Raw genomic sequence first — 57,671 nt, 5'->3', positions numbered from 1 at the left:
AAAATCTGTAGACCGACGTTCCTCACTGCAATCTTATGCGACTTTTGGGCGAAAAAACACCAAACAACACTACAAAGGCTCCGCTCAAATTCTACGGACTCCAAGACAAGACACAGACCGCTGATGGGTCCGACGCGGTACTCTAACTTGGGACGCGATGTCGGATGAGCGTGAGCCCTGTCGGCCGAAGGGCATTTACCGTGAGTCCTTCGGCGAGGACAAACGCATCGTCGTTCTTGCCGGCAAGCTCAATGCCAATCGCTGCCATGGCGCAAGTCACTGGTCTCCTCTCGCGGCGGCGCCAGATCATCGCCATCGACGTTGAAGGCCACGGCCAGGTCTGCGAGACACGCCCATGAACCGCGAAAGGAACGGCGATGACGTTGCCGCAGCCGGCGCCACCTGGGGATAGTCCAAGCCGACGTAGCGGTTTGGCCGACCATCTGCACAACGGTAACATTTCCGTCGTTTCCGACGATTATAGGTTGCGCATCACTTCTGATTCGGGGGACCAGATGGCGGATTAGCGCAAGAAGCAAATCTTTCGTTCGAGCAGCAAATGGCGGTGGAACGGCCCGACGCCGGCCCCGTCCCTAAGAGCGCTGCGGACTGGGGCATCAAGGATCTGGCCATCCTGCCCGGTGATGTCCAGAAGACCCGACGCCTTCGCAGCCCGAAGTTCGAAGGTCTGCCGGCCGACGCCAGCACCATGTTCGAGCAGCTGTCCGTCACCCTGGAACAGGTTGTCGGCTCCAACGATCGGCGCCCGGCCTGGTGGCTGGAGGAAGGCGCAGCTCGCTCGCGCGCCGTCTGCAAGATCGACGCTTCTGGCATCGACTACAAAGGGCGCTCCGGCACCTGGAGCGGATCCGGTTTTCTGGTCGCGCCGGGTATACTGTGCACCAACCATCACGTCCTCAACAGCAAGGAGGTCACCGCCCGCAGTCGCGCGCTGTTCGATTTCGCCGCCCTTCCCGACGGGACTGTGCGACAGGTCTCAACTTTTCGCCTGCGTCCCGATCTCCTTTTCTGGACCAGCCCTGTCGTCGCCACCGGCGGCAAGGGCGGTCTCGATGTCACGTTTGTCGCCGTCGAAGGCCAACCCGGCTCGACCTTCGGCAGCATTCCGCTTCTGCGGCAGGCCTTTGTGGTAGCTGACGAAGACAAGTTGAATGTCATCCAGCACCCAAATGGACGCCTCAAGGAAGTCGCGATCCGCAACAACACGGTGGTGTTCCAAAACACGCAGGTCGTCCAATATCGTTCGGACACCGAGGCGGGCAGTTCGGGCGCGCCGGTCATGAATGACGGTTGGGAGCTCGTGGCGCTTCACCATGCGGCGAAAGAAGACAAGTCGAACGAAGGCATCAAGTTCTCGGCGATCGCCGCTGCTCTGGAACTGGAGGCGCAAACCGGCAACGCAGATGCGGCGCGGCTTCTCGAACTTTTCGCGGGCACGGATGAACTGGCCGGGTTCTTCGGCACCCTCGGTCGCGCGGTTGCCCGGAACGACAGCGGCATGGAGCGGGTCGTCGATGCCTACAACGGCGAGGATCAGGATCTCGATCGGCTAGCCAACGTTTGTTGAACCATTCGATGTTCCAGAGAAGGCAATCACGTTGGCAGTGGTGCCCTCTTTGATGAACCGTGATGGGTGAGCCGATCAACTCAGGCTCCGAGACGATATAACGCGGGCAGACCACCCCTCAGGCGGTGCCGCGCTCTTAGGGTGGTGGAGGCACGAAGCTGGCCTTGGGAGATGCACCCGAACCGACAATGGCACTTGGCCTCGATCCTGTCGGCCCTCTACGAGCGCCTTGACGATGTGTGATCCCGATCGGCGGATGCACGCGGTTGGGCGACCTCAAGTGCCTCGCCGTCAGGCCCGCAAACAAGGCCGTTTCGGGCGGCAAACGTCTCGCCCCACTCCTTCATCGCGTTCAGAACCGGCGCGAGCGTCTTCCCGAACTCTGTGAGGGAGTACTCCACGCGGGGCGGCACTTCGGCAAAGACCTGGCGTTCGACCACGCCGTCGGTCTCGAGCTGTCGGAGTTGCATCGTGATGGAGCGCTGGCTCGGCTCGCCCACCATGCGCCGGAGTTCACCACGTCGTGGGCCGTTGAGGAGTTCGTAGATGATCAGCGGTTTCCACTTTCCGCCGGCCACGTCGACCGTCACCTCCACCGCACAGTTGTAGGCGAAGCTCCAATGATGTACTTTATACACCTATAGGCAAGAATATTGCCTACTTGCAAGAACACTTGTGGCATCGATATCCCTTTGGTCATTGGCAAATGTCAGGAGACCGAGAATGAGAGCTGCTTTCTACGACCGGCAGGGCGCCGCGAAGGACGTCCTCCAGATAGGTTCTCTTCCTGATCCCGAGCCCCAGTTCGGCGAGGTCCGGGTCAAGGTGGCCGTCTCCGGCCTGAACCCCTCGGATATCAAGACGAGAACGGGCTTCGGCGGCAGGCCGATGCCCTTTCCCCGTGTCGTTCCCCATCAGGATGCGGCCGGGATCATCGACAAGGTTGGGCCGGGCGTGTCCGAGGAGCGGATCGGTGAACGGGTCTGGGTTTTCAAGGCTCAGACAGGCCAGGCGTTCGGATCCGCGGCCGAGTTCGTGGTGGTTCCTTCCTCCCATGCGGCCCCTCTTGCCGAGAATGCGTCGTTTGATGGCGGGGCTTCACTGGGCATCGCGGCCATCACCGCCCATCGCTGCCTCTTCGCCGATGGTGATCTGCGCGGAAAGCGCGTTCTCGTCCAGGGCGGCGCGGGAGCCGTCGGCACGGCGGCCATCCTCCTCGCCAAATGGGCGGGCGCCTGGGTCGCGGCGACCGTGAGCCGCGAGGAGCAAGCCACGGTGGCAGCGGCGGCGGGCGCCGATCTCGTGATCAACCGTCATCAGGAAGACATCGCTGAACGGATCAGGGCCGCGACCGGCGGCCGTGGCGTCGAGCGTATCGTCGACGTCGATTTGGCAGCCAACGTCGAGGCCGATATCGCCTGCATCGCTCCGAGCGGCGTCGCGACGGCCTACGCGACGGAGGATCCGACGATCAGGTTGTCGATGCCGTTCCTATCGACGATGTTCGGGGGCTATGCCTTCCGCTTCGTGTTCTTCTACACGATCCCTGAGGATGCGTTCCGCCAGGCAGTCGAAGAGGTCTCCGCCTGCGTGGCGGCTGGGGCCTACTGGCCGCAGATCGCGATGAAGCTGCCGCTCGACCGCATTGCCGAAGCGCATGAGGTACAGGAGAGGGGCAAGGCAGTCGGCAAGATCCTGATCGAAATCTGATCTTGCATTTTGGCGACGGAGCGTGCCACCCATCCCTCACTCGGGGTCGGGGCACATGTGCTGATTTCCTGCACGGCCTAAAAGCGGTCGTTCAGGAGATCGTCAACGGGCGGCTTCGAAAGCGCCGCCGGTAGTCGTTGGGCGTCAAGCCGACGATCCGGATGAGCACTTTCCGGAGGGCGCCGGGATCGGATGACCACCGGGGTTCAGCCGCAGGCCAACACCATGTCGGGATACGAGACCCAGTAGGTGCTGGGAGGATGACCTCGTCGCTTTCGCCGACGGTGCCACCAAGGCGTTGTAGATGACCTGCTTCGGTCCCAACCGTCACCTGATCGAGGTCGCAACGGAGCTTTGCGATGATGGCCTGGCGCAGCGCCGGCGCATCGTTCACGGGCGTGTACCGCGTGTTGCCTGCTGCGAGGGCGGCCACGACCGCATCCTTGGGCCTCCTGTTGGCGCACGAGCGCCCTCGGCTGAGTAGCCAGCGTCGCCCGCCGCCACCGAGACTGGCAACTGCTACGCAGAAGGACGAAGCCGATGCCACACATCCATTCCGTAAATCTTTCTATCTAACAATTCGATTTCCCCGATTATCTGATGAGGAATATGAGGGCGCCAGGTGGCGTGGTGGGTTGCATCATAAGGAGTATTTGCGATGGCAAACATCATTGAGGGTAGGTCCTCGCGTCCCGAATGGCTCATCGGCACCGATCTCGAGGATTGGATGGCGGGTGACGAGGGCAATGACCGGCTTGAGGGTCGTCGCCGCAATGACAAGATCGAAGGTGGCGATGGCGATGATCACGGCATCGGCGGCGAGGGAATGACCGAATTTGGGGCGGAACGGGCGACGACTATCTTCGCGGTGACAACGGCCGCTTCCAACCGCGCCTCGTCGCGAGGATCATGACAAGCTCTTCGGCGGTCCCGGCGACGATCTCCTCTACGTGGTGACGGCAAAGACAATTTGACGGGGGGGCCGGCAATGACACGTTTCTGTTCCAGTTCCACAATTCGATCCACGGAGTAGTCGAGGGGACGGCGGACATTACCACTATCAGCGATTTCAACGCGAAGGAGGACACTTTCGCCTTCGATGCGGTGGGCCGCGGCGACGACGGTTTTGGCGCGAACTTCGTCAACAACGCCGCCGCAAAGTCTGGCAGCCCGGTGAGCAGCTTCTACAGCGGTCCGTCTGCGGGTGCGAAGGGCGAGCATGTGGTGGTGATCACTGACGATTCTTTTGAGACTGCCTCCGACGCAGCGCGTAAGATCTCCGGCGAGGCCGTCGGCGACATCATCGTCTACTACTGACACGACGATTTTGGCAAAATGGCGAAGCTGGCGTATGTCACCGCCTGCTGACAGCAACGCCGCTGATTTGCGCATCAACCGAGGAGTTTCCCCAACGTGTTCGTATCCTTCTTCCCGCAGCCGAAGCCTTTTTTCATCTCGGCCGCCGTCTGGAGCCTTCTGCTCGTCCTCCTGTGGTTTTTCGGCGGTGAGCACCTTGGCACGATGCTCGGCATGCCGCCGGTCGACCCGCAGGCAGCACCAGTCATCAGCCCGTTAAGATTCCTGACGCCGGCATTTCTCTGGTTTTATGGATATTTCTTCGCCGGTATGGGCGTATTCTACCTTTTCTGGGCGCTGTATTCCCCGCATCGCTGGCAGAACTGGTCGATCCTTGGCTCTGGTTTGATCATTTTCGTCACCAATTTCATCGTCCAGCTCAGCGTGGCGCTCAATGACTGGCGCGGCATGTTTTACGACATGGTGCAGAGGGCACTCACCACACCGGGCTCCGTTTCCCCTGCCGAGCTTTACTACGGCGTATGGCAGTTTCTGTCCTTGGCCCTGGTCTATATGAGCATTGCCGTTCTGAACGTGTTTTTCGTCAGGCACTACGTGTTTCGCTGGCGCACCGCGATGAACGATTATTTTACCGCTTACTGGCCGCGGCTGCGCCATATCGAAGGGGCGTCGCAGCGCGTTCAGGACGACACGATGCGCTTCTCCAGCACAATGCAGGGGCTCGGAGTGAACTTCATCGACTCCATCATGACCCTGATTGCATTCCTGCCCTTGCTGGCCTCCCTGTCCCTCCATGTCTCGACGCTTCCAATCGTCGGCGCAATCCCTTATCCGCTGGTCATCGCGGCGGTCGGGTGGTCGCTGTTTGGCACCGGCTTGCTGGCAATCGTCGGCATCAAGCTTCCCGGCCTGGAATTTCGCAATCAGCGCGTTGAAGCCGCGCTGCGAAAGGAGCTTGTCCTCGGCGAGGACGATACGGCACGAGCGCAGCCACCAACGCTGGCCGAGCTTTTCAGCAATGTTCGGAAGAACTATTTCACGCTATACGCTCATTATGTCTACTTCGACATGGTCCGCTATCTCTATCTCCAAGTCGACAACGTTTTTGCTACCTTTCTTCTTGTTCCGACCTTGGCAATCGGCAAGATAACATTTGGCGTTTTCCAGCAAATTGTCACCGCGTTTTCCCAAGTCGCCAGTTCGTTCCAATATCTCGTGAATTCCTGGCCGACCATCGTCGAGCTGATATCCATCTACAAACGCCTGCGCGCCTTCGAGGCGACGCTAGAAGGGGCGCCGCTAACGGAAATCGACCGGGACTATTTGGCGCGAGAGCGGGCCGGCTTGCGCCTTGAGGATCAGCCGGTAAGCTGAGCGTGGCGGGCGGCGAGCGCTTCTAGTCAGCCGCCCACCGACGTCTGCTTTTCGCCGTCACGTCGCCGTGAAACATAGTCGCAATAGCTGATGCACTCGACATCGGGCTTGGTGCAGACCTCGCGGCAAAGCGCTCCAGCGCATGCCAGTAGGCGCCGTCATTCATCAGCGTGAAATTGAACCGAGTTCCAGCGGAATGCGTTTGCCCTGGTACTGCATATCGAAGGCGATGCGGAAGGCGTCTGTCCGGTCGTCGTCCGCCTTGCTCGGCCGCTCGAAGCCGCCGGAATGCCTGACATAAAGATGTAATCCATCGCGATCATTCGCCTTGTGTCGGGACCTTCCGGAATCTGCGGCAGCGAGAAGCGTGTGATGCCGTCGTGGGTCGGTGGTCGGGCAGGGCCGCGCGACACACTGCTCCCGTCGAACAGATAGCCCGCTGAGAAGTTTCCATGTTCTTGAGGCGGCTCCGAACCGGCTGGACCGACGATGACGTCGGCACCGTCGACATGATCCGGCAGACCGGCAAGTCCAAGAGCTGCATATGGCGTTGGCAGAGCGCTTCGCCGCCGAAGGCTTCAAGGGCTATTGCGCGACGCGGCCCTCGCGTATTGGTTTCTCGGGCCCGAAGCCCGCCGAGCGCGGTTCTGGTAACGCCGTGAGAGGAATCGGGCGACGGGCCATAATTATGAAATACATTGCGTTAGCTGCGTGGAAAAGGAGTTGACGGTTTAGGAGCGGGATGCGGCGCCAAACGCACGCTGGAATCAGCCGAGGCGCGCTCGTGGTTGGGCTTAGCCGAGAAGGGAATCCGCGAAGCACAGCTCCAATTAACCAAGAGGTGAAAGCCGCGCCAGGGTATCTCTCCGCCTGTCGCTACGAAGCTGCTGTAGGCAACGCTGCTTCAAACGCAAGAACTCGCCGGACGCGATGATGTCAGTGGTCCTCGGCCTCTCGAAGGCCATATTGATTTCTTCGTGGATGCGACCTGGCTGTGCCCTGCATGACGATGATTCGATCCGAAAGCAGGAAGGCTTCGTCGATGTCGTGACGAAGACGACCGTCGTTTTGAACTGCTCGAGCAGCAGTTCCTGCATCCTGAGCCGTGTAGCCGAACGGAGAAAGTCGAGAATGCTGCCAACGGAATTGTGCGCGGGATCAAGGAGCCTGCGAGGGCTGGAGCGCGATCGGTGAGTGGAGGGGTATTCCTCTGAGCGTCTTCCTCCAGCATGTTGGCGCGGACATGACAGCCAAATATGTCGGCTTCAAATGCGGACCGCTATTATTCCAGTATCGATGTGCCGACAGCACTGCACCCGCAAACCATCCTGTCGCTCGATTTCGGGAAGGATTCTTGCCGCTCAAATATCGTTCACCGATGAAGCTTAGGGTGTCGACTAAGCTCGGCTTTAAGAACCCCAAGCATATCCTAGAGGTGTTCGTCGCCAATGATTATCCGGGCGGCTACTGGGTAGACCAGGGCTCCAACTGGTTCAGTGGGCTATGAACAGCTCCGCCGCCAGCCTTGGGTGCCGTAAACTTCCACGATCGATTGATAGGCTATTGACCCGCGGCGGGTGTACCCTCAGCGATCATGCGAAGATCGTGTGACTGTCCAAGTTTCCCAAACGCAGGCATCCCACAGATGGGGCACTCGGCTGCTGCGGGTCACCGTCGACGACAGTCACACTTACTGATCTCGATATAATTGTTGAACCTCGGTCTTAAGAGCAGCAGTGCTGACCTCAAGCTCCTTAACCGATGTCGAAATGAGTTTGGCCGCGGGCATGGCACGCGCAAGCGGCGCACCCTGGCCAGCCCATTGTGCTCCGAATCCGCGCTCCTTTCTTGCTTTTGCAGCAGCATGCAGCGCCTTTCCAGAATCGTAGGCGATCTCTGGGCAAACGGACCCTACGATCTGCCATCAAGATCCGCCGACGATTGGGTCTGACTGACCCCTTGTTTTTGCTCCACCTTTCTTAAGCCCGCTGCAGTTGTCGGGCCGGCTCTGGTCCTTCCGGCTGAGGCCGTGAATGCGCCTCAGACGCCACCGCCATGAAAGCCTGAAGTGCCGCGGAGAGATACTCGTCGCTCCGCGTCACAAAAACAGTCGGCGCCGACCGCAGATTGTCAGATAGCTGGTGTATGATGACCTGTCCGTCGGCTGCCGCATCCTGAACGACCCCCCGAGGTAGCATGGCCATCCCTACCCCGGCGGCGACGCAGCCGATGATCCCGTCCATTGTTCCGAGTTCCATCCAGCGGACATGCGTTACCCCACACGCCGCCAGGAACGTGTCCATGCGCCGGCGATAGGAACAGCCCGATCTGGCGGGGCGGCTGCCTCAACTCTGGCGTGCCGAGAGCCGGCCGCTGCGAAAGCGTCGGCCACGCTGCTGTTGAGGTCACCCGGTCGAGCGGGCATCCCTGGGTCGCTGAAAAAAGACGAGGCGGCTTGATCATCCTGCCGTCGCTGAAGCACTTCGCTCAACCCCTGTTCCAGTCGCAGAACCTCCTCTGGATTGGTTGGCGACTCGTCAGCTTGATCGAACAGCCTCCGGGCCGTCTCGAGACCCCCGGCTGACGCGGACTCCGCATCGCGAACCCGTTGCAACGCGAAGATGAGATTGCGTTTGTCTGGAAGTAACGTCTCGGCGAATTTGATCCGCGAATCGTGATCCAGCCCAGAGATCGTCAGGCCCCGGCTCTCAAGCGCCTTAGAAAATCTGCGAAGATTACGACCATAGTCAGCACGGCTGCTTGGGGCCAACCTGCTGTCACTGGTCACTTGTTCAAAGACATGCGCGTCTGCTTTTGAGGGCACCGGCGCTGGCCGCCCGACAGTAGCTGAATAGCCCGGCTCATGATACGCACGGAGGACGTTCAACGCCGTCTTTATATCGTCGTTTTTCGGAAAGAAAGTATCGAGGTGATCGAGCAGGAATTGGTGATTTATTAGATCAGTCGCTTGGCCGCGAGCGCCGAGATCATTTGCCAATTGGCGAAGTGAATACGTGTATTTTCGGATCGTGCTCTCGCTATATTTTTGCTGAACCGCAGCGTGAGTGATCGCCCGATCAATAAGGTCCCGGTGTTCGTCGGACAGATGGGGATAGCGGGTAGCACGGGCGCCAGGTGACGCGGGCTCCGCATCGCGAACCCGTTGCAACGCGAAGATGAGATTGCGTTTGTCTGGAAACAACGTCTCGGCGAATTCGATCCGCGAATCATGATCCAGCCCAGAGATCGTCAGGCCCCAACTCTCAAGCGCCTTAGAAAATCTGCGAAGACTACGACCGTACTCAGCACGGCTGCTTGGGGCCAACCTGCTGTCACTGGTCACTTGTTCAATGAGATGCGCGTCTGCTTTTGAGGGCACCGGCGCTGGCCGCCCGACAGTCGCTGAATAGCCCGGCTCATGATACGCACGCAGGACGTTCAACGCCCTCTTTATGCCGTCGTTTTTCGGAAAGAAAGCATCGACGTGATCGACCAGGGATTGGTGATTTTTTAGATCAGTCGCTTGGCCACGAGCGCCGAGATCATTCGCCAATTGGCGAAGTGAATACGTGTATTTTCGGACCGTGCTCTCGCTAAATTTTTTCTGAACCGCAGCGTGAGCGATCGCCTTATCAATAAGGTCCCGGTGTTCGCCGGAGAGATGGGGATAGCGGGTAGCACGGGCGCCACCCGCGACAGGAGCCGGATCGGCTCGGCGTGACTCGGCCACGTGCTGCTCAAAGCTCACCTGCCGCGCCTGGCCCGCATCCGGCAATGAGCCATGGCGGTCTAAGAAAGAGAGCATCGCGTCTGGGACTTGAGTCCCATGGGAGAAGCCTTTGGGGACGGCGAATGAGACGTTTATGGAGTTCTCGATGGCAGCGGGGGGCTCAGCCCTTGCGGAGGGCGCGGCCTCCGCATGCAGCCTTCCGATGTGTTCGGACCCTGTCCCTTGAACGGATACCCCTTCCAATGGCAATTCACCCAATTGCTGCACGAGGGGCTGCATCGGCACGCCGCCGCCTGAATTGCCGATTTCGCTCAGCGGCGGCTGAATGGCGGCGGCTTGCGGCGTATTCAGGGCCCTCTGCCTCTCGGCTGGCCGCACCAGCGCTGTGTAATGTTCGTCGTTGATGATCACCCACTCGGGTAGCAGGTGGTTGCCCTGGCCAAGCGCTTCCGGCCAGGGCCGGATCTGCTGTTGGCTGGCAGCTAACGGCGGCGGGGCGGCGGCCTCAACTCCGGCGTGCCCAGAGCCGGCCGCTGCGAAAGCGTCGGCCACGATGCTGTTGAGGTCACCCGGTCCAGCGGGCATCCCTGGCTCGCTGAAAAGAGACGAGGCGGCTTGATCCTGCCCTCGCTCAAGCCCTGCGCTCAATTGTTCAAGTCGCAGAACCTCTTCTGGATTGGTTGGCGACTCGTCAGCTTGATTGAACAGCCTCCGGGCCTCGGCAAGGTGCTGCTCATCGCCCACTTGCCGGGCCTGGCCCGCTTGCCCCTCTTCCAAGCCGGCATCCTGCACCTGCGACAAAGCTGATACCCGGGATGGATTACTATTTCGCGGGTCCACACTAGCCTCACATCAAACCGTATCGTCAAAGTCCTGCGCTAATCCACGCAGCGGCTCATCGAGTTGAGATTCTGCCGAGAGCCCCTCGTCTGCTATCGTCAAGGGTGCCGGCTCCGGGAGGGCGCCTGTCTGGCTTTCAAAGATGCGTTTCAGAATGCGATCCGAATAATATCGCACCTTCCTCAATTGCAATGGTGGCAGACCTTTGATGAGAACGATCTCGTACTCGTCATTAAGTAGCCGCACCTGTTCGGGACGCAACAGCGGTGCACCCTGATGTGAATTCTGGATGTTCCAATCGAACGTGCGCGCCTGGCTGTAGGAAATCGATTGGGCTTGAAACGTGTATTCACCGATAGCTTTGGAAATGTAGTTCGGAGTCTCGTCATCGGCAGTGGCCATGAACACTTGCAGGCCGGTATTGCTGAGAAAATTCTGCTTGCCAGCCTCGCCATAGGCCCCCGTCAGTGCGGAGAGGCTCTGGATGATGAGCATGAAGCGACCCTTGTAGCCCGCGATGGTCGTAATTGCGGTCTCGATCGCCTCCAGCTTACCCAAGTGCTTGAACTCATCGAGCAGAAAGAGAACCTCGTTCTTTTCATCCCGGCGGGGCAGCGACCGCTGCAGAATTGAAACGATTTGCTGAAAAAACAAGCGTATCAAAGGCGCGATCACCTCAAGATCGTTCGGACCAACACAAAGATAGATGCACGTTCTGCGACGGCGAAGATCATAGACCGAAAAGTCCGAGCGACTTGTAGCTGCCTTTACAGCGGGATCCGCCCACAAATTGAGCCCGCCATCGCCGAGCACGGAAGTGTAGGAGGTCAGGATTTTCGTGTCGTTCCCCGCCATGTCGTCGAATATGCGTTGTGCCTCTTTGTTCTGGGTCTCCATGGCGAGTCGCGCGAAGAGCTTAAACTTCTCCCCCGGCTGGGCGAAGAGATCATAGACGGCGCCGATTGTTGGCGTGCCCCGCTCGATGCAGGCAAGGATCCCCGCGACAAAGATATCTCGCGCGCCGCTGACGAAACCTTCCGCGCCCTCCCCCTTCGCCGTAATCAGGTTTGCGGCCAAGCGGCGGGCTTCGGTGAATTGCAGCTGCGGAGGCAGCGCTATAAGATCCAACAGCGGATTGTAGCAGTTTGTGCGCCGCTCCGAATCCAGCGGCGCGAATTTGAACACGTCGTCGCCTGCGGCTTTGCGCGCCCTCGAGGTGAGCTCAAAGAGCTCCCCTTTGACATCCAGAGCTATCACTGAGCCTTTGAATGTAAGTAGCGTTGGAATGACTATGCCGACGCCCTTGCCAGCGCGCGTCGGTGCAACGATGAGGCTGTGAGGCTGCTCGCCATTGGTCAGGTAGTAGCCAGGCCAGAAAGGGCCACTCGTCTTCCCAAATACCGGGCCTGTCACGCCACGGTATCGTCGCAGATATCCGGTGCGTCGCATTTCATCCACTCGAGCCCAACGAGCCGTCCCGTGGTGTTCGAGCTTGTGGCGTAATACGATCCGCTGAATCAGCAAGACGACCGCGGACGTCGAGAGCAAGATAGCTGCGCCCCGATAGAAGACGGGGGTTGCGAAACCCAGATAGAAGGGGGTCTCAAACCAAAAGGCACGGACGTCAAACGTCATCAAAGCCTCGCCGCTACCCCCGTGGCGGAACGTTGCGTACAGACTTGCCGCGCAGAAGCCCAAGGCGAGCGAGCACGCGATGCTAATGGCTATGTTTGGGGGCGTCGTTTTTGTTGAGGGCATTGTTCCATTGCCGGATTAGCCGTAGCTAGTGCTGCGCTTGCTTCAGACACCGAACCGACGTCGCGCGATGTCGCCGCTCGACAGATCGATGCCGCAGCGGGTGGTGCGATGCTTGCATCGACCACCCGAAGACGTGGTTTTTGAAAGTTACACTAAGCAGGTACGTCAACGGACAGCGAATTGGAAACGGCAAGGCCGTGAACGGAATTCGGGAGAGAAGGCGTCACTGTACCATGGCCGAGACCTCAACGGCCCGAGCGATCTCTGCTTCTGGAGGCAGCCATCAGGTCGTCTCGAGCGTGACTGAAGTCGTGGTTAATGGCCTGACCGACTAGACCACCCCGCTGCAGCTGTTCATAGGAGATTTGCGCGCTTGTCGCACGGACTGCAGCCTCAAGACCTGCTATATGGCCGTCCAGATTCGCATTCCGTTCCGCTGCTGCATACCGCGGCGGAGGCATGTTCTGCAACAGACCATGCAGGTGGGGAAGTGAGCTAGCTTGCGCCTGTTGATTTGCGTCTAATTCATGATACACGGCGATAATGGCATTTTGTGCGTTCTCCTTGACCATGTGGTGATTATGAGGATCAGCCGCCAATTCAATGGCCTGCTCAAAAATGCGGGATTTATTTGCGTCATTAAACTTACCGAAGTTTTGTGAAGCGTAAAGAGCTCCGAGAGCTTGCTCCGGTGGCTCCATGTTGCCAATGCGATTAACAACAGCATCTTGCATCTGTGGCGTTATGTAATTGGCTATACTACTGACCGCTCTGACTTGCTCCAATGCGACGTTATCCGGCTGGTACCCCAATCCGTCTGTCAATTTCCGGGCCAGCTCCATGGCTGATTGTCCGAGCTGATTGGCCCGCCTTTCAAATTTCGCGAGGTCAGTTTCTGGCCCGGGTTGAGTGCCCCGAACGGCTGTCCGCGCTTGCGTCCCGAGGTCTTTGAAGCCCCCAAGATTTCGCGCTGTATCGCGCGGGTTAGCGGTTACCAGCCGTTCTGCTACCTCGCTTAATGCCCCCTCTGGAAGGGACAGGATGTTGCTGGGTTCCCTGCCGCCTTGGGATGAACTTGCAGCTGCGCGTGCCCGTTTGTTATCGCGATCCATGCTCGGTCTCCAAAGTCGCTATTCTACCCAATGAGGTTACCACCAAAGCTTGACCTGCTGAACCGATATGATGTTACAGTTGTAGTCTGGCAGAGGGTTCCCAGCTCTGTGGGTCTGCCAAGAGCCCGCCTGAGCCAAGGAAAATCTGATGAGGCTGGCATCAAATGCGATGAGTGGGGTCTGCCCGAGGGCATGAATGGCACGCCGTCGCCGACTCTTTCACCTCCCCCTTCCGGTTCCTTGCAAGAGCCCGGCATGAGATCCCCCGCAGCAGGTTCTCCTTTGGGCGCAGGCTTGCATGCTCGACGGTTTCGATGAGGACCATCGCCCACTCCGGCTGATCAGCCGCGGCCGAGCTGTCGTGCTCCCTCGGCAAGGAAATCAGTCGCGACCTGACCGGCAATTTGCGCCGCGCCGCGCCAATAGCATCGCTGTACCATGCCACCGCCAAGGCATTCCTGCCGCAGGCCACCCGTGGCAATCCCCCGGCCCAACCGGCGCCAGGCGAGGAGCAAAGGTCCGACGGCAAAAACGCGCGCGGGCGGGCAGCACGGCATCGCGCAATGCCGCTCCGTTCTCGACGCGGCCGCCTGTCGTCTATGTGCCGCGGTCGTCAGCACCAGCCCGCGGCGAGCCAACCGTCGGCTGGGCGATCGCGACGTCTTCAATGCCTTTGTTCCGGGGTTTTCTCAACGGGAGTCGCCTGGCGCAGCCACCTCGGAAAGGACGGCATACTTCAGCGCCACCTTGACCGGGTGCAATTGCCGCGCGGCTTTGCGCCCCAACCGCATTGATGCAGGCCCGCCATCGACTAACTTGCTTTGGCTGCAATCCCCTCGACTCACAGAAACCTTTCCCCAAAGACGGTCGGTTTCTCGCGCTCCTGTCCGGGGCCAACTGTGGATGGTCCTACGATCGGGTCAAAAGAGTTCGATGGATGAGGGTGCAAGTGGCGCCGACGCGCTCTGCTTGTCAGACGCCATTGGTATTACCGCGGGAATGCAGCCATCCTGACACCATGCCTGTTTTTGGGCAATTCAACGTGTTGCGTCTTTTGCCGATGCCCCCGCCTCTCGTCGCCGAGTCAGCTCTGGCTTGCGTGGTCGCGACCGAAGACCTCAAGCCTATGGCCAGCCAGAACGACAGTGTCGACTTTGCAACAATGTCAGAGGTCCGACTGACACGGGCGGCCCACAACCGTGCAGTTGAAAGCTTTTCTCTTTTGGCACGCTTGATGCAGCAGATGATCCTAAACTTGCGCGGAACCGCGATAGACCGAGAGGGGAATCCCAGGAATGAACATGACAGGCATCATTGCGTCGGTCGCTGTCGACTTTGTCTGTCTGCCAGCGGTTGGAACAGATGGATCCTACAAAGCGGCATTTCACGTCCTGGGCGAACCCGATGCGGAGAGCAACATGGCGGTCAGCGTTTTTCACGTGTGAAAGCCTGTGACGCGGTTCGAACTTAGTTCGACCGCAACCTATGGGAACAGGGAGCCGATCTGCAGCCAGAGCCAAGGCACAGTGACCGAGATCTACCACGATCACTGCAACATCGACGAGATCGTTGGATCATCAGGCACAGTTGAGGACACCAACTATGATGGGAGCATCGACAGCGGCGACGGGTAGGCAAGCCTGCTTAGCGACCAGCATCAGGTTGCTACTTCGAAGGAGCCTCTCACATCGAAGGCATCGTAGAGCCGGCCAGAGTTGCCTCTCGCCTGAAGCCGAGGCGCGCGTCAAACCATTGTCGCCGTGCAGGTCTTTGCCGCCCTGTGCAATTTGGGAGACCACGCATCAATGAAGCGGATCAGCTTGCTTCTGATGAGCGCATTTCGGGGTTCGGACCTGTGTCCCTCATGAAGAGAGTGGTTCGATCCGGCACAGACCCTTGGGCGGGGGGCTTGGTTGAGCCGGTGCCGGACCGAACCGTCTCAGGCAACGCCGGCTATGTCGAGGGATATTGCGGCAACTTCGTGGCCAAAACGTGGGGGTAATGTGTCGTAGATTCACCGATTCCAACACGCGCGTTGCAAACGTGACTGGAAGTTTAAGAAACCGCGCAGCGCCGCTGAGTTTGTCGGGAGTTCTGCACGTGGGCGGCTAGCTTGGCTGTAAAATAGCCGCCCGATCAGGCGTCGGATTCAGGAAGGGAAAAACTCGCAATGTTGTTTCCGCGGGGCGCCGGGCGACATACAAGCCAGCCGGTGTCGCCCGGCCACATAGAATTCGACCATCTCCTTCGAAGGGCTCACAACAGAAAAACGTGTGTATCAGGACATTCGGATCCGAAGCAGAAGTCATGCGCTTCAATCTTGCGGACTGACGCAATGGCCCGGCGATTTTTCATGACCGGGCAAGGCCGTTCCGTTTGTCGGCGATGCCGGAATGGCGAAACGGCCCCGAGTCGGGAGTACATAGGTGAGGCGAGCCGGCCGGGTGTAGGGTCGGGCTCTCGGCCGTTCGGGGAGACGGCATGAGCGGCAGGGTTTCGCGGCGCCAGTTCATCGCAGCGGCGGCTGGTGCGGGGATCGCGGTCAAGATCGGTTTTCTGGGCCGGCCCGCTGCGCCCATTGCCAATTCTCCCGGCCGTTCGCCAAACTGGATCGGACCGGACGGTCGGCCGCGTTTTCGGATGGACGCCGTGGCCAGGGTCACCGGGGAAAAGACCTTCACCCGCGATTTTCGCGCCCGTGACATAGCGGGCTGGCCGCAAGAACAGAGCCACGCGTTCCTGATCCGCGGCACCCGGGCCGACGCTCCGTTCGACGGGCTGAACCTCTCACTGCTGGGCGAAGGTCTCAAGCCCGACCGATTGATAGTCGGCGAAGACCTTGTGCGCGATGGTCTTGCGCCGCCGGAAACGACGGCTCCCGGCTTCTATGGCGACATGTTCCTGGTGCCAAAGGGGCGCATTCCGCGCCTGCTCGGTCAGCCAGTCGCGCTCTTGATCTACAAGGATTTCGCGCGGTTCGACGCGGCCAAGCGGTTGGTCCGTTTCGCCAAGGGCATCGTGCGCTGGGGCGCGGTCGGCGGCTACGAAACGCCACCTCATTACGGCGCCAGCCGGTTCGTGCGCATCGGCGGTACGATATCGGATGAAACCGCTCCGCTCGAAGGCACCACCATCTACGGCAGTTTCGACGGCGATCGGGTCGTCTGGCCGAAGCCGGATCGGAGCGGCGATGCGGCGGCCCGCGCCCTGTGGGCGGCGGGCGAGATCGAGCGTGAGATCACGGCTGCCGGGGACGGCGCGTTGGTCCTGAAGCGAAGCTATTTCTCGCAGTCGACCGACGCCTGCGCGATGGAAGCCGACAATGGCAATGCCTGGTTCGAGCCGGGCAGTTCGACCCTGCACGCACTCATCGCGACCCAATCGCCTTACGAGGTGGCGACCTCGACGCTGGAAATGCTGTCGAAATCGCGGTTCGCGGTGAAGGCGCTCGAGCTTTCGATCGGTTACACGGTCGGATACGGCACCAAGGATCATTCGATCTTTCCCTACTACGCCGTCCTGGCTGGCCTCTATGGCGACGGGCGCCCGGTGCGTCTTGCCAACGACCGCTTCGAGCAGTTCCAGATGGGGTTGAAGCGCCATGCCTTCTGGATGGAGAATACGCTTGTCGTGGATCGCTCCACGCACGCCTTCCGCATCATGAGAGGCAACTATCGCACGGATGCCGGAGGACGGCGTAATTTCTCGCCCGAGGTTGGCAAGGTCGGGGCCAGCGCGGCGCAGAGCATCTATTATCTGCCGAAGAGCGATTTCTCGGTCGAGGTCCGCGCTTCGCGCGCTGTCGATGCTGGCTCGACGCGCGGGTACGGAACGCTGCAGACCATGGCCGCGACCGAGATGATGGTCGATGAAGCGGCCGAACTGCTCGGCATCGATCCGATCGAGCTTCGCCTCAAGAACGCGTTCAAGACCGGCATGAAGAACTCGCAGGGCGCCATTGCCGGCGAGGCGCTAAGGACCGAGGAGATCCTGGAGCGGGCCCGTGCCCATTCGTTGTGGAGGGATCGCGATGCGAACAAAGCGGCGTTCGATACCGCCAATCCGGGTAAGCGCTACGGCATCGGTTTCGCGCAGGTGCAGAAGGATTACGGCACCGGAGCCGAGGCAGCGGTGACCACTCTGTCGCTCGATCCGTCCGGCCGGCTCACCATGCGCCAGAACGGCAATGATATCGGCACGGGCCTGACCACCTCGCAGGCGGTGATGGTCGCCGACATCATCGGCCGGGTGCCGGACGACTGCGCCTTCGGGATCGTCGACTGGCCCGAGATGCCTCTCCTCTCCGCCGAGGAGCCCTATACGACGCCGCAGGACAGGGAGGACGCGCTGACACGCAATCCGCGCTGGACGCCCTCGTTTATTTCCCCGATGAGCGCCTCAAACAGCGCCTATTTCGTCGGCCACGCCACGCGGACGGCGGCGCGGGCGCTGCTGCGCCTGTCGCTCTGGCCGGCTGCGGTCGCGCTCTGGTCGAGTGGACCAGGCGGCGGGCGGGCGGGGCCGCTCGCTGTCGACATGGCGGACGTGCGGATCGCAGATGGCAAATTGACGGCTGGAGGGATGGAGCCGCTCGCACTGGAACAACTCGCGGCGGCGGCGCACAGGCTCGGCCTGGTCACGGGAGTCAGCGTCCATGTGTTCAACCGCTGGCAATGGGCCGAGGCGGTGTTCGATGTGCCGAACGTCGGCGCCGTCCGCTTGCCGGTCGACGCGCTTTCGGTCTGCTATGGCCAAAGCGCGCCGGCTGGTTTGAAGGCGCTGATGACCTGCGGCGGCTTCCATTTTCTCGACCGGCGCCAGGTCTTCTATCCGCCGGTAAAGCGCCAGAACGCCGCCGGCACCTGTTACACGGGCGTAGCGACGATCGCCGAAATCGCAGTGGACACCGCCTCAGGCGACGTGAAGCTCCTTGCACATCATTCCATCCTCGAATGCGGCACTCAAATCGTGCCGGAACTCGTCTCGGGTCAGCTCCAAGGCGGCCTGGCTATGGGCGTCGGCCACGCCCTGCTCGAGGAATTGCCGCTCTATGAGGACGGTCCCGGCGACGGGACGTGGAACTGGAACCGGTATCGCCTGCCGCATGCCAGGGATGTCGCGGTCTGGACACAGACATCGGAGGTGTTGGCGCCGCTTTCCGAAATCGACCCACCAAAGGGAATGGCTGAGGTCGTGATGATCGCGATCGTTCCGGCGATCGTCAATGCCGTCAACCACGCCATCGGCAAGCGTTTTTATCAAACGCCGATCACGCCGGAAAGGATTTTGGAGGCCCTCCCGTGACCGTCGCCACGCGACCACTTTCGATGACCGTCAACGATCGCAAGGTCGGCCCGGTCGACGTACCCGACGATCTGATGATGATCGACTTCCTGCACGAATATCTCAACCTCACGGGCTCGCGGCTTGGTTGCGGCCAAGGCATCTGCCACGCCTGCGCGATCATTCTCGATGGGCCGGAAGGAAATTCTAGCGAGATGCGGAGCTGCATCACCGGAGCGCATTTCTTCGAGGGCAAGTCCGTCCGCACCATCGAAGCGCATGCCGAACGCGACTCGAATGGCGATGTCGTCCGGCTCTCGGCGATTCAGCAGGCCTTCGTCGAACGTTTTTCGTTCCAGTGCGGCTATTGCACGCCGGGCTTTGTCACCGGTGCAACCGTGCTGGTTGAGCATCTCAAAGAGAAGCCGGTCCGTAGGGCGGATGTCGAACGCACGATCGAGCAGGCGCTTGCGCCGCACATTTGTCGTTGCACCGGTTATGTCCGTTATTATGAGGCGGTCCGTCACGTGATCCTGAGCACGCCCGGCCTGGTACAGGGCTGAGGTCCGGCGATGAGGCGTTCCTGGATATTTGGCCTGCGGCACGCATCAGGTCGACGTGCAGCCAATACGGGCGTTTCTGTTTCCGGCACCTGGGCGTGTTCCTTTTGCTTGCCGCGGTACGGTCAAATAGTTCTCGTCCGTGCCTGCGCTTGCGCGGCACGCCTCGCAAGAATATGCGGCTCGCGTCCCAATGTTGCCGAAGCGGTCCAGAAGAGCGTCTCTTTCTTGGCCCCGTTTCAAATCGAAGAACGGTTCACCGCTCATTTTCTGCTTTCGAGATCGCCGCATGGACCCAAGCTGGCACTTTCCCCTTGAGGGCGACTACGCGAGTCCATTCCTCGGGTGTCAGTCTGTTCTTGAGCAACTTCGCGTAGTGGACACCGTTAGCTCGGCCAAGGTGCGCGACTGCCCGGATGGCTTCGCCCGACCTGTTCTTTGGCAGGCTCGTGATCCAGGCGGGCGCGTGCTTGAGGCGTATTGTGCGGCGGCCAAGTTCAGGTTCTTCGACTTTCCGGTCGTGAGAAAGACTGTTTGAACCGGAACTTGTGTCGTCAGGCCGAGCCGGTTCGCCGCCGTAGCACCGGTATTGACGACCTTCTCACCTGACAAGGAAGCGTACGACTTCACGACGGCTTCCGCTTCCGGCAGCACATATCCATATGGCGTCTTCCTGGAGGGCGTGTACATTCCTCTGTAGACGCGCGCCAGCTCGCCCTTTTTCGCAAGTCTGCTGAGAGCTTGATCGGCTGCCGCACGGTTTCTAGAGCCAACGAATTCCTTCGAAGTGAGCAAAGCACCTTCCTTGGCTCTTTTCGTACGCATTTGAACCGCCCGCGTGACCCCTTCCATGGCATTAGCTCCTGAGAAGATTCGAGTTCTGACCGAATGGTCTCCTATCGTATGATTGAAAAGAACAGTTCAAGATCGGCTATGGCCAAATCTGGACGCTACATCCCATCCAAATTATGACGCGGCCTGCCTGTCCATAACCGGAAGTCTGCATTGAGCTTTTTTGGAACGGGATCAAGGCTGCCGCAGGTCTTGGAGCCGCCCTGCGTGGACGAATGAGGCATACCGGGTCAGGCGACTGCCGAAGATGGCTGGATCATTGCCGCCTTCGCCCGGAACTTCAGGCCCGACGAGGTTGCCGATGACCGGCAGCTCCATGTCGGGGCCGCGGCTCAAGGTTTTTTGGAATCAAATCGCGACCATCTTACGGCCGCACCAAAGTCGAATCCGCCAATTCAGAATCCGAGCTTCAGCGTCGGATTCACAGTTCCCCGTGTTTTCCTGAAGGTCTCGGCGAAGTTGTCTTGCAGAGCCACATTGGCCAACGCAAATTCGACGAGCTCGGTATCAGACGTCAATCCGGTTCGAGCTTTGGCCTTCTTAATGAGATCAGCACTCACCCGCCCCGCAATCCTGCCGTCCTTCTCAGCGCGCAGGCCGGATTCTTCCGCCCTCTGCAGGACGGCGTTAATCCTGGCCAAGCGACGCATCTGCAATTTCTCAGCCAGTTTGGGAAGGGTTCTCGTCCGCTTGCCCTTGGACCCTTGGCCGCGACGCGTACGTACAGCTGTCTTCGTCATCGGGGTTTCCGCAGGTTCCGTTTAACAAAAATCGATTTTAGACAACATAGCAGGCAAGGTGTCTTTTCAAAGACCCCAAAATAGAAGGCGGTTGTTGTCAGCCCCGGAGGTTGCGTTGCTGAAGGGTCTCCGAAGGGAGGGATACCACGGCTGCAACCGACCGGATGGCTGGGTCTACGCGGAGCACCAGGTCGTAGGGCGCTCGCGGGCCAAGCTCGCAGCGGTGAGTTTTCACCTCGTCCGAGCGGCCCGGCAGCGCCAAGTTGGCACGATTCGGGAGTTGCTAGCATCGCGCCAATTCGAAGACCGGGGAGGCCTTGACCCTCGCCAGCACCCGACATACTTTCTATAAGCAATTTGCGTAGGGAACGCGTGTGCAGCCCGATGATATCGAACTCATTGTGGACGCTGAAATTTCGGAGGACCCATGCCTCCTCTTTGATGTCGTCACGCCCGATGGCGTGCTTCAGCTATTGGGGGACGTGGAGATGGGCAGCAACCATCTTGTTGTCCGTGACCTCCATATTGGAGGCGATGCCCAGGTCCAATGGGGTTGGTCCAAATTGCGCAAGCTCGATCGAGTGATCGCGGAGAAGCTTAATGTCGACTACATCGAAGTTCATGGAGCGGTTCGGACAACGGGTGCGAACCCGGGACGTCGTCCAGGTGTCGTCAGGCTCTCCCGTCCGGCTGAGCCTCAGCTTTCTACACGGCGCAAATACTCCTGAGGCTGCTAGGGTTCTCGTCAGGAGACAGCTGCCGCTGAGGACGGCCCATGCGGTCCTCACGGAGATGGTCGATCAGGGCAAGGCGTTCGTGACTGTTCCTTGCGTCGACGACCTGCGGGCACTGAAGGACGAACTCTCGTCCGCAGGAGTGATCGCGAAGGTTCATGCGCCGCGGCCGATAAGCGTTCGCGAAGTTCGGGATAGCACCAAGCTGTCCCAGGAGGCGTTCGCCGTGAGGTATGGCCTCGATCTGGCAACGCTTCGAAACTGGGAGCAAGGTCGCTCGGAACCGGATGCAGCGGCGAATACTCTGCTTTGGACCATCGCCCGGAATCCGGAGGCAGTCGAAAAATCGCTCGACATGGAGGACGAAGTGGCGGCGCCGTCTCCCTAGTAGTCTAAGTCTTGGGGAGAGGCCGTCGGAACGGCCACTCCATCGCGCGGCTACTCGGCATGCCAATGAACTCTAACCCGACCGCGCTTTGCTCCATCGTGGGCATAATCCCAATCAGATCCGCAAACTGCAGCACGACCTGTCGAGACGCACGGAGCACGCCCTGGAGGCGGGCCTGCGCCTTCGCGCGAAGACGGCCAAGCATCTCCAGTTAGCCAGAACCGGAATATCTCGTCACCGCTACGGCCCGGAACTGGCCGCCACCGCCTCCTAGATAAACCGGCTCACCGCCACCCTTGAAGAGATGGCGGCAAAGGTCACTGCATTGATCGCGCGGCCCGCGAGATTGCAGCAGGCAGATCCAGCTGCCTCTTGGGAGGTTCACGGCCGGGATTCAGCGGCCTCCTCGTCTGCTGCGACAGCTAGTCCGATGACATGATGCACCAGGAACACGTCGACGAGGTACGCAGCCTCGTCCCGGGAAATAGGCAACATGTCTGCCGTGATTTCATTATCGATATAGGACTCGGCGTCCCATAGGGTGCGAGTCAGCTTCTCGTTGGCCGGCTCAATCCGCTCAATGACCCTTTCGAACGCGGCGTTGGCGGCCTCGATAAGCAAGTTACGGTCGGCCCCGGCGATTGGCAGGGACGCAATAACGGCATGGGAATCCATGACGAACGTTTCCTTCTGGAGTGGCGGTCTCTTGCCTCAGCATTTTCGGTCGCCATGCCGACGCTGATTCTTGCTGGGGTGGCTCGTCGAAGCGCCAGGCGCCACCTTGTGCTCACATGCGCAGCCGCAGGATACGCGAGAATTCGGCAGATGCAATCAAAGGTGACAAGCACGGCAGCGCCAGGGACAGAACAGTGTCGGCATAGTGGGCGAAAGGCGGTCTCCGAGCTTTAGGTTCCCGCACGAAGCGGCCTGGAACCCAAGCCTGATCCCCGGAGCCGCCGTCGCGCGTTCCGTCAAGCGCAGGCGCGCGCACTCCGCAAGGGCTTGAGCGGAGCGTCCCTTGAGGACGAGCACGGCTGCGCGAGGGACAGAGCGCGTCGGAGGCGGACCGGGTTCAGGCGGCCTGATCCTTGGTGAGTCCAGAGCGTCTTCTTTGGTCGGCCGCTCGGGCGAAACGCCGTTCCTGGGGGTGGCAACCTGGCCCTACCATTTCGAAAGCAAGGAGCTAAGGGGATTAAGCCTTCCGGTTTCGGCACGCGTTGTCTAGTCGGCGGATAGATGAGTGTTGTGATGTCTGCTACAATCGAAAAGTAGCGTCGAGGGGGGGCGACAATGGTTGAAGTGTTCCGCGGAAGGAGCGGTAAACTCGAACACGAAGGGGCCGCGCCCGGCAGAGTCCATGCGCAGGCAAATCACCGCAAGGCGTTGGGGTACTGGCTCGGGTTCTTGAAGGGCGTGATGGCCAAGGAGCGGGTCGAGCGGGCGGAGATGCCGCCACTCAGGGTCGAAGCTGAGCAGTTCCTGTCCCTTCTTCACGACGATGATGCTGCCGAGCTCATCCGCGATCTGGACATTTGGGGTAACGCGCCCGAAGAGATCTACGCCGTCCTTGAAACGATAATCGGCATACGCTCACGGGAGTTTGTCGCCGCTGACGACAAGGACGAAGTCAACGAGTTCTACGGATTCTGTGCCGGTATCGCCTGCGACAACTCCATCACGCCAGCAGAGGTCGAAAAACTGCTGTCCAGGTTGGACTCGGGTGTGGTCCTGCGCAGAGACAGCCGCGTGGCATCTCTCGGAGAAACTGCCAGAAGGTCTTTTGCTGACGGTCGCATAACCGCCGACGAGGCAGAAGACATATGCGGGTGGATTGCCCGTCTTGTCGGCGACAGCGCGACAGACACGGGGCTGCCTACCTTCGGCAATGTGGGTGTCATTGACGGCGCCTTGGAGGATGCAAGCCAGTTCGTGATTCCGAGCCGGATGTTAGTCCTCACGGGAAAGTTCGCCATCGGCCCGCGAAAGGCAATCGCTGCGATGATTTGCGAACGCGGCGGTGATTGGAAGGACACCGTCTGCGGCCAGACCGACTACCTCATCGTCGCGGCCGAAGCGTCTCGGGACTGGAAGCACAGCCACGAAGGCACGAAGATCATAAGGGCAATGGAGCTTCGCGAAAAGGGAGGTCGGCCGGATCTGGTTCTTGAACCGATGCTGGCCAAAGCGTTGGGTTTCTGACCGCCTCCATCCGGCAAAGGGAAACCCTATTGTCTTGGAGGTGCGGCTTCAGAGCCTAGTCGTCGGAAGCGCGGAGTCTGAACACCTGAGCCTTAGTGAATCCTGATACGGGTCGTTTTTCAAGGCGGGTAGCGGCGGCACCTGGCGCCATCAACCCGCAAAGGATCGGCTGCGAGCATGCCGCCGCTGCGGCTGCGCCTGCGCCGTGATTGCAGCGCTCAGCCCGACACGTCGGGCGGCTGTCAGCGGGGATAGTCCTCCGCTCGGAACAGGAGCCGGATCGATGCCCCTCAACGTAGGCCACGCGGTTGTTTAAACAACATATAACCCATTGAGTTACTGCCAAATGTTTCTGGCCACGACCCTGAGGCGTCAAAAAGTTACGCTTTCTATTTTAGGGAAAATCGCCGAAAAAATATGTTTGAGGTTTCGTCAACTATCGGGACCGGTTGGACGATTTTGCACCTGGCGGCCGCCCGGCGGCCTGCTCGACGCTCGTCAAAAAATACCGTCGCACAACCATGCATCCTAGACCGATGCCATCCAACCGCAAGGGAGCATCGCCCGGACTGCCCGCGCCTTGATCAACCCCTGCGTTCTGGTTATATTACTGGAAATATGTCGGAGGCAACTATGGGCAGCTCGCAAAAACGCGCCATTCAAAACTATCGATCTCGCCTCAGCGAGCGCGGCTTGGCGCGCTTCGAAGTGCTTGGCCGCGATGCCGATCGCGACCTTATTCGATCTTTGGCTCGCCGCCTGGCCGAAGATGGGCCGGATGCCTCTAGCCTGCGCGCTGCTGTCAGCCGGACCATCGCGGGCGAGCCACCCAAGCCTGGCGGGATCCTCGCCGCATTGCGTCGTTCGCCGCTGGTGGGAGCCGACCTCGATCTTTCCCGCTCGCATGAAGAGGGACGGAAGATCGACCTGTGACACGCTACCTCCTCGATACCAACATCATCAGCAATGTCGTCAAATCGCAGCCGTCGGAATCGCTCCTGGCATGGATGTCGAGACAGCGTGACGACGATTTGTTTATCGCTTCGCTGACCGTTGCGGAAATTCTTCGCGGGGTTCTGGAGAAGCCGCGCGGGAAAAAACGCGACGCACTCGACAGGTGGTTCTCTGGGCCTGAGGGGCCGCAGGCGCTGTTTGCAGGCCGCATCCTCTCGTTCGACGACAAGGCCGGGCTGATCTGGGCGCGGCTGATGGCAGGAGGAAAAGCGGCCGGCAAGCCGCGCAGCGGGCTCGATATGATCATCGCCGCTGTCGCCGGAGCGAACGAGTGCGTGCTGGTAACGGATAACGAAAAAGACTTTGCCGGGCTCGAGGTCGTCAATCCGATACGCGGAGCGGTCTGATGCGGCGGCGGGTCAAGGAATGCTCGGGAGGGCAAGATGGCTGAAACTCAGATAGAGTGGACAGACTCCACTTGGAACCCGGTCGCAGGATGCTCGATCGTTACGGCAGGCTGCACCCATTGTTATGCAATGGAGATGGCCAAACGCCTTGAGGCCATGGACGTCGCGAAATATGCGGGGCTTACCCGTAAAACGGGAAAGCGCACGGTGTGGAATGGCGTGGTGCGGGAAGACCGCGAGGCGCTGGCCATTCCCTACGGATGGAAGAAACCGCGAAAAATCTTTGTAAATTCGATGAGCGACCTCTTTCACGAGGGTGTCAGCGACGAGTTCATCCTCAAGGTCTGGAAGGTCATGCGCGAGACCCCGCGCAACTATCAAATTCTTACTAAGCGTCCCGAGCGAATGGCAGCCCTTGTCGCCTCGGCGATGGGCGACATCCTGCCCAATGTCTGGCTGGGCACGAGCATTGAAAACGCGGACGTCGTGAGCCGAGTCGACTATCTCCGCCAGGCACCCGCGACCATTCGCTTCATCTCCTTTGAGCCTCTGATTGGATCGGTTGGCACCGTCGATCTCCGTGACATCCATTGGGCAATCGTAGGCGGTGAAAGCGGCAAATTCGCTCGACCGATCAGGGAAGAATGGATCGATGAAATTTACGGCCAATGCCTGACGGCCGGTACCGCCTTCTTCTTCAAGCAGTGGGGAACCTGGGGCAAGGACAATAAAAAGCGTTCAAAGAAAGCCAACGGGCGTGAGTATCGGGGCCAGACTTGGGACGAGATGCCGACTACCCCGCAGGACGCGGTAGCAATGTAGAATAACATCCGGCGGGGGGAAGTTTAGGTGGTCGAAAAACGATATGAATGGGTCGACGGAGCAAAGCTGGAGGAACACTCTCGCCGCAAGCATAAAATTGCGCGAATATGTCTTCGACTACCTGACGGTTGGCTGCAGGCTGCCTCAGCAGGAGCGCTTTCGCCTTGCTATCGTCGACGGTTTCGCTGGCGGCGGGCGCTACCAGTGCGGCTCACCTGGATCGCCGTTGATTTTCATCGAGGAACTGAAACGAGCCCTCGAGGCGGTGAACACGCAGCGCGCCGTCCAAGGGCTTGGCGCTGTCGAAGTTGAATGCCTCCTCGTATTCAACGACGCCAGCCGCGAAGTCATCGAGCTTTTGAGGACGCACGTCGCGCCCATGCAAGCGGAGGCAAACCAAGCCTGCCCAAAATTGCATTTACGCGTCGAGTATCTGAACGAGTTCTTCGAAGTCGCCTATCCCAATATGAAGCGCCTACTGGAGCAAGGCCGGTATCGGAGCGTCATCTTCAATCTCGATCAGTGCGGGCATAGTCACGTCGAGCGAAACACCATTCTCGACATCATGCACTCCTATCCCGCGGCTGAGATCTTCTACACCTTCGTCATTAGCTCCCTGCTGGCCTTCCTTCAGAAGGACCAGCCGGAGCGACTTCGCGCCCAACTGGATCATCTCGGCTTGACGAGCAATGACATCCAAGCGCTGGATGCCCTGATGAGTCAGAAGGATTGGCTCGGCACGGCCGAAAAAGTCGTCTTTGATGCTTTCCGGTTGTGTGCACCCTATGTCAGCCCATTCTCGATCAACAACCCCGGAGGATGGCGGTATTGGCTGATCCACTTCGCCAATGCTTATCGGGCTAGGCAGGTCTACAACAATGTCCTCCACGACAACGCCAGCTTACAGGCACATTTCGGTCGGTCTGGCCTTAACATGCTGTCCTATGATCCAAAGCATCATGAAGGCATGCTATATCTCTTCGATATCAGCGGTCGAGCTTCGGCGAAGAATCAGCTTCTCGGGGATATTCCACGCCTGATCACGGAATCCGGGGACGCCATGTCCGTCATGGACTTCTATGAGAGCATCTACAACATCACACCTGCACATGCGGACGATGTGCACGCGGCGATCATAGAGAATCCGGACCTTGAGGTCATAACCCCCGCTGGAGGTGAGCGGAGGAAGGCCAATACAATTGGCGTGGATGACGTGATCAAGATCAAGAAGCAGATCAGCTTCTTCCCAATGTTCTTGAACGCCGGGACAAAGGGCGGCGCCAAAGGATGACCGCGCGGCGTCGGGACCCGGAATGGCGCGAGTTCGAATGCCTAGTCGCGCGGATTGAGGCCGACGCCGGACCTCAGGGCCTGGTCGTTACGTCGCCGGATCGTCTTCGCTGCAAACTCACCGGTCGGATGAGAGAAGTGGATGCAAGCATTCGTGCTCGGGTCGGCAGCACCGAAATGCGTGTTACAATCGAATGTCGACGCTGGCGAAAGACCCAGGACGTAACTTGGATCGAGCAACTAGCCACAAAGAAGTCTTCGATTGGCGCGGATCGAACCATTGCCGTCAGTGTATCTGGCTTTTCCCCAGAGGCTCAGATTGTCGCGTCTCATGCGGGCATTTCGCTGCGGAAACTTTCGGAAATTACGGTTGCGGAAATCAACTCGATCTTGCGACTGGACTTTGTGCTCTTTTGGCATCGGGCCTGTGCCATTGCACAGGTCGGCATCCGGAGATTTCGTTCGCTCGATTGGAAAGTTCCCAGTCCCCAGGACGTCGATTTCATTTTACCGGAGGATACTGACCCGCTCGCACCGATCTTTCGCAACACTGAGTCCGATACAACTTGGTCTCTAAACGATCTGTGGCACCAAATTCAAGAGGCCGCAGATCCGTTTGACGGCATAAGGCGCAACCGCCTGCGTTCCGGACGGCATGCTTTCCTTATCCTGGCTCAGTCACCCTCACAACCACCAACGGCCCCTGCGTGCTGGGTGACGTCCTCCTCACCGTCGCACTTTGGACAGAGGCCGAGCAGATCACTCTCGATGAGGGGCACAAGGTCGAATACGCATCCGACGAGATGGCCGCGATCCAGCGCGTCGAATTCGCCTCGCGCCGGCGAAAAACGAACGATTGGCGCATCTCCCTCCAGATCCCAAAAGACTCCGAGGACACCGCCGATCTGCGAATGGGAGGCGATCGGTCTGAAGCCGAGAAATAGCGACACACATTGCATTTTGAAAAACGTCTACCGGTTTGTGCCCCCGCCCGGCCCTACGTATGCGCAGCAATCGGACAATCTGCTGTGAGAATCCTGGCCAGGGGCGTGCATCCCAGGGGAGGGATCTCAATGAGTATCGCCCAGACAGTTCGACCGGTTCATTTGCGACCGGCCCATCGTCTCGGTCGTAGCGGCTCTCGCTACGGCCGCCGCGAGCGATACTGGCCTGGACGTTGGACCCGATACGCGCTCTGGAGCAGAGAAGTGAGCTCGATCGGACTTGGGACGTGCTGATGGGGCGTATATCCACTCAGCGCGACCGCCTTGTCCGCTCCCCACAATCCGACAGTGGAAATCAAGCTGCTCATTGGCCCAAGCTCGCTGCTGAGGCTGCCTGGGGCATAAGGAATGCAGCTACATCTCTAATGACGTTCCCAAGATCACCCGGATCGTGAGCGACTTCTCCAACAAACGCGCGCCACTGTCGCTGCTTTTGCGCATCCTCGGCAAAGGCCGACGTCAGCGCATCGGGCAGGTCTTGAGGTATCGCCGTTCCGCGCCGCGCGAAGGTGGCGGCGATCGCTCGTGGCAACCTGTCGTCGTCGAAGGTGAAGGACCGGCTAAGAATCCAGATGTCGTAGAAGTCCTTCATCCTGCTATTCGCCCGCCCCAGCGCCACCATCGCCTGAAATTTCTCGGCAATGACGGTTTCCCGCGCATAAGCCCGCAGCCGGGGCATGGGAAAGTCGAGCATGGAAGGATAGTCCAGCTCTTCGGCACCAGGCTCCAGCGCATCGCCAAAGCCGATGTCGATCGTCAGGCTGACCCGGGCGCCGCTGATCGAGGCCGTCGTCCGCAGCCTGAGCCCACCATACTCCAGCTCCTCGCGAATGCGGTCGACCCGGAGTGCGTCAGCGTCGAACTCGACGCCATCGCCAGCGTCCTGCGCCAGGACCTCCCGAAACGTCGCCAGCATCGGCTCCGCGCTCGGATCGCCAAAACCCAGCAGGTCAAGGTCGCGGGTGCCGCGGTGCGGATCATCGAACCAGCTCATCATCAGCATCGCGCCCTTCAGCACGAAGCGGTCGGCGTGGGGTGACTGGCTAAGCCGGAAAAGCAGCCGCTCGAGGGCGAACTCAGAACCAGATCGAGGGTCTGGCCACTTACCTTGGCGAGTTGCAGCAGACGAGCGCGCACTGAGGCGCCGATGTTCTTGATCTCTTTAGCCATTGGCAGTCAGCGCCTCGATATACGGCCGGATGACCGTGGCGACACCGCCACGCTCAGCCTGCCTGGCAATTTCGCCGGGCGTGGCCTTGCGCTGGCGAAGCGCTTCCTGGAGGCCCTCGATCGCCACCGACAGGCCGATCTTGTTGCGATATCGAAAACAGTCCGCGATTGTTTTGACAACCCCAAAGACCTTTACGGTCACGCCCTCGACAACATGAGTTTCGACGCTGTCGTTGAGCAGACTTTCGGTAAAACGCACGATGCGAATGGGTGTGCCGTCGGGTTTGGGAGCCCAGTCCTTCTGGCCGATGGCCAGCCATACCTGTCTCGGAAGCTGATCCGTCAGCTGGTGGAATGCCAGGGCTGACACAAGACAGACAACGCCTTTGGGTACGCGCTTGGCAGCCTCGGCTAGGCTATGATTAGCGTCGAGCGGCGCATCGGAGAGCTGGTAGAGGCCGCGTGCGAGCCGGAGCACCTCCCCATCCCGTTCCATGCGACTCATCGTGGCCGCTGTTACGCCGGCGTTGCGCAGCTCCGCGAGACGCGCGATTCCGCGCACTGTCAGAAGTGCGTGGGCGATTTGGCGCTGGGGAGCGGGCTCTGGCATTGATACGAAATCTCGGAATTAAGGGGTTACAGTCCGAGGATTTGTAAGACTTGTTGAGAATCAATGGAAGCCAATCGTCAGCCGCATTGAGCCTTGCGCCGCAGCCATGCTTTGAGCTCGCCGTGGACGGCGGCGTCTTCGAGCAGGATATCGGTTTCCTTGGGATGTGGTCCATCGGGATAGAGATCGGAGCCATCGACAAGATGGATTTCATCCCCGTCGATGCTGAGCGTCCCATCGCGCGGCGACCGGCGCATGAAGGCCTCGGCCGTACGCCGCATCTTCGCAAGCCGGCCTTACCGCGCAGCCGCCGTTGTGCTGGGGCGCATCCGGTATGCACGTGTCGCAACAGATCCTTCAAAGAAAATCGCGGACTTTTAGCACTCTAAACCGCTGAGAATATGTACGTTGAGCCTATCATTTGGGCTGCGGGTCGAGACCGTGACGTATCGGAAACGATCTGCGATGCGGTCGGGCGTATTGACCTCGTCGGACGGCAAGATTGCCTCTGAAACTAGTGGAAGGACGCCAAATGGAGGAAGTCAATACAAGGAGTGCCGGCCGATGATGACACTGGTCATGCGCCTAAAGGCCGCGGCTCATCTTGATCGACTTCGAATCCTGGGACTTTGTGCGCATGCGGACCTGACCGTCTGCGAGCTGGCAGAAGTTCTGAGTCTGTCTCGCGAGCACGTGGTCGCACACGTGCGCCAGCTCGCCAGAGCCGGCTTTCTTCTCGGCAACCAACATCGCCCCTGGCCTTCGTACCACCTCGAAGCAGGAGGCTCGGACGGCGGCTTGGTTCAATTGTTGGTTGATCTCCTGCCCCACGGCGATGGCCATCACAGACAAGACCTACAGCGCCTGGAGGCGATACAGGGCGCGCGGTCCAAGGTGGCCGCCTGCTTGTCCTGAAACTTAGTCCCAATGGAGCGCGAAGCTGATATGGACAATTCGACTGGCGGCGCCATCGCGGAGCTTGACACTTGCGAGTGGCCTCACCTGGCTGTCGCAGATTCTCGCGTTCACGAGCTGCTTTTAAGACAGGAGCGCCAGGAGCGGACGACCCTCAAACTTATCGCCTCCGAGAACTTCGCGTCCTCGGCGGTGCTGGAAGCGACCGGGTCTATTTTCACCAACAAGTATGCCGAGGGATATCCCGGCGCGCGCTACTACGCCGGAAACGAGATCGTCGATGAGCTTGAGAACCTCGCCATCGAGCGATTGAAGGCGCTATTCGGCTGTGAACACGCCAACGTGCAGCCTTATTCCGGCTCACCGGCCAATCAGGCTGTCTGTCGAGCGCTGTTGTGTCCGGGAGACAAGATGATGGGCTTGACCCTCCCCGGCGGCGGGCATCTGACGCATGGTTGGGCCGTCAACTTCTCCGGCACCGACTATCAGCGAGTTCCGTACGGGCTGCATGAAAAGACGCAGCAGATTGACCATGACCGCTTGCGCGAGACGGCCAAGCGGGAACGACCGAAGCTCATTTGGGTCGGCGGAACTGCTTATCCGCGTATCTTTGACTATGAGGCAATGGCCGAAATTGCTTCGGAGGTGAACTCCTATCTGGTAGCCGACATCGCCCACATCAGCGGTCTCGTTGTCGCAGGAGTGCATCCGAATCCCGTTAGCCATTGCGATGTTGTCACCAGCACCTCTCACAAATCGATCCGCGGCCCCCGCGGTGGCTTCATCTTGTCAAGGAATGAAGACCGCTATCAGGCGCTCTACCATTCCAAGAGCAAACACAATCTGGCCAAACGCATAGACCGTGCCGTGTTCCCTCTCCTCCAGGGCGGACCGCACATGAATACGATTGCCGCGCTAGCTGTCGCTCTGCACGAAGCAGGGAATCCGTCCTTCCGTGTGTACGGTCAGCAGATCGTCAACAACGCCAAGGCTCTGGCCCAGGCCCTCCTGGAGCGAGGTTATGAACTCGTCACGGGGGGCACTGACAATCACATGCTTATCCTTGATCTTAGGGACCGGCCGCTGTCCGGGAAAGCCTATGCCGAGCGCTTGTCGCAAGCAGGGATCATTACGAATTTCAACATGGTGCCGGGGGACCGGCGCCATCCCGCGTTCACCAGCGGCATTCGGTTAGGCACGCCAGCAGTGACGTCTGTGGGCATGCGCGAGGCGGAAATGCTGCAGATTGCCGCTTTCATCGACCTGGTTTGCCGCCAGCCCGATGATTCGGACGTCCATGCCCGCGTGCGCAGAGACGTTGCCGACTTCTGCGCTGCGTTCGACGTGCCGGGCATCTCCGACAGGTAAGAGGGCCTGATCAACTGTCACATCTAATTCCAACGCTTGAAGCGAGGACATCCCATGACCAGAAAATTCGTGTTTTCTTCCGAATCCGTCGGCGCCGGACATCCCGACAAGATGGCCGACAATATCTCAGATGGCGTGCTCGATGCGATCCTTCGTAAGGATCCCAAGGCTCGTGTCGCTTGTGAAGCGTTGGTGAAGTCAGGGATGGTCGTTCTGGCTGGCGAGATCACCAGTCACGCGCATATCGACTACAGCCAAGTTGCCCGCGATATCATTTTGGACATTGGATATGACGACGATGCGATCGGCTTTGACGGCCGGCGTTGCGCCCTGATCTTGGCCTTGACCGAGCAGTCGCCTGACATCAGCCAGGGCGTCGACGAGGGACGAGGGCAGGATCTCGATCAGGGAGCCGGGGATCAGGGCCTCATGTTCGGGTACGCGTGCAACGAGACCGAAACATTGATGCCGTTGCCAATCCAACTCGCTCACGAATTGACAAAAAAACAGGCGGAGGTGCGCCAAACCGGCCGCCTTGGCTGGCTTCGCCCGGACGTTAAATCTCAAGTGTCCGTCCGTTATGAGGGTTTGCGCCCGGTAGCGCTTGATACCATAGTCCTGTCGACGCAGCACGACGAAGAGGTCTCACAAGCCACGGTCCGCGAAGGCGTCATTGAGGAGATCATAAGGCCGGTCTTGCCCCACGACTTGGATACGACCGGGATAAGGGTCCTGGTCAATCCAACAGGCCGGTTCGTGGTCGGTGGGCCGCGCGGCGATTGCGGGCTTACCGGCCGCAAGATCATCGTCGATTCCTACGGCGGTATGGGGCGTCACGGCGGCGGTGCCTTTTCGGGCAAGGACCCGTCCAAGGTTGATCGGTCGGCCGCCTATGCGGCGCGGTACGTCGCAAAAAACGTCGTTGCCAGCGGACTGGCGCACGTGTGCGAGGTTCAGCTTGCTTACGCGATCGGTGTGGCCGCGCCGGTCTCTATCCTCGTCAATACATTCGGAACCGCAAAGATTGATGAAAAAAGGATCGAGCGCGCCGTCCTTGAGCTTTTCGATCTCCGGCCGAAAGGCATCATCAAGGCGCTTGATCTCTTACGGCCGATTTACCGCAAGACCGCGACATACGGACACTTCGGCCGCGAAGAGCCGGAGTTCACCTGGGAAAAGACGGACAGAGCCGACGACCTGTTGCGTGAGGCAGGACCGGCAGCTGCGTGATGCGCCGGTATTGGATGCGTCGGCATAGGGCGACCCATTCCACACTGGCAAGAAGCACGCCCGGCCTGCATGGCAAGAAGCTGGCTCGGATTTTTGGCGGAGATATTGATGCCGGATTATGACGTGCTTTGCATCGGCAATGCCATTGTCGACATCATCGCCCAGTGCGACGAGGCATTCCTCGAGACGAACGGCATCATAAAGGGCGCGATGAACCTCATCGACACCAGGCGCGCCGAGCTGCTCTACAGCCGCATGGGCCCGGCCATCGAAGCCTCCGGGGGCAGCGCCGGCAACACGGCAGCGGGCGTCGCCAGCTTCGGCGGTCGCGCCGCCTTCTTCGGCAAGGTCTCGAACGATGCGCTGGGCGAAATTTACGCCCACGACATCCATGCGCAGGGCGTTGCCTTCGACACCAGGCCGCTCAAGGGCAACCCGCCGACGGCGCGCTCGATGATCTTCGTCACTCCCGACGGCGAGCGCTCGATGAACACCTATCTCGGCGCCTGCGTCGAGCTCGGGCCGGAGGATGTCGAGGCCGACAAGGCCTCTGGCGCCAAGGTCACCTATTTCGAAGGCTATCTGTGGGACCCGCCGCGCGCCAAGGAGGCAATCCGCCAGACGGCCAAGCTGGCGCACGCGGCAGGCCGCGAAGTGTCGATGACGCTGTCGGATTCGTTCTGCGTCGACCGCTACCGCGACGAATTCCTCGACCTGATGCGCTCGGGCACGGTCGATATCGTCTTTGCCAACAGTCACGAGATCAAGTCGCTCTACCAGACGTCGTCGTTCGACGAGGCACTGGCGCAGATCCGCAAGGATTGCAGGATCGCCGCCGTGACCCGCTCGGAAAAAGGCTCCGTCATCGTGCGCGGCGACGAGACGGTGGTCATCAAGGCGACCGCCATCAAGGAACTGGTCGACACGACAGGCGCCGGCGATCTCTATGCCGCCGGCTTCCTGCATGGTTATACGCAAGGCCGCGACCTGCAGACCTGCGGCGACCTTGGCTCACTGGCGGCCGGATTGGTGATCCAGCAGATCGGCCCCAGGCCGCGGCAGAATTTGCGCCGCGAGGCTGAGCAGGCGGGGCTGTTGTAGGGCAGCATTTCGGCCACGTATTGCCCACCTTCCGTTGTGCAGGCTGTCCAGACAAGCGCGTGTAAATCGAACGTACCAGTCCGAGAAGGATGCCGGTTTTCTCCAAATTTCAATTTTGCAGGCTTAGGAACGTTGTCGCACTTCGGGCCAGTACTGCCGCCCGATCATGAATGGCCAACACGCGCCCTTTTTGACGAAAGTCGTTTTGAGCCGGGATCGTAGACTGGCAGATTGCCCGAGCGGCCAGGCACAGCCTGCGCAGACCGGCGAGTGGCGCAAATGGCTCAGCTCTACCGCGACCTGCTACTTGGGAACACGCCGCAGGTGAACGGTTCACATAAACACATAAACATTTCTTTATACCGCATTGGCAACAAAGCGGGCTGCTGCGATTGTCCGCGTGTCGTGGTTCTCCGCTAGGCGTTGCCGTAGCGGAGCTAAGAGGGAAGCCGGTGCAATGCCGGCGCTGCCCCCGCAACTGTAAGCGGCGAGCCAAACCCATCAATGTCACTGGGGCGAACTGCCCCGGGAAGACGGGGCAGAGGCTGTGACCCGCGAGCCAGGAGACCTGCCACGGTAAACAACGTCCACGGGCGGGGTGTCTGGTGGCCGCGGCAGCTCGGCGTTTATGCCGGCCTTCTAGCGCCTTCCTTGTCCCCGCCGCGACCATCGGGGTATGGAATGAATGTCTCCCAGCAAGTTCCCATAGCAACGCTTGGCATGCCGCGTATCGGTCGCCGGCGAGAACTGAAATTCGCGCTCGAAAGCTACTGGTCCGGAAAATCTTCTGCTGCCAACCTTCTGTCGACGGCGAAGGCACTCCGTGCCGCCAGCTGGAGCGAGCAGCACGACCGCGGCGTGTCGAAAATCCCGTCGAACGATTTCTCACTTTATGACCATGTGCTCGACACCGCAGCAATGGTCGGCGCCGTGCCATCCCGTTACGGCTGGACGGGCGGCGAGGTCCCGCTCGACATCTATTTCGCGATGGCGCGCGGGACGCAAGGCGATGCCGCGGGTTGCGTTCACGCCAGTCACGGGCATGCAGTTCAGGGCCAGCGCGTAACCGCGATGGAAATGACCAAATGGTTCGACACGAACTACCACTACATCGTGCCGGAGCTGAGCGACGATCAGGCATTCGCCCTCTCGTCGACGAAACCAGTCGATCACTTTCTGGAGGCAAAAGAGCTCGGCATCCATACACGCCCGGTCATCCTTGGACCGGTCACCTTCCTCAAGCTGGCGAAGTCTCCCGACCAGTGTTTCAATCCCATAGCGCTCCTACCGCGGCTGCTGCCCGTCTACGAGCAACTCCTGCGGAGGCTGGAGCTCTCGGGGGCCGACTGGGTGCAGATTGATGAGCCGGCGCTTGTGCTCGACCTTAGCCCGAACGAACGAGCTGCCTTCGAATTCACCTACGGCCAGCTGTCGAAAGCCGCGCCCAAGTTGAAAATTATGCTGGCGACCTATTTCGGGCCGCTGGGAGACAATCTGGAGACCGCGCTTTCGCTGCGCCTGGCGGGCCTGCATCTCGACCTCGTGCGCGCTCCCGAGCAGTTGGAGACGGTTGGTCGGCTCGCACCGAAGGATCTGGTGCTCTCGCTTGGCTTGATCGACGGCCGCAACGTCTGGCGCGCGAACCTGGCTGCCATTCTCGACCGCATCAAGCCGATCGTTGCCGGCTGGCCGCTGGATCGCGTCGAGATTGCGCCTTCCTGCTCGATGCTTCATGTGCCGATGGACCTGCGGATGGAGACCGCGCTCGATGTGGATGTCAGTTCGTGGCTGGCATTCGCCGCCCAGAAGAGTGAAGAGCTGCTTGTGCTGGCCCAAGCCTTATCCGAAGGCAGGGAGGCCGTAGCAGGCGCACTGAAAGCTTCTGCCGAGGCGGCCGCGGCGCGCGCAATGTCTGGAAAGGTCCATGATCCGCTCGTCCATGGGCGGGTTATCAGCATTGACGGCGCCATGAAGCAACGAAAGAGCGCATTTGCCAAGCGCTCCAGAGTCCAGGCTGACACGCTCGGCCTGCCGCCGTTCCCGACGACGACGATCGGGTCCTTCCCGCAGACGCCCGAGGTGCGCAGGGCGCGCTCCGCTCATGCGAAGGGCCGGCTGAGCTATGTCGATTACCAGGCCTTCCTGGAGAAGGAGACCGAGGCGGCGGTCCGCTGGCAGGAGGAGATCGGGCTGGACGTGCTGGTACATGGCGAGTTCGAACGAAACGACATGGTCCAGCATTTCGGCGAGCAGCTGTCCGGCCTCGCCTTCACCCAGCATGGCTGGGTGCAAAGTTACGGCTCCCGGCTGGTGCGCCCTCCCATCATCTTCGGCGACGTATCGCGGCCCAATCCGATGACGGTTCTCTGGTGGCAATTTGCCCAGTCGCTGACGAAAAAGCCGGTGAAGGGCATGCTCACAGGCCCAGTGACAATTCTTAACTGGTCTTTTGTTCGCGACGACGTACCCCGCGCCGAGGCCTGCCGCCAGATCGCACTCGCCATCCGCGATGAAGTGGCCGACCTTGAAAGAGCTGGCGCAAGGGTGATCCAGATCGATGAGGCCGCGTTTCGCGAAGGCTTGCCCCTGCGGAAGTCCGATTGGAAACATTATCTCGGCTGGGCAGTCGAATGCTTCCGTCTCGCTTCAACGGTTGTAGAGGACGCGACCCAAATTCACACCCACATGTGCTATTCGGAGTTCAATGAGATCATCGACTCGATTGCTGAACTGGACGCGGACGTCATTTCGATCGAGACGTCGCGCTCCAAAATGGAACTGCTGGACGCCTTCACCAAGTCCAAATATCCGAATGACATCGGTCCTGGCGTCTACGACATTCACTCACCACGTGTCCCGGAGATTGGCGAGATTTTGCATCTCGCCCAACTTGCCCGCGAGCGACTGTCGGACGGCCAATTGTGGGTGAATCCGGACTGTGGCCTCAAAACAAGGAAATGGGAGGAGGTCCGCCCTGCCCTCATCAACATGGTCGCTGCAGCATGCGCATTGCGGGAGAAAGTGCAGGCGCAGGCCGCTGAGCCACTGTGACGGGCAAACATGTGACCCGCGGGCTTCGCGGATATTTAAGGCAGAAAGGACGCCATCGAAAGCCGCGCGCAAGTCGGTCGACGCGTGCGAGTCCCACCCTTGTCGTCCAGCCGAAGGCCCGCTGGACGGCTGAGCGGCGGGGCAGGATCTGGGAAGCCGCTTCCGGTCCGAAGGACGGATGATTTCGATCACGAAATGGGGGAAGGCGGCTTTGTCCATGAACTTCAGCCTCTCACACAGCCAGCGGTCAACAGACACTTCACCGAGGGGCGAACGCTTGCGGATGCCGCCTGTGCACCGGCACCATCGAGATATCGGCGGCGAGATCGACCATCGAAAGCATCGGTATCGAGGGAATGCCTCGCATGTGGCGGACATCGACAAAATAGCCATACCGCCCAGCCGCAAGCTGCGACCATTCCTCATCGCTTGAATTGAAGCTTGGCTGCGTTTGGCATGGCGATTGCTCCGCTTCTGCTGAGGTTCGCTGAAAACAGAGTTTTTCAAGCGCACGGGTCGCGGTGAAGTGTTGCGCGACACAAAGGCAGCCGCCAACATTACGATCGATCCAAAGATCTCAGGTGTGCTTCCGAGCCTACCTTTCCGTTGTTTAGGCTACCGGAGGAGCGGCGAGGAGTAGAACCAACCAAGGTGTAAGGAGCATCTGATGTCGAACATGATGAAGGCGCTGGTCAAGGCCAAGGCCGAGCCGGGCATCTGGATGGAAGAGGTGCCGGTGCCGGAAATCGGCCCGAACGACGTTCTGATCAAGATCAAGAAGACCGCGATCTGCGGTACCGACGTCCACATCTACAATTGGGACCAGTGGGCGCAGAAGACCGTGCCGGTGCCGATGGTGACCGGCCACGAATTCGTCGGCACGGTCGCCGACTTCGGCGCGGCGGTCACCGAATACAAGATCGGCCAGCGTGTTTCGGGCGAGGGCCACATCGTCTGCGGCCATTGCCGCAATTGCCGGGCGGGCAGGGGGCATCTGTGCCGCAACACGCTCGGCGTCGGCGTCAACCGGCCCGGCGCCTTCGGTGAATATCTGGCGATCCCGCAGCACAACGTCGTGCCGATCCCCGACGACGTGCCCGACGAGATCGCCGCAATCTTCGATCCGCTGGGCAATGCGGTCCACACCGCACTGTCCTTTGATCTGGTCGGCGAGGACGTGCTGGTCACCGGCGCCGGGCCGATCGGCATCATGGGTGCGCTGGTGGCGCAGTGCGTCGGCGCGCGAAAGGTGGTCATCACCGACATCAACCCGGTGCGGCTGGCGCTGGCGAAAAAACTCGGCGTCCAGCATGCGGTCGACGCGTCGAAGGAAAAGCTGCGCGATATCATGCCGGCGCTCGGCATGACCGAAGGTTTTGACGTCGGCCTCGAAATGTCGGGTGCGGCACCCGCCTTCCGCGACATGATCGACGCCATGAACAATGGCGGCAAGATCGCCATTCTGGGCATCGCGCCGACCGGCTTCGAGATCGACTGGAACAAGGTCATCTTCAAGATGCTGCATCTCAAGGGCATCTATGGCCGCGAGATGTTCGAAACCTGGTACAAGATGATCGCGCTGGTGCAGGGTCCGCTCGATGTCAGCGGCCTGATCACGCACCGCATCGGCATTGATGATTTTCAAGTAGGCTTCGACGCGATGCGCAGCGGCAGCTCGGGCAAGGTGGTGATGGACTGGCAGGGCGACTGGTCGATGTGACTTTGCGGAGGTGCTGACGGGAACGCCACCCTGGCTGCCGTCGATCTCCCCGCGAGGGGCATCGCTGGTGCAAGGCAGTGGCTCCTGCCACCAACGTGCGAACGCTCAATCGTGCCGCGACGTATCACGGCCCAATCGGACGGCTGCGCTTGTGGCCATTCGCCCAGATCGGTCAAGGAATGCTCATTGGCCCCCGACGCGATTGCCTGTTTCCCAATGCCTAGGATCGAGGTCGAGGTGTTGTGGGCGTTTCAGTTGGCAAGATGGGATATGTGATCTCCGGTCGCTTTCCGGTCAGCGAATTAAGGTAGGCAACGATCCGATCGATTTCGATTTGCGCTAGCTCTTCGCCAAGCTGGGTGGTGCCCATGATGGCGACCGCCTCGCTCAGGTCCCAGACCTTGCCCGAATGAAAGTATGGCGCGGTGATTGCTACGTTGCGCAGCGATGGCACGCGGAAAACATAGGAATCCTCTGGTACATTGGTGACGGCAAATCGTCCCTTGTCGTTCTCCGGCAGAATGTCGGCGCTAGGCTTCTCTACGAGGCCGAATGGGTAATAGCCTTCCCCACCAATATTGACACCGGAATGGCAGGACGAGCACCCTTTTTCCATAAAAAGGGCCAGGCCCTGTTTCTCTTCGGGACCGATGGCGGTGTCATCGCCATTGAGGAAGGCGTCGAAGGGGGCCGGCGTGACCAGTGTCGCCTCGTAGTCTGCGAGTGCATTGGCTACGTTTTCGAAGGTGATGGGATCGGCTTCATCCGGGAAAGCTGAATGGAACCACTCCACATATTGCGGCATCGATTTGAACGTCTCGACCACTCGATGCGATGTGTTGGCCATCTCGACACCGGCCTGTATCGGCCCTTTGGCCTGAGCTTTCAGGTCTTCGGCGCGACCGTCCCAGAACTGCGATTTGTTGAAGACGGAGTTAAACACCGTCGGCGCGTTGCGCTGCCCCTTCTGCCAACCATGGCCAATCGAAGTCTCACGATTGTCGTCGCCCCCGGTGGCCAGGTTGTGGCACGAGTTGCAGGAGAAAACGCCTGAGGACGAGAGGCGTGGATCGAAGAACAGTGCCTTGCCGAGGGCAATCTTCTCCGGCGTGCTCCGGTTGTTGGTGAGCGCCGGCGTGAATGGCAAGGGCTCGAAGGTGGCCAGTGCCGTTTCTCTGAGGTCTGGCGGAATTAACTGCGCAGCAAAAGCTGTGGCTGCCACCAGCGCCACAGCCATCGCAGTGAATAGAATTTTCATAAATGGAGTCCTTGCGATGTGCACGGAAACCATTCTCCACATGCGGCCTGCGAACGCCCTGCGCTAGATCAGCGGATCGATGGAATCGTGCCTGCCGACCAAGCCAATTGAGCGGCGGAAACAGTGACTGCGGTGTATTCATCGCCCGACGGCGGATTCCATTGGTGGGCGCGCGCGATCGCTGTTGTTCGCCTGAGGGTTTGGTCGGTTCCGTGGCCTATCGCCACATGCTGCCGCCACGCCAACCTGTTTCGCACGCGCAAGCTTTTCTGCCCCCATCGAGTGCACGGCTCATAGTTTACAAGCGTTCTGCGTCTCCCCTCTGCAATTCAGACGGACGAGATCGGGACTGAATGGCGGATACTGGCGCGGTTATGGACAGCGATCCCGCGCAGATCAGTGTCACGACAGCGTGAAGTGGCGCTATAGACCTCAATGTTGGACGAGCAACGAACAATCCTGTCGTGACATTTGTTGCTTTCGGCGGAGATCACCACTAGAAGCGACGCTCCGCAGACCAATCCCCCGGAGAGTTTCATGCCAGAAGAAGACTTCAAAAACATCGACAACCTCATCCAGCTTACCACAGATGTTGTCTCAGCCTATGTTTCCAACAATCCCGTTCCGGTGGGGGACCTTTCAGCCCTGATCGGCCAAGTGCACGAAGCTTTGAAGGGCACGGCGGCCGGTCGCGTCTCGGCACAAGAGCCGACGGTGTTGACGCCGGCGGTCCCGATCAGAAAATCGGTGACGCCGGACTACATTGTCTCCCTTGAGGATGGGAAGAAATTCAAATCGCTAAAGCGTCATCTGTCGACCCATTACGGGCTGAGCCCTAATGAATACCGCGCCAAATGGGGTCTGCCGGCGGACTATCCCATGGTCGCGCCGAACTACGCGGCTGCGCGCTCTGCCCTGGCTAAGACAATGGGACTCGGCCGCAAACCGAAAGAGCCTGAAGTCTCGGCGCCGGAGAAGCGGTCCAGAAAGAAGGTACCAGCGTGACTTCCTCATCCAGACCCGCTGTGGGGCTGGCGGCTCGATCGGCATGATGTGAGCGAAACATCGAAAGGCGGGATCAAATCCCGCCTTTTCCTTGCACGGTGTGATTACACGGCGCGAAGCGGAATGGAATTGACATAGCGCAGAGACACAGGAGATCGCAGGGGTAAAAGGAGGACAGTTATCAGCTTGGGAGGGAAACTGTTGCAGACTTCTATCCTGAAAAAACATCGCGAGGCTCTCCTGCCTTGGTACACCATCTATCCGACTGTGCCGGAGTTCTCCGCAGCGGTCGGCGCCGAAAGCTATGAGGAATGGCTAAGAGGTCTGCCCGCTGACGATCCGGTGTCGCTCTATCTCCACATTCCGTTCTGCCGATCGATTTGCTGGTATTGCGGCTTTCCGACCACGATTGCCCGCAATCAGGGTCCGATCCTCGACTATGTGGCCGTTCTGCGTGACGAGATCCGTTTGGTCTCGGAGCAAGCGCCGCAGGGGCTGCCCGTGAACGACGTGCATTTCGGCGGTGGAACCCCGACCCTGATCGGGGCAGCGGAGTTCTTGGCCATGATCGAACTCCTGCGCCGCCGCTTCGCGTTCAGGGAGCCCGCTACGATCGCCGTCGAAATTGACCCGCGCACGTTCACGCGCGAGATCGCCGAGGCACTGGGAGCAGCCAATGTGAGCCGCGCGAGTCTCGGGGTGCAGAGTTTTGATCCAATTGTTCAAAAAGCGATCAACCGGGTCCAGAGCGAGGCGCAGACGGCCGCTGCCGTCGAAGAGCTGCGCCGGCATGGAGTAAGCGGCATCAACGTCGATCTCATGTTCGGTCTCCCGAATCAGACGGTAGAGTCCTGCGTCCAGACTGCGGCGGCAACCGCCGCCATGCGTCCCAACCGGCTTGCGGTGTTCGGCTACGCGCATATTCCATCGGTGATCAAGAATCAGCGCCTGATCGAGAAGACTGCGCTGCCGGACAGCGTCGCCCGCGCCGAACAGGCTGCGGCGGTGGCAGATACGCTGGTTGCGGCCGGCTACCGGGAGATCGGCCTCGACCATTTCGCCTTGCCGGACGACGAACTTACGCTGGCGCAGACCCGCGGTCGGCTACGCCGTAACTCGCTGGGTTACTCGTCCGACACCTGCAAAACCGTGATCGGCTTCGGCGCGTCGGCTATCGGGCGGGTCGGCGATGGTTACGTCCAGAACGAGGTGACACACGAGTCCTACAGCCGGCACATAGCAGGTGGCCGTCTGGCAACGTCAAAAGGCTACCGGCTCACAGACGAAGACCGCGTGCGAGCCGCAATCATCGAGCGGCTGATGTGCGATTTGGAGGCCGATGTGCCGGCAATCTGTGCGGCCTATGGATTCGATCCAATCCGCTTTCTCGATTCAACTGAACGCCTGGCGAAGCTGGCCGAGGACGGGGTAGTGGACATCGAAAACGGTCTCATCCGGGTGCGGCAGGAGCATCGCTTCGTGATTCGCGCTGTTGCTGCCGCATTCGATGCTTTTCTCGACCGGGTTGTCCCATAAGCACAGCCAAGCAGTGTGAGGGGCGCCAAAGCGATAAGCTCGTGCCAAACGGCACGCTCGTAAAAATGCCGCAGGCCCCGGTCACGGCGCCCCTGCGCGGATTGAAGTGTTGGACCTTCCCGAATGACGAGCGTGCCGCCCACAACGCGTCACAGTCATACAACGGTCACTGGTTTTGTGAGATGCCCGGCCGGTCGACATCTGTGCCTATGAATACTACCGTTTCGCAGGCAAGAAACTGGCGGGAACGACAAGATCGTCGGCGCGATTATCTCGTCCATGGCTCGCGCATTACGTGTACACCGCATCAAGTTCGATGCGGCAGCCCCTTGTTCGTCAGTGATGAAGATCAACAGTTTTGGGGTTTTGGACGGAAACTAGCCTAGCCTAGCCATAACTAATAGCGACGTGGGTACGATCCGAGAATTCTCAGGCCATCAATCTCCGCCAACGCGGCCAGCGCCGGGTGCGTCAAAACGTGTCCAGCGACATCGATGACATACTGATGGGTGTCTAGCCGCTCGCAGGTCGGACGCTGATAGACATTGAGAACGGCTAAATTGTCCTTCGAGAACCTGTTCAGGACACAACTGAGATTTTGCTCTGAAACGCGGAGGTGAAGTGTTGTCCGGTCAAATCCTGTCGGCGCAGGGGTCCTGCGCCCGAGCACCCACCACCGCGTAACGTTATGCAGCCCTTCTTCAATTCCTGTTCGCAATATCTGCAGATTGTACAGCTTGGCACCAAGCGCAGGACCAAATGCTGCTATCGAGGGAGATTTTTGCTCTGCCACGAAAGATGTCGATCCCCGACGGCTCTCTCGCTCGACATTGGGCATGTTCTCGTCGAGCCACCCGGCCACCTCCTGCAGGGCGACGGGGTGGCCCACCACCTTAGCGATCATCGAGAAACTCGCATCCTTGCTGGCCATGAGGCTGTAGCTCAGGACCTTCGGGTACTCGGCGATGATCGTGGGAGACCTCAAGCTCAAGACTTGGTCGAGGTAGGGAGTGGCTCCGACCAGAGAGGTCGTAGCTGGGACGCATGCAACGTGGACGCAGCCATTCTCATATGCTTCGACCAATCCGTCGCTGAACGGAACGAGTTCAACTTGGTCACCAAAGAGGTCCAGCGAGGCTTGATGGGTCCAGGTCCCCTCAGGGCCAATGTACCCTGCCCTCTTGATCCAGGAGGTGTCGATCGCTGGAGGCTGGCTGAATTGCTCGTTCATTCCCCGGCACGCTCGATCGAGAATGCGATAAACATCTGCTGCAGAAAGTAAGAGGGCTGGGACCCGCCCCTCTTCGCTTGCAACATCGTGTGGCAGTAGAACTTAGCAGCTTGCTACAATCCGCTGCCCAGTCGGCGGGGATCCGTGTTCTTGCCCGCTCCTATGGCTCGGTCAGTGGCACTTCTGCCCGGCTCTTGCCGGGCAGAAGCAGAAAAAGGTCAGCCAGCTTTGCTGAGACTGCCAGCGGATGATTTGCCAGTACGGCGGTCCTGTTCGACCTCGTAGTTGATCTTCTGGCCCTCATTAAGGGTCGAAAGGCCCGCTCGTTCGACAGCGGAAATGTGGACGAAAACGTCCTGACCTCCGTTGTCAGGCTGGATAAAACCGAATCCCTTGGTGCTGTTGAACCACTTCACCGTTCCAGTCGCCATAGCGTATTCCTTTGTAACCATTCAATGTAGGCAGGCCATAAGCCAGGTCCGCTTCATATCCGAGACTTTAGGGCAGCAAAAGCTAAAATAGCAAAAGCCCGGTCAAATCGCTAAAGCGGCTCGCAAGCTCCATCATGACCGCCTGTCGCGGACAGCGTCTCCCGCGCTGGCGCTCCGAATGGCAAACACAAGTTCTGAAACGCTCCGGTAAATCCCAGAACCGCGTCTATCGCTGGTTTGGAGTCCTGTTAGGGACCTGCGATCGGCCGATGTGAGCAAGAGTACGCGGACGACCAGCAACTACGGGCGCGCGCTAACGCCACCATGTTCGCCGCAGTCCTAAGGGTATTTCACCTAGCCACCTCTTTAAGCGGCAAGCGCTCCCCAGTCGGCGGTGTCTGACGTCGGACAATGTCGGAGGTAGGCAACACAGAGTCCGTTGAATCGCATCGCCGAAACGGCTTTCTCATCTGGCACGGTTCCTGCGGGGTCATGCAAAACGCGCAGGAGAGTCGTCCCATGATCCCCACACAGAAAAATGCCGCCCCACCTTGCGCCGACCTACTCAAAACTGACATCCGAGCCGGGCCTGGCAGCATTGTGAGGGCTCGTCTGGACCGGCGCTGCCCACGAATCCACCTTCTCCCAGTGGGGGCGACAGGGACGCAGCACCTTCAAATTGAGGGACAACTCACTTCCCTGCGAACCTTGTCCATCGCCCGGTCACCACAACCGAAGCCACCGTCTGCCTGGCTGCGAGGCGCACTTTTTGCGACCGCGCTGACATTTCTGACGACCGCGCCGTCTCCGGCGGCCGCCGATGACATCAAGGCAGCGAATTTCCTGCTCGACAACGGCATGGAGGTGGTCGTCATACCCGATCACCGCGCGCCCATCGTCACCCATATGGTGTGGTACAAGGTCGGCAGTGCCGACGAGCCTCCGGGCAAATCCGGCATCGCGCATTTCTTCGAGCATCTGATGTTCAAAGGGACGGCCAATCACGGCGCCGGCGCGTTCGACCGCGCCGTCTCCGCCATCGGCGGTTCGAAAAACGCTTTCACCTCTTATGACTACACTGCTTTTTACGAGACGGTGGTGCCGCAGGCGCTCGAGCAGATGATGGATTTCGAGGCCGATCGCATGCGCAACCTCATCCTCAACGACGACGTCATCGCCACCGAGCGCGACGTCATCCGCGAGGAACGCCGCTCGCGCATCGACAACAATCCGCAGGCAGTACTCGGCGAGGAGGTCGACGCCACGCTCTGGCAGAACCAGCCCTATCGCATTCCGGTGATCGGCTGGATGCACGAGATCGAGAAGCTGGACCGCAACGACGCCGTGGCTTTTTATGACAAGTACTGGCCGAACAACGCCGTGATGGTGGTGGCAGGCGACGTCGAGCCCGAGGCCGTGAAGGCGCTGGCCGAGAAGACCTATGGCAAGGTCCCGCGTGGACCAGATCTGCCGCCACGCGAACGCCCGTCTGAGCCGGTGCAGAACACCAGGCGCACATTGACGCTAAGGGATGGCCGCGTTTCGGTCCCCATCTTTTCCAGATATTGGGTGGTGCCGTCCTATCGCACCGCCGAGCCCGGCGAAGCCGAGGCGCTGGACCTGCTGGCACAGATTCTCGCCGGGGGCAACCGCAGCCGGCTGTACCAGGAGCTCGTTGTGAAGCAGGGCATAGCCGCAGCGGCCGACGCTGATTTCGAGGGCACCATGCTGGATGCTGGCAAGTTCAGCATCCGCGGCTGGCCGCGCGGCAAGGCGAAGCTTGCGGATGTCGAGGCCGCAGTCGACGCCGAGATAGCGCGCATCGCCAGGAACGGCATCACCAGCGACGAACTGGAGAAGACGAAAAACCGCTATATCCGCTCGTTCATCTTCGCCCATGACGAGCAGGCCTCCGTCGCTGGCATGTATGGCGCCACGCTTGCCACAGGCGGCAATGTGAAAGACGTCGAGGAATGGCCGGACCGCATCCGCAAGGTCACGGCCGATCAGGTTAAGGCCGTTGCCGCCCGCTACCTCGTGTCCGACCATTCGACCACCGGCTATCTCCTGCCCAAGGAAAATTGATATGATGACGAACCAATTCCGCAGGGCCATTCCACAAGCATTGCCCTCTCCTTTTGGACAAGGCTGGCGCCTCGCCTCCTGGCTGGCTGTCCTTTGCCTTGCTATTTTCTTCCTCACCCTGCCAGCGTGTACTGCCCGTGCTGCGACGAACATCCAGGAGGTGAAATCTGAAAAGGGGATCACCGCCTGGCTGGTGGAAGACCATACGCTGCCGATCGTCACGCTCCACTTTGTCTTCGACGGCGGCACCAGCCAGGACCCGGCCGATAAGGAGGGGCTTGTCAATTTGATGACCGGCTTGTTCGACGAGGGCGCAGGCGATTACGACGGCGACACCTTTCAGGTGCGGCTCGATGATGCCGGCGCTGAGATGAGCTTCCACGCGCGGCCTGACGGCATCTATGGCTCGGTGCGCATGCTTTCCCAGCGCCAGGACGCCGCTTTCGATCTCATCAGGCTCGCGTTGAACAGGCCCCGCTTCGATCAGGAACCCTTTGACCGAACCCGCGCTCAGCTTCTCTCCGGCATCATCGCCAACGAGCGCGAACCTCACGCGATCGGCAGGGATGCATGGCGGCGCAGGCTCTACGGCGCGCATCCGTATTCGAGGCCGCCCGAGGGCACCAAGGAAAGCCTGGCCCGCATAACGCCCGCCGATCTAAGCGCCTTCCACAAGGCCGCTTTCGCCCGCGACGGGCTGCACGTGGCGGTCGTCGGCGACATAGATGCCAAAGCCCTGAGTGCAAGGCTCGACCAGTTGTTCGGCGATTTGCCTCAGAAGCAGGCGCTCGCCCCAGTACCTGATGTCACCCCGAAGCTCGGCTGGTGGACGTCGGTCGCATACGCCCTGCCCCAGACTTCGCTCCAGCTGGCTTTTCCTGGCATCGGACGAAGCGACCCGGAATTCTATGCCGCGCAGCTGATAAACGATATACTCGGAGGCTCGCCATTTACCTCCCGTCTGTTCCAGGAAGTGCGCGAAAAGCGCGGCCTTGCCTACGGTGTCTCCTCTAGCTTGGAAGGCTATCAGCATTCCAACACGCTTGTCGTGACCACGTCGACGCGCGCCGACAGGGCGGCGGAGACACTCGACCTGATTAGACAAGTAATCAAGGAGCTGGTGGACACCGGGCCAACAGCGGCCGAGCTCGAAGCGAGCAAAAAGTATCTGATCGGGGCCTATGCTATCAGCAATCTTGGCTCCTCCAGGGCGATCTCAGCCACGCTTCTCAGGCTGCAGCTCGACAAGCGCGGCATAGACTACATCCAGCACCGCCCGGCCCTCATCGAGCAGGTGACGCTCGACCAGGTCAGGGCGGCGGCGAAGAAACTGCTGTCGGCCGAGCCCGCCATTATGGGCGTCGGCCCGCGGCTACCTGGTGTCCCGTGACAGCGAATAATCCTGCGCTCTAAGAATACTTGCTGAAGGACTCCGCCCACATACGTTTGGCTGATTCGACTATGGTGCGGCAGAATGAACGCCTTGATTTCTGCCTGCTCGCCCTCGCAGATCGGGTTCTCGCCCGGCGGTTCGATTGCCGAGCCGGAGAACGCCCGACGTTCAGAGAAGGTATTAACTTTCGCGTATTTGAAATACGGGAAAGTTAAATTCTCTTACTCTGGAGCTCAGTATGCTAACTTTCCCGTATTTCACATACGAGAAAGTTAGAAAATGGCTCTTCACCTCGTCGGGGAAAACATCGATAAAACCCGCAGCCACTATCAGGCTGAAACGGGCAAGCTCGTTCAGCTAAGGCGCGGCATCTATGTCGATGCCGGGGAGGATATCGAGGCCACGATACTCAAGCACGCCGTCCGCATCGCCAAATACCTGTATCCCAACGCTTACCTCTCGGCCGCGAGCGCTGTCCTTCTCGGCCCGACCCGCGATGGCCGCCTGTTCCTGAGCGGGCGACGAATACAACGCACGCGCTTGCGCTCGCTGGAAATCATTCAGAACGCAGCTCCCGACCACCCATCAGTCGCTCAAGCGAATATCGATGATGGCATGGGAGAATTCCGGATCGACGTCTCCTCGATGCGCCAGCGCTTCCTCGAAGCTTTCCGCCTGCGCAGCGAACACGCGGGATCCATCGATGAGACGATGCGCGAGGCAATTGCGAACCGCCTCATAGAAGAATACGGCAGCGCCCAGGGCGCTGCCGACGCGACATGGGCGCTCGCCCACGAAAACCAGTGGTATCGCGAAGGCGAGCACGCCGAGCGCTTCCTCCTCCGCCGTCCAGTGACCGCAGAGCCTGCGCGCAATGAAGCCGCGTTCGATCTGATCGTAGCGTGGCACGGCGCTCCGCTCGGCAATCTCACACATGATGGTTTTGAGTGGCGCTGGAATCCAGATGATCAGGATGGCCCGCCACTTGTTCGCCAGACCACGCCGGGCAAGCTCCCTCCTTTCATTCTGTCGCTGCTGCCTGAAGGCTGGCTTGAGTCGGTGTTGAATGACCGCGACGAGCGCGCGACGCTGCGCTCGGGCAAACGCTATATGTCCAACATTACCATCGTCGAGCGTGCGAGCGATCTCTCCGCCCTGCCGCCCGACGTCCTGCTAACCCGGCTCGATGGCTTCACTAGAAATTCTATCTTCACTGGCCAGTATGCAGGGCCGGGTCGCGGCGATCTGGAGCAGAGCTTCGAGCGCAATCTGGCGGAGATTTTCGAGCGTACCGATACGCCGCGTTTATCAGGCGTTCAGATCAAAGCGCCGATGTTCCTCGATACCGACGGTACTCTCTCCCCCAGTACCGGCAAACCGTTCACCCACATCCTCAAGCCTGCCGGTACAGGTGGATTTGAGGCCCTGCCGGTTATCGAATGGCAGTCGCTCGCTTTGGGCAGCGCGGCCGGTTTCACGACGCCCGCGACGGCGCTCGTCTCGATGCCTGACAGGATGCCTCCGGCGCTCCTCGTGGAGCGGTTCGACATCAGAACGAGCCTTGACGACAAGCATCTTTTGGCGCTTGAGGATTTTTGCTCGGTGCTCGGTGTGCCCACGGAAGCAAAAATACGGCGGCACAATGGAGCGCATCGCGCGGGCACTAAGGCCGCTATCGACCTCTCCCGAAGAAGACCCTGCTTGTCCTCAAGCGATCCTTATTCGCCTGGCTGATCGCAGATGGCGACATGCACCTGAAGAACATGGCACTGCTGAAAATCGCAGAGCCCAGCAGCGCGCAGTTCAGCTCAGTCCGCATGGCTCCGCTCTACGACGCGGTCACGACTCGCGTGTTTCCACATCTCGAAAAAGACCGGATGGCCCTCAAGCTGAACGACAAGGACGATCGTCTGCGGCGCGCCGACTTCAAGGCTTTCGCGAGCACGGCTGGCCTCAAGGCAGCCGATGCGGATACCAGCATCGACGATCTTGTTGCAGCCCTCTCACGCGCTCTCAACCACCTCGAATTGCCGCCGCCTCTATCAGACGGCTCTCAAGGCGGGAAGATGGCGGAGCAAATGCGCGCGATTGTCCACGAACGCATCGATGGGTTTGCGTAGATGATAATCTAACTGGTATGCCGGTTTCCAAGGACCGCACTTCCCAGCGTGGTAGACGAGACCTCCCGGACAAAGCTTGGCAAGGGCTCAAAAGTTCCGGCTAGTGATAGATGCTCAGTGGAGGGGCCGTACTAGGGGCCCCAGCCGATGTCCATTGTTCAGTTTGCACATGGTGAGAACCGCAAGCCATCGACCAGAAGAGTTCAAGAATTCTCCCTCTCAAGTTGAGTGGAATGGTCTACCAAGCGTCTGGCCGAGGCCCTATAAGGAACCCGCAGGTGCGGAGTACACGCCGGCGCCCTGTCGACATACATATCCGCCGCGTTTGAGAGGAATCCGGTATTGCCCCTGTGCCTGCCGATGATCCGCCACCTGAAATCCCCGGATCTGTTTGGCGCCCTCGATCGCCTGCCGGCGCTCGGCACGCCGGTTAGCGAGCGGACATTCGAGGTCCTCAACCCGTCGAGCGGCGAAGTGCTGGCAGTACTTCCCGACATGGGTGTGGAGGAGACACGCGCTGCGATCGACAAGGCCTACGTAGCGCAGCCTGGATGGGCGGGGCTGACCACCCGAGAACGCAGTGACGTTCTGTGGCGATGGCATGAGCTGATCATTGACCACGCCGGTGATCTTGCAGCGATACTCACTGCAGAGATGGGCAAGCCGTTTGCCGAAGCCAAGTCGGAGGTGTCGCATGCGGCCGCGTATCTGCAATGGTACGCCGAAGAAGCCAATCGCATCTATGGCGAGACGATCCCCGCACCATCGACAGACCGTCGGATGCTGGTGATCAAGCAGCCCATCGGTGTGGTCGGCACGATTACGCCGTGGAATTTCCCAGCCTCGATGGTGGCGCGCAAGATCTCGCCGGCCCTGGCGGCGGGCTGCGCGATCGTGCTCAAACCTGCTGAACAGACGCCGCTCGTGGCAGGCGCAATGTTCGCCCTCGCGCACCAAGCCGGCTTTCCCTCCGGTGTCGTCAACCTGATCTATGCGTCCGAAGGTGCTGACGTTGGACGCGAACTCTGCTCCAATCCTAAGGTCCGAAAGATCAGCTTTACAGGCTCGACCGAGGTTGGCCGGCTGCTGATGCGCCAGTGCTCGGACCAGATCAAGAAGGTCAGCCTCGAGCTCGGCGGCAATGCGCCTTTCATCGTCTTCGACGACGCTGATATCGACGCTGCGGTTGACGGCGCGATCCAGGCGAAGTTCCGCAACGCCGGCCAGACTTGCGTTTCAGCGAACCGCCTTTACGTCCAATCGAGCGTTCACGATGAGTTCGTCGAGAAGTTCGTGGAGAAAATCCGGTACTTGTCGGTTGGCGACGGCTTCGCCCCCGGAGTGGACGTCGGACCGCTCATCGACTTGCATGCTTTGGCCAAGATCGAGTCCCACATCGCAGATGCCGTTGCCAAGGGTGGGACAATTCGATGCGGGGCCGAACGTATTGGCAAGGATGGCACCTTCTTCAAGCCCACAGTCCTCACTGAAATCTCCAGCATCATGGCGGTTGCGCAAGAGGAGACTTTCGGGCCGCTGGCGCCGATCATTCGCTTCCACGAGGCGGATCAGGTTGTGCGTGAGGCCAACGACACGATCTACGGCCTAGCCGCCTATTTCTATGCCTCGAACCTGAAGCGTGTCTGGCGCGTGGCCGAGGCATTGGAATATGGCATGGTTGGCATCAACACGGGGCGTATGTCTTCGGAAGCGGCGCCCTTTGGCGGGATGAAGCAGTCCGGCATCGGGCGGGAGGGTTCCCGCCACGGGCTCGAAGACTACCTCGAAATGAAATATCTCTGCATAGGCGGAATCTGATCTCTATGTGGATGGACACCTCAGGCGCAGAATGAACCAAAGGGATGATCGAGCGCTTTGGCGAACCTTCTTGCGGCTGATTCGGGTCGTCTATCGCGATCCGGCCTGCGCGCCTTACGTGTGCATCTAAGCGCCCAGCTACGTTGAACCGCCTCTACGGCGACGAGCCAAGGCGCCGGTACCGGACGGTACGTTGCTCATCCTATCTAACCGCGGCAAGTTTACGCCGCAACCTCCTTATTGCCGCACAAGCAATTGAGCGCCCTTCGCGCATCGCTCTGAATCGCTAGAGTCGCCGGCGTGCTCGCCTGGAGAATATACAGTAGACGTACCCAGGCCGCGCATCCACAGAGACATTGAAGGGTGAGATCCAATGATTATAGCGCATCTGCTCGACATGGACGGGGTCCTGGTCCGCGGCGGCCAACCGATTGCTGGCTCGGTCGACTATGTCGCCGGGTTAGTCGCCAAGGGTGAGCCGTTTCAGATCTTCACCAATAACTCGCGCTTCACGCCCGAAGATCATGCCGAGCGTCTAAGAGCGGTTGGCTTCGCCGTGCAGCCAGAACACATCTACACATCGGCGCTCGCCACTGCGCGGTTCGTGGAACTGCAAAAGCTCGGATCATCTGCTTATGTCATCGGCGACCACGGTCTGGTCGAGGCCCTGCGGCAGGCAGGCTGCCGGATAACGGAGTTTGCCCCCGAGTTCGTGGTCCTCGGAGACACCACTTCGTACCACTACGAGCAGATCGCAACTGGCGCCGAGCTTGTGGCGAAGGGCGCGCGCTTTCTCGCCACCAATCCGGATGCGACTGGCCCGACCGAGCGGGGCTCCCATCCGGCATGCGGTGCAGTCGCAGCACTAATCGAGAAGGCCACCGGCCGTCAGCCCTATTTCGTCGGGAAGCCGAACCCGTTCATGATGCGCAACGCGCTCGACCGGCTAGGAGTGCGAGCTGGCGATACCATCATGGTCGGTGACCGCATGGACACCGACGTGCTCGCCGGGCTGGAATCGGGCCTGAGGACAGCCCTTGTGCTTACTGGGGTGACCAAACTGGCTGACATAGAGCGGTTTCCATTCAGACCGGACCACGTGGTCGAGTGACTTGCCGATCTGGGCCAGATCATCGTGAACCAATAAGCCGAACGCACCCCTACACGAAGACCGAACGCTCCCTCTACGTTCCCAATGGCGGCCGTCAACCTGGGCAATTATCTGGAGGAACAGCTGGCCGCATCCAGAAAATAACTGATAAGCGCGACAACTTAGTCGAAGTACACCCATGCAGCCCAATGCAGGCCGGTCTTGACCTCTAAGAAGCAAAAGTCGACCGAAGAGTCTCGCGCGCCGAAGTAGGCTACGTCCAGCGAATGGGTCAGGTTGGATCGAGCCAGATGCGTTCGCTGCGACACTCACGTCCGACACCGCCTTCGTTTCTGTCATGGCTGCGAACAACGAGACGGGTGTCGTTCAACCCATTGGAGTTTTGACCGATATCGTCGCCGCCTCGCTCCAGCCTCGCTCCGGAGGCGATCCTACACGTGGGCGCCACGCAGGTTGTTGGTCGTATACCCATCGATCTGACAGACGAGTTCGTCGAAGTCGATCTGCTCTCCCTATCGGCGCATAAATTCCAAGGCCCGAAACCAGCGCGTTGTACATTAGGGAGGGGTTGCGCCTCGAAGCAGCCGCCTGACTGGCCGTTGCCGCGAAACAGGCGGCTCGGCGGCTGCGTGTAGCGAGTGGCATCGACGCACTTCGAAACAACTTTGAACGGGAGTTGCAATCCGCCTGCCGCAAGTACGTATTAATAGGATTCAAGCTCCGCGCCTTCCAAATACGTGCTCTTGACCATCCCGTGGTGTGAGGCCGATGCGATTGTCGAGCGCCTGGCGATGCGCGGAATCTGTCTCTCTACAGGTTCCGCCTGCCGCGCTGGCTCCAGCGCTCCGTCGCATGTGCTGACGACGATGGGGATCAGCTATGAAGATGCTAAGTCTACGCTGCGAGTGAGCCTTTCCTCCAAAGGCGGATCTCGAGTTGGCAATGGCCGAAATAGTCGCTGCCGTGAATACGGAGCCATAACGACCGCGCTCGAAGTCTGACAATTCTTCAGCACCAATTCGCATAGCCGGACGCGAAACATTGCGCCTCTAATTTGAAGTTCTGAACGCGAGTACATCTGAATTACGGATGCCCGGCAGGAGACTGAGGTCGCTGCCGGGCCGGGTACGCCTTGGGAGGTGGCGTAATTCAGCGACTCTCGTGGAGGTGGGAACCACTAAGTCCGCGTGTTTTGCTGAATAGCGTGCATGTACCGTGCCAGGTCAAAAAGCGCTTAAAAACACCCGAGAGTCAGGTTCCTGTACCTTGCGTACCCGACATTGTCGGCTATCGGACAATACGAACGTGCCTCTTGGCATCGACGATGCCTCAACCAGAGCGCGCTCGAAGGCCGTTCGCTGCCATGTCGAGCGGCCAATCGGTGGTGACGGGTTTTACGCCGGCTGACGCACAGGGCGGACTGTCACTTTTCAAGCGAGGAAATCTCTGTACCCTCCATTCATGAGGGCGCGGCCACGCGAGACGGCGCGGCGAATGCGGTCGCGCAGATGATCGCGAGGATCCCTCCAGTCGGCATGGACGCGCCGTTGACCAACCAGCGCTTCGGCGAGCTCACGATGTGACGCCCCAGCAAGTGAGCCGTCGAGCGCACGAAGAACGAAGGTCAAGCGCGGACCGCGTCTTTCCGGCGGAAACAAGCGGGCGGGCAGGTGTTGACCCTTACTTAGAGAATTGAGGCACTCGAGCGCCCTCAGACGGGGCTTCGAAAGCATCGCGGGCCAGATCGCCTCGGTGTGGAGGGAAACAGGGTGCAGGATATCCGCGCCAGAGACGGCGAGCTGGAGCGTATACTCTGTATCGCGAAGAAGAACATGCTGGCGCTTGTCGGGCGCCAGCAGGACCGCCGCACGACATCGCAACGCCGAGAGCTCGAACGACGATGTCACCCACGATGCTGACAGCTGTTCTGCAATGACTGGCAGCACATGGACGCACCAGAGCGGTGACCAGAATACGACCGAATTTCGCCCATAAGAGTCGGCGAAACAGGACACCCCAGTGTGACAGGTCGCCGGCGAGCGCGACGACGTCGAGAAAGGGTCGGTAGGACAAAGTATTTGCCTGCTGGCTTGGAGCGGTCACCTCCCGCTGGAATGCTGGATTGCGGCGCAAGAACTCCCAGGCCCATTCGCGCGGCGTCAGACCAGCGGTGTAATCGTACGATCTTTCATCGCGCCAATCAGCCTCATCCGCGCCAGTCACGAGAACTGTAGGCACGACCGTGCCCCCCTGCCCGCCCCCACGGATGTCGAAACACCGTGCCACTTGGCAAAGCACAGGCAAAGGCACCAGAGGTCGATGGCGCGATTTCGTCGAAGCGTGTGCCATCGGCACTGTAGAGGGCAGAAGACGCGCGCAAATAGCGACCAGACCGTCGAACCCGCGCAGCGACAGCCAGCGCGGCCTGAGCACGCCAAGGGAGTCGGTTTGATGGCGGTGATCGGCTCCTGCATCGCGTTCCAGACATTCCTTGCAGGCGCATTAGCGTGGCGGTGGATTGCACACTGATTGTGGATAGGTTGTCGTAGCGCGAGCGCTATAAGCTCAGTCATCGGAGGTCTCCTGGGGGAATTTCCGCCATTGGAGGCCAAGTTCCGCGCTATGGCAGCCTGTATAGTTGTACAGGTTAAGCCGACAGCTCAGTGGACCGCAAAACGAACCGGCGAGGCGCGCAGATCGCTTTTTGCCGGTGCTCACGCCGAGCTTTCTTTGCGGACGGTATGGAGATCGAGCGCGGCCGGGGCTCACTAGCGCCTGCTGCAGCTGATTCTTCCAAGCAGACTTGCCCCGCACTGCCCTGTTGCCGCGGCACACCAATGCGTAGCGTCAGGTAGACATCGTCGACCATTAGGCGTCTCGTTGAGATACTACGCCGAGCCCGAGCTCCCCCAATCCTAAACCCTCATATCGGACGGCGGCCCGACATCAGCCCAGGTTGCCATAGGGACGAGTCCCATGCGTTCGCCCGAATGCAGCTTGGTGACTTGATCGACAGACTTCAAGAATGCAATCAAGGGAACGGTGCAGGCCAAGATTGCGGCAGGGCTTGGGCACCATCAGGTCGCCCAAGCGGCGCCCAGCCCTTTCCTCGAATCTCCGGTTTTTTGCCGCTGGACCACAGCCCAGCCACTCCTGCTTGAGTGCTGCACGGTGTCACCGCTCGCGCCGGAGGTTGATCCGGTGATTACGGGGTACGCTCGTTGTCGCATTCGCGACGATGTCTGACATCTGACACAGCGCTGCCAGAGCGATCCCATTGTTCCGTAAGGGATTTCCCAGTTGGCACGACGGTTGCGGTCCTATGCGCAAAAGCACTGCGACGCCGCACCGACTGGGAAGAACTCATCCATGATCACGCTTTTCGAACATGCGGGCGACGCCGCAAACATTGATCCTTCTCGAGCAGGCGAGAGCCATTGCGCCTTCATTCCTCAGGTCTTTCGCACATGAGCGAATTCGATTTCCGCCCAACGCTGAATGCGCCCGACGATGACCCTCATCTTTGGCTTGAAGATGTAGAAGGCGAACCGGCACTTGCGTGGACCGCCAGCCAGTCGGCAAAGACCCTGAAGCACTTCGCGGGAACGCAGTTCGAGCGCGATCGGGCGGCCCTGACAGCGATTTTCGACCGTCCTGACAAGATTCCCACCATCTGGCGCCGTGGTCAGTACCTCTACAATTTCTGGCAAGATGCCGGAAATCCGCGCGGACAGTGGCGCCGGACCACCCTTGCCGCCTACATGAAGGCGGATCCCCAATGGGAGCTACTGGTCGATCTGGACGCCCTCGCGGCTAGCGACGGAGAAGACTGGGTCTGGGGCGGCGCGTCGATCGA

45 protein-coding genes, 8 pseudogenes and 1 riboswitch (1 of these 54 only partly in view) are annotated in these 57,671 nt (G+C 60.0%); of the genes and pseudogenes, 34 read left to right on the top strand and 19 right to left on the bottom strand.

Annotated features, from left to right (window positions below; translation table 11 throughout):
* Window positions 1–559: 559 nt before the first annotated feature.
* Complete coding sequence (locus AC0L28_RS18785) at window positions 560–1,588, top strand: trypsin-like serine peptidase (RefSeq protein ID WP_473479355.1); 1,029 nt, start codon at window positions 560–562, stop codon at window positions 1,586–1,588.
* Between the two features lie 218 nt (window positions 1,589–1,806).
* Here AC0L28_RS18785 and AC0L28_RS18780 read toward each other — a convergent pair whose 3' ends face one another.
* A complete protein-coding gene (locus tag AC0L28_RS18780) occupies window positions 1,807–2,226 on the bottom strand; it encodes a winged helix-turn-helix transcriptional regulator (RefSeq protein ID WP_473479352.1) in 420 nt (139 codons plus the stop codon).
* Between the two features lie 85 nt (window positions 2,227–2,311).
* Between AC0L28_RS18780 and AC0L28_RS18775 the strand changes: the two genes are divergently transcribed.
* A complete protein-coding gene (locus tag AC0L28_RS18775) occupies window positions 2,312–3,298 on the top strand; it encodes an NADPH:quinone reductase (protein ID WP_473479350.1) in 987 nt (328 codons plus the stop codon).
* Between the two features lie 91 nt (window positions 3,299–3,389).
* Here the strand turns inward: AC0L28_RS18775 and AC0L28_RS18770 are convergent, their stop codons facing one another.
* Entirely contained in the window at window positions 3,390–3,731 is a 342-nt protein-coding gene (locus tag AC0L28_RS18770; protein ID WP_473479348.1) for a hypothetical protein, read from the bottom strand.
* Between the two features lie 225 nt (window positions 3,732–3,956).
* Here AC0L28_RS18770 and AC0L28_RS18765 point away from each other — a divergent pair.
* The 4 genes and pseudogenes from AC0L28_RS18765 to sbmA form a co-directional block, all read left to right on the top strand.
* Window positions 3,957–4,082: pseudogene (locus AC0L28_RS18765) on the top strand (hypothetical protein); the annotation flags it as partial.
* A gap of 50 nt (window positions 4,083–4,132) precedes the next feature.
* Window positions 4,133–4,255: a hypothetical protein gene (locus AC0L28_RS18760; RefSeq protein WP_473479584.1), complete on the top strand. Its 123-nt coding sequence runs from the start codon at window positions 4,133–4,135 to the stop codon at window positions 4,253–4,255.
* Window positions 4,256–4,402: 147 nt separating this feature from the next.
* Complete coding sequence (locus AC0L28_RS18755) at window positions 4,403–4,615, top strand: hypothetical protein (protein ID WP_473479345.1); 213 nt, start codon at window positions 4,403–4,405, stop codon at window positions 4,613–4,615.
* A 96-nt stretch (window positions 4,616–4,711) separates the two neighbouring features.
* Entirely contained in the window at window positions 4,712–5,989 is a 1,278-nt protein-coding gene (sbmA, locus tag AC0L28_RS18750) for a peptide antibiotic transporter SbmA (RefSeq protein WP_473479342.1), read from the top strand.
* A gap of 26 nt (window positions 5,990–6,015) precedes the next feature.
* On the opposite strand, the pseudogene AC0L28_RS18745 reads toward sbmA, so the two are convergent.
* Window positions 6,016–6,432: pseudogene (locus AC0L28_RS18745) on the bottom strand (polysaccharide deacetylase family protein); the annotation flags it as partial.
* Between the two features lie 740 nt (window positions 6,433–7,172).
* On the opposite strand from AC0L28_RS18745, the pseudogene AC0L28_RS18740 reads away from it, so the two are divergent.
* Window positions 7,173–7,496 (top strand): annotated as a pseudogene (locus AC0L28_RS18740) (molybdopterin-binding protein); the annotation flags it as partial.
* A 472-nt stretch (window positions 7,497–7,968) separates the two neighbouring features.
* On the opposite strand, the gene AC0L28_RS18735 reads toward AC0L28_RS18740, so the two are convergent.
* From AC0L28_RS18735 to AC0L28_RS18720, 4 genes are all read right to left on the bottom strand, one after another.
* Window positions 7,969–8,292, bottom strand: a complete 324-nt coding sequence (locus AC0L28_RS18735; RefSeq protein ID WP_473479339.1) for a LysR substrate-binding domain-containing protein — start codon at window positions 8,290–8,292, stop codon at window positions 7,969–7,971.
* Window positions 8,262–10,520 carry a hypothetical protein gene (locus AC0L28_RS18730; protein ID WP_473479336.1) on the bottom strand — a complete coding sequence of 753 codons (2,259 nt, stop codon included), beginning with the start codon at window positions 10,518–10,520 and terminating at the stop codon, window positions 8,262–8,264. The genes AC0L28_RS18735 and AC0L28_RS18730 overlap by 31 nt, the downstream gene beginning before the upstream one ends.
* A 51-nt stretch (window positions 10,521–10,571) precedes the next feature.
* On the bottom strand, window positions 10,572–12,317 hold the full coding sequence (virD4, locus tag AC0L28_RS18725) for a type IV secretion system ATPase VirD4 (RefSeq protein WP_473479334.1): 1,746 nt from the start codon (window positions 12,315–12,317) through the stop codon (window positions 10,572–10,574).
* A gap of 245 nt (window positions 12,318–12,562) precedes the next feature.
* On the bottom strand, window positions 12,563–13,429 hold the full coding sequence (locus AC0L28_RS18720) for a hypothetical protein (RefSeq protein WP_473479332.1): 867 nt from the start codon (window positions 13,427–13,429) through the stop codon (window positions 12,563–12,565).
* A 1,301-nt stretch (window positions 13,430–14,730) separates the two neighbouring features.
* Between AC0L28_RS18720 and AC0L28_RS18715 the strand changes: the two genes are divergently transcribed.
* From AC0L28_RS18715 to AC0L28_RS18705, 3 genes are all read left to right on the top strand, one after another.
* Window positions 14,731–14,874, top strand: a complete 144-nt coding sequence (locus tag AC0L28_RS18715; protein WP_473479330.1) for a hypothetical protein — start codon at window positions 14,731–14,733, stop codon at window positions 14,872–14,874.
* 1,036 nt (window positions 14,875–15,910) lie between these two features.
* Window positions 15,911–18,733, top strand: coding sequence for a xanthine dehydrogenase family protein molybdopterin-binding subunit (locus AC0L28_RS18710; RefSeq protein ID WP_473479328.1), 2,823 nt, complete (start codon window positions 15,911–15,913; stop codon window positions 18,731–18,733).
* Window positions 18,730–19,275, top strand: coding sequence for a (2Fe-2S)-binding protein (locus AC0L28_RS18705; protein ID WP_473479325.1), 546 nt, complete (start codon window positions 18,730–18,732; stop codon window positions 19,273–19,275). Before AC0L28_RS18710 ends, AC0L28_RS18705 begins: the two co-directional genes overlap by 4 nt.
* 345 nt (window positions 19,276–19,620) lie before the next feature.
* Here AC0L28_RS18705 and AC0L28_RS18700 read toward each other — a convergent pair whose 3' ends face one another.
* Together AC0L28_RS18700 and AC0L28_RS18695 are read right to left on the bottom strand one after the other, a co-directional pair.
* Window positions 19,621–20,097 carry a DUF6088 family protein gene (locus AC0L28_RS18700; RefSeq protein WP_473479581.1) on the bottom strand — a complete coding sequence of 159 codons (477 nt, stop codon included), beginning with the start codon at window positions 20,095–20,097 and terminating at the stop codon, window positions 19,621–19,623.
* Window positions 20,098–20,519: 422 nt separating this feature from the next.
* Complete coding sequence (locus AC0L28_RS18695) at window positions 20,520–20,864, bottom strand: hypothetical protein (protein WP_473479323.1); 345 nt, start codon at window positions 20,862–20,864, stop codon at window positions 20,520–20,522.
* Between the two features lie 374 nt (window positions 20,865–21,238).
* Between AC0L28_RS18695 and AC0L28_RS18690 the strand changes: the two genes are divergently transcribed.
* The gene (locus tag AC0L28_RS18690) at window positions 21,239–21,592 is read left to right on the top strand and encodes a hypothetical protein (RefSeq protein ID WP_473479320.1); all 354 of its coding nucleotides are present in this window, start codon (window positions 21,239–21,241) and stop codon (window positions 21,590–21,592) included.
* A gap of 64 nt (window positions 21,593–21,656) precedes the next feature.
* On the top strand, window positions 21,657–21,986 hold the full coding sequence (locus AC0L28_RS18685) for a helix-turn-helix domain-containing protein (RefSeq protein WP_473479318.1): 330 nt from the start codon (window positions 21,657–21,659) through the stop codon (window positions 21,984–21,986).
* A 381-nt stretch (window positions 21,987–22,367) separates the two neighbouring features.
* On the opposite strand, the gene AC0L28_RS18680 is transcribed toward AC0L28_RS18685, so the two are convergent.
* The gene (locus AC0L28_RS18680; protein WP_473479315.1) at window positions 22,368–22,661 is read right to left on the bottom strand and encodes a hypothetical protein; all 294 of its coding nucleotides are present in this window, start codon (window positions 22,659–22,661) and stop codon (window positions 22,368–22,370) included.
* A 615-nt stretch (window positions 22,662–23,276) separates the two neighbouring features.
* Between AC0L28_RS18680 and AC0L28_RS18675 the strand changes: the two genes are divergently transcribed.
* The 7 genes and pseudogenes from AC0L28_RS18675 (at window position 23,277) to AC0L28_RS18645 (ending at window position 28,602) form a co-directional block, all read left to right on the top strand.
* Window positions 23,277–24,185, top strand: coding sequence for a BRCT domain-containing protein (locus AC0L28_RS18675; protein ID WP_473479313.1), 909 nt, complete (start codon window positions 23,277–23,279; stop codon window positions 24,183–24,185).
* 633 nt (window positions 24,186–24,818) lie between these two features.
* Window positions 24,819–25,118, top strand: a complete 300-nt coding sequence (locus AC0L28_RS18670) for a hypothetical protein (RefSeq protein ID WP_473479578.1) — start codon at window positions 24,819–24,821, stop codon at window positions 25,116–25,118.
* Window positions 25,115–25,546 carry a PIN domain-containing protein gene (locus AC0L28_RS18665; RefSeq protein WP_473479310.1) on the top strand — a complete coding sequence of 144 codons (432 nt, stop codon included), beginning with the start codon at window positions 25,115–25,117 and terminating at the stop codon, window positions 25,544–25,546. The genes AC0L28_RS18670 and AC0L28_RS18665 overlap by 4 nt, the downstream gene beginning before the upstream one ends.
* Before the next feature lie 36 nt (window positions 25,547–25,582).
* Complete coding sequence (locus tag AC0L28_RS18660; RefSeq protein WP_473479307.1) at window positions 25,583–26,368, top strand: DUF5131 family protein; 786 nt, start codon at window positions 25,583–25,585, stop codon at window positions 26,366–26,368.
* Window positions 26,369–26,465: 97 nt separating this feature from the next.
* On the top strand, window positions 26,466–27,659 hold the full coding sequence (locus tag AC0L28_RS18655; protein ID WP_473479305.1) for a three-Cys-motif partner protein TcmP: 1,194 nt from the start codon (window positions 26,466–26,468) through the stop codon (window positions 27,657–27,659).
* Window positions 27,656–27,952 (top strand): annotated as a pseudogene (locus tag AC0L28_RS18650) (restriction endonuclease); the annotation flags it as partial. The gene AC0L28_RS18655 and the pseudogene AC0L28_RS18650, both read left to right, overlap by 4 nt.
* A 413-nt stretch (window positions 27,953–28,365) precedes the next feature.
* Entirely contained in the window at window positions 28,366–28,602 is a 237-nt protein-coding gene (locus AC0L28_RS18645; RefSeq protein WP_473479596.1) for a hypothetical protein, read from the top strand.
* A 364-nt stretch (window positions 28,603–28,966) separates the two neighbouring features.
* On the opposite strand, the pseudogene AC0L28_RS18640 reads toward AC0L28_RS18645, so the two are convergent.
* The 3 genes and pseudogenes from AC0L28_RS18640 to AC0L28_RS18630 form a co-directional block, all read right to left on the bottom strand.
* Window positions 28,967–29,832 (bottom strand): annotated as a pseudogene (locus AC0L28_RS18640) (nucleotidyl transferase AbiEii/AbiGii toxin family protein).
* Window positions 29,825–30,442 carry a type IV toxin-antitoxin system AbiEi family antitoxin domain-containing protein gene (locus tag AC0L28_RS18635; protein ID WP_473479302.1) on the bottom strand — a complete coding sequence of 206 codons (618 nt, stop codon included), beginning with the start codon at window positions 30,440–30,442 and terminating at the stop codon, window positions 29,825–29,827. The pseudogene AC0L28_RS18640 and the gene AC0L28_RS18635 overlap by 8 nt, the downstream one beginning before the upstream one ends.
* Before the next feature lie 77 nt (window positions 30,443–30,519).
* The gene (locus AC0L28_RS18630) at window positions 30,520–30,723 is read right to left on the bottom strand and encodes a hypothetical protein (protein WP_473479300.1); all 204 of its coding nucleotides are present in this window, start codon (window positions 30,721–30,723) and stop codon (window positions 30,520–30,522) included.
* A 283-nt stretch (window positions 30,724–31,006) separates the two neighbouring features.
* On the opposite strand from AC0L28_RS18630, the gene AC0L28_RS18625 reads away from it, so the two are divergent.
* The 6 genes from AC0L28_RS18625 to tdh all read left to right on the top strand — a co-directional run bounded on the left by AC0L28_RS18625 (window position 31,007) and on the right by tdh (window position 39,827).
* On the top strand, window positions 31,007–31,357 hold the full coding sequence (locus tag AC0L28_RS18625; RefSeq protein WP_473479298.1) for an ArsR/SmtB family transcription factor: 351 nt from the start codon (window positions 31,007–31,009) through the stop codon (window positions 31,355–31,357).
* 30 nt (window positions 31,358–31,387) lie between these two features.
* A complete protein-coding gene (locus AC0L28_RS18620) occupies window positions 31,388–32,725 on the top strand; it encodes a serine hydroxymethyltransferase (RefSeq protein WP_473479575.1) in 1,338 nt (445 codons plus the stop codon).
* Window positions 32,726–32,779: 54 nt separating this feature from the next.
* Window positions 32,780–33,955, top strand: a complete 1,176-nt coding sequence (metK, locus tag AC0L28_RS18615; RefSeq protein WP_473479296.1) for a methionine adenosyltransferase — start codon at window positions 32,780–32,782, stop codon at window positions 33,953–33,955.
* A gap of 108 nt (window positions 33,956–34,063) precedes the next feature.
* Window positions 34,064–35,056, top strand: a complete 993-nt coding sequence (locus AC0L28_RS18610) for an adenosine kinase (protein ID WP_473479294.1) — start codon at window positions 34,064–34,066, stop codon at window positions 35,054–35,056.
* A 389-nt stretch (window positions 35,057–35,445) separates the two neighbouring features.
* Window positions 35,446–35,646: riboswitch (cobalamin riboswitch) on the top strand.
* A 115-nt stretch (window positions 35,647–35,761) separates the two neighbouring features.
* Window positions 35,762–38,107 (top strand): 5-methyltetrahydropteroyltriglutamate--homocysteine S-methyltransferase, encoded by a 2,346-nt coding sequence (gene metE / locus AC0L28_RS18605; protein WP_473479573.1) that lies wholly within the window; start codon window positions 35,762–35,764, stop codon window positions 38,105–38,107.
* A gap of 667 nt (window positions 38,108–38,774) precedes the next feature.
* Window positions 38,775–39,827 carry an L-threonine 3-dehydrogenase gene (gene tdh, locus AC0L28_RS18600; protein WP_473479291.1) on the top strand — a complete coding sequence of 351 codons (1,053 nt, stop codon included), beginning with the start codon at window positions 38,775–38,777 and terminating at the stop codon, window positions 39,825–39,827.
* 220 nt (window positions 39,828–40,047) lie between these two features.
* Here tdh and AC0L28_RS18595 read toward each other — a convergent pair whose 3' ends face one another.
* A complete protein-coding gene (locus tag AC0L28_RS18595) occupies window positions 40,048–41,085 on the bottom strand; it encodes a cytochrome-c peroxidase (RefSeq protein WP_473479288.1) in 1,038 nt (345 codons plus the stop codon).
* Window positions 41,086–41,622: 537 nt separating this feature from the next.
* On the opposite strand from AC0L28_RS18595, the gene AC0L28_RS18590 reads away from it, so the two are divergent.
* Both AC0L28_RS18590 and hemN read left to right on the top strand, forming a co-directional pair.
* Complete coding sequence (locus AC0L28_RS18590) at window positions 41,623–42,090, top strand: Ros/MucR family transcriptional regulator (protein ID WP_065011147.1); 468 nt, start codon at window positions 41,623–41,625, stop codon at window positions 42,088–42,090.
* Between the two features lie 201 nt (window positions 42,091–42,291).
* Window positions 42,292–43,626, top strand: coding sequence for an oxygen-independent coproporphyrinogen III oxidase (hemN, locus tag AC0L28_RS18585; protein WP_473479570.1), 1,335 nt, complete (start codon window positions 42,292–42,294; stop codon window positions 43,624–43,626).
* 166 nt (window positions 43,627–43,792) lie between these two features.
* Here the strand turns inward: hemN and AC0L28_RS18580 are convergent.
* From AC0L28_RS18580 to AC0L28_RS18570, 3 genes and pseudogenes are all read right to left on the bottom strand, one after another.
* A pseudogene (locus AC0L28_RS18580) lies at window positions 43,793–43,979 on the bottom strand (SIS domain-containing protein); the annotation flags it as partial.
* Between the two features lie 44 nt (window positions 43,980–44,023).
* Window positions 44,024–44,857, bottom strand: coding sequence for a prephenate dehydratase (locus tag AC0L28_RS18575; RefSeq protein WP_473479285.1), 834 nt, complete (start codon window positions 44,855–44,857; stop codon window positions 44,024–44,026).
* A 218-nt stretch (window positions 44,858–45,075) separates the two neighbouring features.
* Window positions 45,076–45,288: a cold-shock protein gene (locus AC0L28_RS18570; RefSeq protein ID WP_008874821.1), complete on the bottom strand. Its 213-nt coding sequence runs from the start codon at window positions 45,286–45,288 to the stop codon at window positions 45,076–45,078.
* 519 nt (window positions 45,289–45,807) lie between these two features.
* On the opposite strand from AC0L28_RS18570, the gene AC0L28_RS18565 reads away from it, so the two are divergent.
* From AC0L28_RS18565 to AC0L28_RS18540, 6 genes and pseudogenes are all read left to right on the top strand, one after another.
* The gene (locus AC0L28_RS18565; RefSeq protein WP_473479282.1) at window positions 45,808–47,373 is read left to right on the top strand and encodes a M16 family metallopeptidase; all 1,566 of its coding nucleotides are present in this window, start codon (window positions 45,808–45,810) and stop codon (window positions 47,371–47,373) included.
* Window positions 47,374–47,377: 4 nt separating this feature from the next.
* Window positions 47,378–48,763: a M16 family metallopeptidase gene (locus tag AC0L28_RS18560; protein WP_473479568.1), complete on the top strand. Its 1,386-nt coding sequence runs from the start codon at window positions 47,378–47,380 to the stop codon at window positions 48,761–48,763.
* A gap of 282 nt (window positions 48,764–49,045) precedes the next feature.
* Window positions 49,046–50,886, top strand: a pseudogene (locus AC0L28_RS18555) (type II toxin-antitoxin system HipA family toxin).
* A gap of 360 nt (window positions 50,887–51,246) precedes the next feature.
* Window positions 51,247–52,704, top strand: a complete 1,458-nt coding sequence (locus AC0L28_RS18550) for an NAD-dependent succinate-semialdehyde dehydrogenase (protein ID WP_473479278.1) — start codon at window positions 51,247–51,249, stop codon at window positions 52,702–52,704.
* 373 nt (window positions 52,705–53,077) lie between these two features.
* Complete coding sequence (locus AC0L28_RS18545) at window positions 53,078–53,815, top strand: HAD-IIA family hydrolase (protein WP_473479275.1); 738 nt, start codon at window positions 53,078–53,080, stop codon at window positions 53,813–53,815.
* A gap of 389 nt (window positions 53,816–54,204) precedes the next feature.
* A complete protein-coding gene (locus tag AC0L28_RS18540) occupies window positions 54,205–54,450 on the top strand; it encodes an aminotransferase class V-fold PLP-dependent enzyme (RefSeq protein WP_473479565.1) in 246 nt (81 codons plus the stop codon).
* A gap of 795 nt (window positions 54,451–55,245) precedes the next feature.
* Here AC0L28_RS18540 and AC0L28_RS18535 read toward each other — a convergent pair.
* Together AC0L28_RS18535 and AC0L28_RS18530 are read right to left on the bottom strand one after the other, a co-directional pair.
* Entirely contained in the window at window positions 55,246–55,761 is a 516-nt protein-coding gene (locus AC0L28_RS18535; protein ID WP_473479272.1) for a DUF2285 domain-containing protein, read from the bottom strand.
* A 115-nt stretch (window positions 55,762–55,876) separates the two neighbouring features.
* Window positions 55,877–56,164 (bottom strand): annotated as a pseudogene (locus AC0L28_RS18530) (transcriptional regulator domain-containing protein); the annotation flags it as partial.
* 1,118 nt (window positions 56,165–57,282) lie between these two features.
* On the opposite strand from AC0L28_RS18530, the gene AC0L28_RS18525 reads away from it, so the two are divergent.
* Window positions 57,283–57,671: the 5' portion of a prolyl oligopeptidase family serine peptidase gene (locus tag AC0L28_RS18525; RefSeq protein ID WP_473479270.1), read on the top strand. Its footprint extends 1,741 nt past the window's final position; 389 of the gene's 2,130 nt are visible here — the first part of the coding sequence; it begins with the start codon at window positions 57,283–57,285; its stop codon lies beyond the right edge, outside the window.

Source organism: Mesorhizobium sp. WSM4847 (assembly GCF_055811335.1).
The sequence above is the reverse complement of the archived record's forward strand: the minus strand, read 5'-3'. Positions and strand labels throughout refer to the sequence as shown.

Coding starts and splice junctions, on each gene's coding strand:
- AC0L28_RS18785 (WP_473479355.1), top strand. CDS start 560: ATGGCGGTGGAACGGCCCGACGCCGGCCCCGTCCCTAAGAGCGCTGCG.
- AC0L28_RS18775 (WP_473479350.1), top strand. CDS start 2,312: ATGAGAGCTGCTTTCTACGACCGGCAGGGCGCCGCGAAGGACGTCCTC.
- AC0L28_RS18735 (WP_473479339.1), bottom strand. CDS start 8,292: ATGGACACGTTCCTGGCGGCGTGTGGGGTAACGCATGTCCGCTGGATG.
- virD4 (WP_473479334.1), bottom strand. CDS start 12,317: ATGCCCTCAACAAAAACGACGCCCCCAAACATAGCCATTAGCATCGCG.
- AC0L28_RS18720 (WP_473479332.1), bottom strand. CDS start 13,429: ATGGATCGCGATAACAAACGGGCACGCGCAGCTGCAAGTTCATCCCAA.
- AC0L28_RS18715 (WP_473479330.1), top strand. CDS start 14,731: ATGACAGGCATCATTGCGTCGGTCGCTGTCGACTTTGTCTGTCTGCCA.
- AC0L28_RS18710 (WP_473479328.1), top strand. CDS start 15,911: ATGAGCGGCAGGGTTTCGCGGCGCCAGTTCATCGCAGCGGCGGCTGGT.
- AC0L28_RS18700 (WP_473479581.1), bottom strand. CDS start 20,097: ATGCGTACGAAAAGAGCCAAGGAAGGTGCTTTGCTCACTTCGAAGGAA.
- AC0L28_RS18695 (WP_473479323.1), bottom strand. CDS start 20,864: ATGACGAAGACAGCTGTACGTACGCGTCGCGGCCAAGGGTCCAAGGGC.
- AC0L28_RS18685 (WP_473479318.1), top strand. CDS start 21,657: ATGGTCGATCAGGGCAAGGCGTTCGTGACTGTTCCTTGCGTCGACGAC.
- AC0L28_RS18680 (WP_473479315.1), bottom strand. CDS start 22,661: ATGGATTCCCATGCCGTTATTGCGTCCCTGCCAATCGCCGGGGCCGAC.
- AC0L28_RS18675 (WP_473479313.1), top strand. CDS start 23,277: ATGGTTGAAGTGTTCCGCGGAAGGAGCGGTAAACTCGAACACGAAGGG.
- AC0L28_RS18670 (WP_473479578.1), top strand. CDS start 24,819: ATGGGCAGCTCGCAAAAACGCGCCATTCAAAACTATCGATCTCGCCTC.
- AC0L28_RS18660 (WP_473479307.1), top strand. CDS start 25,583: ATGGCTGAAACTCAGATAGAGTGGACAGACTCCACTTGGAACCCGGTC.
- AC0L28_RS18635 (WP_473479302.1), bottom strand. CDS start 30,442: ATGCCAGAGCCCGCTCCCCAGCGCCAAATCGCCCACGCACTTCTGACA.
- AC0L28_RS18630 (WP_473479300.1), bottom strand. CDS start 30,723: ATGCGGCGTACGGCCGAGGCCTTCATGCGCCGGTCGCCGCGCGATGGG.
- AC0L28_RS18625 (WP_473479298.1), top strand. CDS start 31,007: ATGATGACACTGGTCATGCGCCTAAAGGCCGCGGCTCATCTTGATCGA.
- AC0L28_RS18620 (WP_473479575.1), top strand. CDS start 31,388: ATGGACAATTCGACTGGCGGCGCCATCGCGGAGCTTGACACTTGCGAG.
- metK (WP_473479296.1), top strand. CDS start 32,780: ATGACCAGAAAATTCGTGTTTTCTTCCGAATCCGTCGGCGCCGGACAT.
- AC0L28_RS18610 (WP_473479294.1), top strand. CDS start 34,064: ATGCCGGATTATGACGTGCTTTGCATCGGCAATGCCATTGTCGACATC.
- tdh (WP_473479291.1), top strand. CDS start 38,775: ATGTCGAACATGATGAAGGCGCTGGTCAAGGCCAAGGCCGAGCCGGGC.
- AC0L28_RS18595 (WP_473479288.1), bottom strand. CDS start 41,085: ATGAAAATTCTATTCACTGCGATGGCTGTGGCGCTGGTGGCAGCCACA.
- AC0L28_RS18590 (WP_065011147.1), top strand. CDS start 41,623: ATGCCAGAAGAAGACTTCAAAAACATCGACAACCTCATCCAGCTTACC.
- AC0L28_RS18575 (WP_473479285.1), bottom strand. CDS start 44,857: ATGAACGAGCAATTCAGCCAGCCTCCAGCGATCGACACCTCCTGGATC.
- AC0L28_RS18570 (WP_008874821.1), bottom strand. CDS start 45,288: ATGGCGACTGGAACGGTGAAGTGGTTCAACAGCACCAAGGGATTCGGT.
- AC0L28_RS18565 (WP_473479282.1), top strand. CDS start 45,808: ATGATCCCCACACAGAAAAATGCCGCCCCACCTTGCGCCGACCTACTC.
- AC0L28_RS18560 (WP_473479568.1), top strand. CDS start 47,378: ATGACGAACCAATTCCGCAGGGCCATTCCACAAGCATTGCCCTCTCCT.
- AC0L28_RS18550 (WP_473479278.1), top strand. CDS start 51,247: ATGATCCGCCACCTGAAATCCCCGGATCTGTTTGGCGCCCTCGATCGC.
- AC0L28_RS18545 (WP_473479275.1), top strand. CDS start 53,078: ATGATTATAGCGCATCTGCTCGACATGGACGGGGTCCTGGTCCGCGGC.